59 protein-coding genes and 1 pseudogene (2 of these 60 only partly in view) are annotated in these 53,915 nt (G+C 67.5%); 24 read left to right on the top strand and 36 right to left on the bottom strand.

All coding sequences use genetic code 11. From position 1 onward, the window contains the following. Positions 1–961 carry the 5' portion of a glutamine-hydrolyzing carbamoyl-phosphate synthase small subunit gene (gene carA / locus N6C22_RS16880; protein WP_261652296.1) on the bottom strand. The gene continues 119 nt to the left of window position 1, outside the view, so the window shows 961 of its 1,080 coding nt (coding positions 1–961); the start codon lies at positions 959–961; its stop codon lies off the left edge, out of view. 101 nt (positions 962–1,062) lie between these two features. On the opposite strand from carA, the gene N6C22_RS16885 reads away from it, so the two are divergent. Both N6C22_RS16885 and N6C22_RS16890 read left to right on the top strand, forming a co-directional pair. Beyond that, positions 1,063–1,476 carry an Lrp/AsnC family transcriptional regulator gene (locus N6C22_RS16885; protein ID WP_261652297.1) on the top strand — a complete coding sequence of 138 codons (414 nt, stop codon included), beginning with the start codon at positions 1,063–1,065 and terminating at the stop codon, positions 1,474–1,476. 178 nt (positions 1,477–1,654) lie between these two features. Beyond that, positions 1,655–1,921 carry a hypothetical protein gene (locus N6C22_RS16890; protein ID WP_261652298.1) on the top strand — a complete coding sequence of 89 codons (267 nt, stop codon included), beginning with the start codon at positions 1,655–1,657 and terminating at the stop codon, positions 1,919–1,921. A 254-nt stretch (positions 1,922–2,175) separates the two neighbouring features. Here the strand turns inward: N6C22_RS16890 and N6C22_RS16895 are convergent, their stop codons facing one another. After that, the gene (locus N6C22_RS16895; protein ID WP_261652299.1) at positions 2,176–2,850 is read right to left on the bottom strand and encodes a CehA/McbA family metallohydrolase; all 675 of its coding nucleotides are present in this window, start codon (positions 2,848–2,850) and stop codon (positions 2,176–2,178) included. Between the two features lie 53 nt (positions 2,851–2,903). Between N6C22_RS16895 and N6C22_RS16900 the strand changes: the two genes are divergently transcribed. From N6C22_RS16900 to N6C22_RS16910, 3 genes are all read left to right on the top strand, one after another. Beyond that, a complete protein-coding gene (locus N6C22_RS16900) occupies positions 2,904–3,797 on the top strand; it encodes a diacylglycerol kinase family protein (RefSeq protein ID WP_261652300.1) in 894 nt (297 codons plus the stop codon). Between the two features lie 43 nt (positions 3,798–3,840). Beyond that, complete coding sequence (locus N6C22_RS16905) at positions 3,841–4,419, top strand: NUDIX domain-containing protein (RefSeq protein ID WP_261652301.1); 579 nt, start codon at positions 3,841–3,843, stop codon at positions 4,417–4,419. A 94-nt stretch (positions 4,420–4,513) separates the two neighbouring features. Then, positions 4,514–4,831: a hypothetical protein gene (locus N6C22_RS16910; protein ID WP_261652302.1), complete on the top strand. Its 318-nt coding sequence runs from the start codon at positions 4,514–4,516 to the stop codon at positions 4,829–4,831. Positions 4,832–4,845: 14 nt separating this feature from the next. Here N6C22_RS16910 and N6C22_RS16915 read toward each other — a convergent pair whose 3' ends face one another. Then, complete coding sequence (locus tag N6C22_RS16915) at positions 4,846–5,133, bottom strand: hypothetical protein (RefSeq protein WP_261652303.1); 288 nt, start codon at positions 5,131–5,133, stop codon at positions 4,846–4,848. Further along, positions 5,123–6,163 (bottom strand): zinc-binding dehydrogenase, encoded by a 1,041-nt coding sequence (locus tag N6C22_RS16920; RefSeq protein WP_261652304.1) that lies wholly within the window; start codon positions 6,161–6,163, stop codon positions 5,123–5,125. The genes N6C22_RS16915 and N6C22_RS16920 overlap by 11 nt, the downstream gene beginning before the upstream one ends. Before the next feature lie 115 nt (positions 6,164–6,278). Between N6C22_RS16920 and N6C22_RS16925 the strand changes: the two genes are divergently transcribed. Then, entirely contained in the window at positions 6,279–6,929 is a 651-nt protein-coding gene (locus N6C22_RS16925; RefSeq protein WP_261652305.1) for a molybdenum cofactor biosynthesis protein B, read from the top strand. Positions 6,930–6,951: 22 nt separating this feature from the next. Here N6C22_RS16925 and N6C22_RS16930 read toward each other — a convergent pair whose 3' ends face one another. The 7 genes from N6C22_RS16930 to N6C22_RS16960 all read right to left on the bottom strand — a co-directional run bounded on the left by N6C22_RS16930 (position 6,952) and on the right by N6C22_RS16960 (position 13,559). Next, positions 6,952–7,269 carry a cupin domain-containing protein gene (locus N6C22_RS16930; protein ID WP_261652306.1) on the bottom strand — a complete coding sequence of 106 codons (318 nt, stop codon included), beginning with the start codon at positions 7,267–7,269 and terminating at the stop codon, positions 6,952–6,954. A 165-nt stretch (positions 7,270–7,434) separates the two neighbouring features. After that, positions 7,435–8,541 carry a DUF4397 domain-containing protein gene (locus N6C22_RS16935; RefSeq protein ID WP_261652307.1) on the bottom strand — a complete coding sequence of 369 codons (1,107 nt, stop codon included), beginning with the start codon at positions 8,539–8,541 and terminating at the stop codon, positions 7,435–7,437. 173 nt (positions 8,542–8,714) lie between these two features. Then, positions 8,715–9,323, bottom strand: a complete 609-nt coding sequence (locus tag N6C22_RS16940; protein ID WP_261652308.1) for a hypothetical protein — start codon at positions 9,321–9,323, stop codon at positions 8,715–8,717. Between the two features lie 104 nt (positions 9,324–9,427). After that, complete coding sequence (locus tag N6C22_RS16945) at positions 9,428–10,498, bottom strand: DUF4397 domain-containing protein (protein WP_261652309.1); 1,071 nt, start codon at positions 10,496–10,498, stop codon at positions 9,428–9,430. 133 nt (positions 10,499–10,631) lie between these two features. Further along, positions 10,632–10,958 carry an NAD-binding protein gene (locus N6C22_RS16950; protein WP_261652310.1) on the bottom strand — a complete coding sequence of 109 codons (327 nt, stop codon included), beginning with the start codon at positions 10,956–10,958 and terminating at the stop codon, positions 10,632–10,634. Positions 10,959–10,962: 4 nt separating this feature from the next. Beyond that, positions 10,963–11,880, bottom strand: coding sequence for a glutamine-hydrolyzing GMP synthase (gene guaA, locus N6C22_RS16955; protein ID WP_261652311.1), 918 nt, complete (start codon positions 11,878–11,880; stop codon positions 10,963–10,965). Beyond that, the gene (locus N6C22_RS16960; RefSeq protein WP_261652312.1) at positions 11,880–13,559 is read right to left on the bottom strand and encodes a CTP synthase; all 1,680 of its coding nucleotides are present in this window, start codon (positions 13,557–13,559) and stop codon (positions 11,880–11,882) included. Before N6C22_RS16960 ends, guaA begins: the two co-directional genes overlap by 1 nt. A 437-nt stretch (positions 13,560–13,996) precedes the next feature. Here N6C22_RS16960 and N6C22_RS16965 point away from each other — a divergent pair, with 437 nt between their 5' ends. Further along, positions 13,997–14,227 (top strand): hypothetical protein, encoded by a 231-nt coding sequence (locus N6C22_RS16965; protein WP_261652313.1) that lies wholly within the window; start codon positions 13,997–13,999, stop codon positions 14,225–14,227. Positions 14,228–14,239: 12 nt separating this feature from the next. Here N6C22_RS16965 and N6C22_RS16970 read toward each other — a convergent pair whose 3' ends face one another. Genes N6C22_RS16970 through N6C22_RS16990 form a run of 5 tightly spaced genes read right to left on the bottom strand, consistent with a single transcriptional unit; the run spans position 14,240 to position 20,176 of the window. Beyond that, complete coding sequence (locus N6C22_RS16970; RefSeq protein ID WP_261652314.1) at positions 14,240–15,313, bottom strand: ABC transporter ATP-binding protein; 1,074 nt, start codon at positions 15,311–15,313, stop codon at positions 14,240–14,242. Beyond that, on the bottom strand, positions 15,306–16,499 hold the full coding sequence (locus N6C22_RS16975) for an ABC transporter ATP-binding protein (protein WP_261652315.1): 1,194 nt from the start codon (positions 16,497–16,499) through the stop codon (positions 15,306–15,308). The genes N6C22_RS16970 and N6C22_RS16975 overlap by 8 nt, the downstream gene beginning before the upstream one ends. Then, a complete protein-coding gene (locus tag N6C22_RS16980; RefSeq protein WP_261652316.1) occupies positions 16,499–17,605 on the bottom strand; it encodes an ABC transporter permease in 1,107 nt (368 codons plus the stop codon). Before N6C22_RS16980 ends, N6C22_RS16975 begins: the two co-directional genes overlap by 1 nt. Next, a complete protein-coding gene (locus N6C22_RS16985; RefSeq protein WP_261652317.1) occupies positions 17,605–18,603 on the bottom strand; it encodes an ABC transporter permease in 999 nt (332 codons plus the stop codon). Before N6C22_RS16985 ends, N6C22_RS16980 begins: the two co-directional genes overlap by 1 nt. Before the next feature lie 10 nt (positions 18,604–18,613). Beyond that, complete coding sequence (locus N6C22_RS16990) at positions 18,614–20,176, bottom strand: ABC transporter substrate-binding protein (protein WP_261652318.1); 1,563 nt, start codon at positions 20,174–20,176, stop codon at positions 18,614–18,616. A 176-nt stretch (positions 20,177–20,352) separates the two neighbouring features. Between N6C22_RS16990 and N6C22_RS16995 the strand changes: the two genes are divergently transcribed. Beyond that, on the top strand, positions 20,353–21,132 hold the full coding sequence (locus N6C22_RS16995; protein ID WP_261652319.1) for a succinylglutamate desuccinylase/aspartoacylase family protein: 780 nt from the start codon (positions 20,353–20,355) through the stop codon (positions 21,130–21,132). Between the two features lie 94 nt (positions 21,133–21,226). Then, positions 21,227–22,015 (top strand): succinylglutamate desuccinylase/aspartoacylase family protein, encoded by a 789-nt coding sequence (locus N6C22_RS17000; protein WP_261652320.1) that lies wholly within the window; start codon positions 21,227–21,229, stop codon positions 22,013–22,015. Positions 22,016–22,035: 20 nt separating this feature from the next. Here the strand turns inward: N6C22_RS17000 and N6C22_RS17005 are convergent, their stop codons facing one another. The 3 genes from N6C22_RS17005 to N6C22_RS17015 are packed head-to-tail and all read right to left on the bottom strand — an operon-like array spanning position 22,036 to position 23,353. Then, on the bottom strand, positions 22,036–22,368 hold the full coding sequence (locus N6C22_RS17005) for a hypothetical protein (protein WP_261652321.1): 333 nt from the start codon (positions 22,366–22,368) through the stop codon (positions 22,036–22,038). A 46-nt stretch (positions 22,369–22,414) separates the two neighbouring features. After that, the gene (locus tag N6C22_RS17010) at positions 22,415–22,690 is read right to left on the bottom strand and encodes a hypothetical protein (protein WP_261652322.1); all 276 of its coding nucleotides are present in this window, start codon (positions 22,688–22,690) and stop codon (positions 22,415–22,417) included. 57 nt (positions 22,691–22,747) lie between these two features. Then, a complete protein-coding gene (locus N6C22_RS17015) occupies positions 22,748–23,353 on the bottom strand; it encodes a dienelactone hydrolase family protein (RefSeq protein WP_261652323.1) in 606 nt (201 codons plus the stop codon). 54 nt (positions 23,354–23,407) lie between these two features. Between N6C22_RS17015 and N6C22_RS17020 the strand changes: the two genes are divergently transcribed. From N6C22_RS17020 to N6C22_RS17035, 4 genes are all read left to right on the top strand, one after another. Then, positions 23,408–24,295, top strand: coding sequence for a PspA/IM30 family protein (locus N6C22_RS17020; RefSeq protein WP_261652324.1), 888 nt, complete (start codon positions 23,408–23,410; stop codon positions 24,293–24,295). Positions 24,296–24,420: 125 nt separating this feature from the next. Continuing rightward, positions 24,421–25,890, top strand: coding sequence for an ATPase domain-containing protein (locus tag N6C22_RS17025; protein ID WP_261652325.1), 1,470 nt, complete (start codon positions 24,421–24,423; stop codon positions 25,888–25,890). Continuing rightward, on the top strand, positions 25,890–27,371 hold the full coding sequence (locus N6C22_RS17030; protein ID WP_261652326.1) for a HAMP domain-containing sensor histidine kinase: 1,482 nt from the start codon (positions 25,890–25,892) through the stop codon (positions 27,369–27,371). The genes N6C22_RS17025 and N6C22_RS17030 overlap by 1 nt, the downstream gene beginning before the upstream one ends. Positions 27,372–27,523: 152 nt before the next feature. Beyond that, positions 27,524–28,492, top strand: a complete 969-nt coding sequence (locus tag N6C22_RS17035; RefSeq protein ID WP_303647773.1) for a hypothetical protein — start codon at positions 27,524–27,526, stop codon at positions 28,490–28,492. 13 nt (positions 28,493–28,505) lie between these two features. Here the strand turns inward: N6C22_RS17035 and N6C22_RS17040 are convergent, their stop codons facing one another. Further along, positions 28,506–28,964, bottom strand: a complete 459-nt coding sequence (locus tag N6C22_RS17040; protein ID WP_261652328.1) for a hypothetical protein — start codon at positions 28,962–28,964, stop codon at positions 28,506–28,508. A 74-nt stretch (positions 28,965–29,038) separates the two neighbouring features. Between N6C22_RS17040 and N6C22_RS17045 the strand changes: the two genes are divergently transcribed. Further along, entirely contained in the window at positions 29,039–30,745 is a 1,707-nt protein-coding gene (locus N6C22_RS17045) for a threonyl-tRNA synthetase editing domain-containing protein (RefSeq protein ID WP_261652330.1), read from the top strand. On the opposite strand, the gene N6C22_RS17050 is transcribed toward N6C22_RS17045, so the two are convergent. From N6C22_RS17050 to N6C22_RS17060, 3 genes are read right to left on the bottom strand one after another with little or no spacing between them, the layout of a single operon-like run. Beyond that, positions 30,738–31,763 carry a dipeptide epimerase gene (locus tag N6C22_RS17050; RefSeq protein ID WP_261652331.1) on the bottom strand — a complete coding sequence of 342 codons (1,026 nt, stop codon included), beginning with the start codon at positions 31,761–31,763 and terminating at the stop codon, positions 30,738–30,740. The genes N6C22_RS17045 and N6C22_RS17050 overlap by 8 nt on opposite strands. Continuing rightward, positions 31,760–32,773, bottom strand: a complete 1,014-nt coding sequence (locus tag N6C22_RS17055) for a DUF1611 domain-containing protein (protein WP_261652332.1) — start codon at positions 32,771–32,773, stop codon at positions 31,760–31,762. Before N6C22_RS17055 ends, N6C22_RS17050 begins: the two co-directional genes overlap by 4 nt. Before the next feature lie 31 nt (positions 32,774–32,804). Continuing rightward, a complete protein-coding gene (locus N6C22_RS17060) occupies positions 32,805–33,104 on the bottom strand; it encodes a TfoX/Sxy family protein (RefSeq protein ID WP_261652333.1) in 300 nt (99 codons plus the stop codon). Between the two features lie 177 nt (positions 33,105–33,281). On the opposite strand from N6C22_RS17060, the pseudogene N6C22_RS21225 reads away from it, so the two are divergent. Together N6C22_RS21225 and N6C22_RS21230 are read left to right on the top strand one after the other, a co-directional pair. Then, positions 33,282–33,874 (top strand): annotated as a pseudogene (locus tag N6C22_RS21225) (histidine kinase N-terminal 7TM domain-containing protein); the annotation flags it as partial. Between the two features lie 99 nt (positions 33,875–33,973). Continuing rightward, complete coding sequence (locus N6C22_RS21230; RefSeq protein ID WP_369684451.1) at positions 33,974–34,942, top strand: sensor histidine kinase; 969 nt, start codon at positions 33,974–33,976, stop codon at positions 34,940–34,942. Here the strand turns inward: N6C22_RS21230 and N6C22_RS17075 are convergent. Together N6C22_RS17075 and N6C22_RS17080 are read right to left on the bottom strand one after the other, a co-directional pair. Further along, entirely contained in the window at positions 34,928–35,815 is an 888-nt protein-coding gene (locus tag N6C22_RS17075) for a Vms1/Ankzf1 family peptidyl-tRNA hydrolase (RefSeq protein WP_261652334.1), read from the bottom strand. The two genes, N6C22_RS21230 and N6C22_RS17075, sit on opposite strands and share 15 nt — an antisense overlap. A gap of 28 nt (positions 35,816–35,843) precedes the next feature. Beyond that, a complete protein-coding gene (locus tag N6C22_RS17080; RefSeq protein ID WP_369684423.1) occupies positions 35,844–36,257 on the bottom strand; it encodes a DUF5802 family protein in 414 nt (137 codons plus the stop codon). Between the two features lie 189 nt (positions 36,258–36,446). Here N6C22_RS17080 and N6C22_RS17085 point away from each other — a divergent pair, with 189 nt between their 5' ends. Beyond that, on the top strand, positions 36,447–37,247 hold the full coding sequence (locus tag N6C22_RS17085) for a hypothetical protein (protein WP_261652335.1): 801 nt from the start codon (positions 36,447–36,449) through the stop codon (positions 37,245–37,247). Positions 37,248–37,290: 43 nt separating this feature from the next. Then, positions 37,291–37,947 carry a metalloregulator ArsR/SmtB family transcription factor gene (locus N6C22_RS17090; protein WP_261652336.1) on the top strand — a complete coding sequence of 219 codons (657 nt, stop codon included), beginning with the start codon at positions 37,291–37,293 and terminating at the stop codon, positions 37,945–37,947. A 19-nt stretch (positions 37,948–37,966) separates the two neighbouring features. On the opposite strand, the gene N6C22_RS17095 is transcribed toward N6C22_RS17090, so the two are convergent. Beyond that, entirely contained in the window at positions 37,967–38,605 is a 639-nt protein-coding gene (locus N6C22_RS17095; RefSeq protein WP_261652337.1) for a hypothetical protein, read from the bottom strand. A 129-nt stretch (positions 38,606–38,734) separates the two neighbouring features. Between N6C22_RS17095 and gatD the strand changes: the two genes are divergently transcribed. Beyond that, entirely contained in the window at positions 38,735–39,991 is a 1,257-nt protein-coding gene (gene gatD / locus N6C22_RS17100) for a Glu-tRNA(Gln) amidotransferase subunit GatD (protein WP_261652338.1), read from the top strand. Between the two features lie 12 nt (positions 39,992–40,003). Next, positions 40,004–40,948 (top strand): GNAT family N-acetyltransferase, encoded by a 945-nt coding sequence (locus N6C22_RS17105; protein WP_261652339.1) that lies wholly within the window; start codon positions 40,004–40,006, stop codon positions 40,946–40,948. Between the two features lie 588 nt (positions 40,949–41,536). Here N6C22_RS17105 and N6C22_RS17110 read toward each other — a convergent pair. Genes N6C22_RS17110 through N6C22_RS17120 form a run of 3 tightly spaced genes read right to left on the bottom strand, consistent with a single transcriptional unit; the run spans position 41,537 to position 44,303 of the window. Continuing rightward, positions 41,537–41,824, bottom strand: coding sequence for a ubiquitin-like small modifier protein 1 (locus tag N6C22_RS17110; RefSeq protein WP_261652340.1), 288 nt, complete (start codon positions 41,822–41,824; stop codon positions 41,537–41,539). A gap of 20 nt (positions 41,825–41,844) precedes the next feature. Next, positions 41,845–43,050 carry a potassium transporter TrkA gene (locus tag N6C22_RS17115; RefSeq protein WP_261652341.1) on the bottom strand — a complete coding sequence of 402 codons (1,206 nt, stop codon included), beginning with the start codon at positions 43,048–43,050 and terminating at the stop codon, positions 41,845–41,847. Continuing rightward, on the bottom strand, positions 43,047–44,303 hold the full coding sequence (locus tag N6C22_RS17120; protein WP_261652342.1) for a potassium channel family protein: 1,257 nt from the start codon (positions 44,301–44,303) through the stop codon (positions 43,047–43,049). Before N6C22_RS17120 ends, N6C22_RS17115 begins: the two co-directional genes overlap by 4 nt. A 101-nt stretch (positions 44,304–44,404) precedes the next feature. On the opposite strand from N6C22_RS17120, the gene N6C22_RS17125 reads away from it, so the two are divergent. Next, positions 44,405–45,589 carry an NAD-binding protein gene (locus tag N6C22_RS17125; RefSeq protein ID WP_261652343.1) on the top strand — a complete coding sequence of 395 codons (1,185 nt, stop codon included), beginning with the start codon at positions 44,405–44,407 and terminating at the stop codon, positions 45,587–45,589. Here N6C22_RS17125 and N6C22_RS17130 read toward each other — a convergent pair. Then, a complete protein-coding gene (locus tag N6C22_RS17130; RefSeq protein ID WP_261652344.1) occupies positions 45,586–45,990 on the bottom strand; it encodes a hypothetical protein in 405 nt (134 codons plus the stop codon). The two genes, N6C22_RS17125 and N6C22_RS17130, sit on opposite strands and share 4 nt — an antisense overlap. A gap of 62 nt (positions 45,991–46,052) precedes the next feature. Then, positions 46,053–47,564, bottom strand: a complete 1,512-nt coding sequence (locus N6C22_RS17135) for an HPP family protein (RefSeq protein ID WP_261652345.1) — start codon at positions 47,562–47,564, stop codon at positions 46,053–46,055. A gap of 140 nt (positions 47,565–47,704) precedes the next feature. On the opposite strand from N6C22_RS17135, the gene N6C22_RS17140 reads away from it, so the two are divergent. Then, positions 47,705–48,439: a DUF547 domain-containing protein gene (locus N6C22_RS17140; RefSeq protein ID WP_261652346.1), complete on the top strand. Its 735-nt coding sequence runs from the start codon at positions 47,705–47,707 to the stop codon at positions 48,437–48,439. Positions 48,440–48,942: 503 nt separating this feature from the next. On the opposite strand, the gene N6C22_RS17145 is transcribed toward N6C22_RS17140, so the two are convergent. Then, positions 48,943–49,674 carry a nucleoside phosphorylase gene (locus N6C22_RS17145; RefSeq protein ID WP_261652347.1) on the bottom strand — a complete coding sequence of 244 codons (732 nt, stop codon included), beginning with the start codon at positions 49,672–49,674 and terminating at the stop codon, positions 48,943–48,945. Between the two features lie 61 nt (positions 49,675–49,735). Then, the gene (locus N6C22_RS17150) at positions 49,736–50,173 is read right to left on the bottom strand and encodes a hypothetical protein (RefSeq protein ID WP_261652348.1); all 438 of its coding nucleotides are present in this window, start codon (positions 50,171–50,173) and stop codon (positions 49,736–49,738) included. A 37-nt stretch (positions 50,174–50,210) separates the two neighbouring features. On the opposite strand from N6C22_RS17150, the gene N6C22_RS17155 reads away from it, so the two are divergent. After that, on the top strand, positions 50,211–50,369 hold the full coding sequence (locus N6C22_RS17155) for a hypothetical protein (RefSeq protein ID WP_261652349.1): 159 nt from the start codon (positions 50,211–50,213) through the stop codon (positions 50,367–50,369). 17 nt (positions 50,370–50,386) lie between these two features. Here the strand turns inward: N6C22_RS17155 and N6C22_RS17160 are convergent, their stop codons facing one another. Genes N6C22_RS17160 through N6C22_RS17170 form a run of 3 tightly spaced genes read right to left on the bottom strand, consistent with a single transcriptional unit; the run spans position 50,387 to position 53,157 of the window. Next, positions 50,387–51,268, bottom strand: a complete 882-nt coding sequence (locus tag N6C22_RS17160) for a carbohydrate kinase family protein (protein WP_261652350.1) — start codon at positions 51,266–51,268, stop codon at positions 50,387–50,389. 1 nt (position 51,269) lies between these two features. After that, positions 51,270–52,142 carry a DUF63 family protein gene (locus N6C22_RS17165; protein ID WP_261652351.1) on the bottom strand — a complete coding sequence of 291 codons (873 nt, stop codon included), beginning with the start codon at positions 52,140–52,142 and terminating at the stop codon, positions 51,270–51,272. Between the two features lie 49 nt (positions 52,143–52,191). Then, positions 52,192–53,157: a ribose 1,5-bisphosphate isomerase gene (locus N6C22_RS17170; protein ID WP_261652352.1), complete on the bottom strand. Its 966-nt coding sequence runs from the start codon at positions 53,155–53,157 to the stop codon at positions 52,192–52,194. A gap of 117 nt (positions 53,158–53,274) precedes the next feature. Here N6C22_RS17170 and deoC point away from each other — a divergent pair, with 117 nt between their 5' ends. Then, positions 53,275–53,915, top strand: partial view of a deoxyribose-phosphate aldolase gene (gene deoC / locus N6C22_RS17175; RefSeq protein ID WP_261652353.1) — the 5' portion only. 4 nt of this gene lie beyond the right edge of the window; only the first 641 of its 645 coding nucleotides appear in the window; the start codon lies at positions 53,275–53,277; its stop codon lies beyond the right edge, outside the window.

A 53,915-nucleotide genomic window follows, 5' to 3' on the forward strand; every position in this document is an offset into this window, starting at 1 on the left:
TGATGATGTTCAGCTCCTCGCTGTCGAGGCCCTCGGGCGTGTCGTCGTTGACGTTGCGCTGGGTGACGGTGAGCTTCTCGCCGGGGTCGGCGACGGTGTAGCCGTGGTTCTGGGTGGTCATGACGACGCGACCGGATTCCTCGTCGATGACGGGCTGGTTGACGCCGCGGTGGCCGAAGTCCATCTTCTCGGTGGTGCCACCGAGCGCGCGAGCGACGATCTGCTGACCGAGGCAGATGCCGGCGATGGGGAGTTCGCCGGTGAACTCCTCGACGAGCGAGACGGCGGCTTCGAAATTCGCAGGGTCGCCGGGACCGTTCGAGATGAACAGGATGTCCGGGTCGAGCGCGGTGACCTCCTCGGCCGTCGTGTCGTAGGGCAGGACGTGGACGGTCGCGCCGCGCTCCGTGAGCGAGTCGATGATGGACTTCTTGGCACCGCAGTCGACGAGTGCGACGGTCGCGCCGTCGCCGGTCTGGTTGTAGACCTCGGGTTCCGAGACCGAGACCTGCGCGCCGATGTCGGTGTGCTCGCTCATCGTCTTGCACTGTTCGAGCTCGGCGAGCGCGTCCTCGGGGGTCACGTCGTCGCCCACCGCGATACCGCACTTCATCGCGCCGCTCTCGCGGATGTCGGTGACGAGGTCGCGGGTGTCGAGGTGGTCGACGGCCGGCACGCCCTCGGCGGTCAGCCAGTCGGCCACGTCGTCGGTGAGTTCACGAGCGACGACCGCGCGCGGGTGGACGCGGTCGGACTCGAAGCGTTCGGGTCGGACGCCGTAGTTTCCAATCAGGGGATACGCGAAGGTGAGGATCTGCTCCTCGTAGGATGGGTCGGTGAGACTCTCTTCGTATCCTGTGTATGCTGTTGTGAAAACCAGTTCGCCACGGGCTGTCCCCGGAGCACGACCACGCGCCTCGACGACGTGGCCACCCTCCAGCGCTACGTAGGCGTCCGTCATTACGAGATACGTATTGTCCAACCCAAATAAGTCTTGCTTTCGAAATCTCGTTACGAATTTCGTAACAGCCAAGTCTCGCGGTCCAGTACTATTCGACCTCCATGGACGAACTCGACCGCCAGATACTGAACATCCTCCGACGGGACGCCCGGACACCCTACACGGAAATCGCCGACCGCGTCGGGACGAGCGAGGGCACCGTCCGCAACCGCGTCGAACGGATGACCGAACAGAACGTCATCGAGCGCTTCACCGTCGCGACGCGCACCGGGAACGTCAAGGCGATGATTGAGGTAGGTGTTGCGGTGGACGTCGACACGACCGACATCTCCGACCGGATGGCCGAGTGGGAGGAGGTCGACTTCGTCTGGCAGGTCTCCGGCGAGGAGGACGTGGTCCTGGTCGTGGACTGCGCCGACACCCAGGGCGTGAACAAACTCATCACGCAGGCGCGCGAGCTGGAGGAGGTCGTCTCCACGAAGACCCGGCTCATCCTCGATGAGCGTCTGGGTTGAGCCCGAAACGACAGTGTTAGTGCGAGACTACTCTCCGGTAATGGGCGATTAGAACCCGGTGCAGTCGTGCGGTTTCGTCTGCATACCAGGGCCACAAAAGCTTTGTACCACTGCCGAACTGGTTAGAAACCAATAAATAACTATATCTGATAACCAAAAGAAGCATCAGTCGGTTCACATGGCCACCCCGAGCAAGCGATTCGGCGACGACGAAGTCACGCTAGAGGCCAGCGTCGATACCGGCGCGGCCTTCGTGATGCTGATGCTGGCGCAGATGGTGCTGTTGTTCACGTTCTGGATCACGCTCTGGCCCGCAGCCTTCGGGATTCCACAGGACGTACGGCTGATGTCCGCCATCGGTGGGTTCTTCACCGGTGCCGCGGTGCTCGGCCTCTACGGGGGCATCAAGACCCTCATGCGGCAGACCGTCGAAACCGGCGCGTAAGCGAGCAGTACTGGCACACGAACGAAACGGGGTTGGGTGGCCACACAGGGGAAGAGACGCGTTCGCAGTTGGATTGACGGCACACGCCGTCGACGGGGCGGACTGAACCCGCCGACCGGCCTGTCCGGGACGACACACACGACTGGCAATCGACTGGCAGCCGACCAGACTACGACTGGCAACTCGACTGGTACACGGCACATCGCGTCGTCCCCCGGTCGGCGTCTCTCATAGATTCGCGAGTGACGACGCCGTCACGCCTGCTCGTTCTTCGGCGGTTCGAGGTGGCCTTTTCGTCGGTGAACCGTCGTGTAGAGTCGGTTCAGCACGCGGTCGACCGGTCCCGTACTGGTTCGGACCTCGACCCGTCCCTCGCGAATCGCCGAGACGACCGCCTCCGCCGTCGGCTCCGGGGCGTCGACGACCGTGTACGCCCGCCCGACCTCGATCGGAAAGTGGGCGTCGCTTCCCCCGACGACGGGCAGGTCGCGCTCGGCGGCGAGTCGTTCCGCCCGCCGCCGGTTCTCCGGGTGTTTTCCGTTCACCTCGACGGCGTCGAACTCCGCCGTGGAATGGCGGATGTCCCCGTTCCGGAACGGGTGCGCCATGATGGCCACGCAGTCGTGGTCGTGGGCGAGGTCGACCGCTTCGGTGGGCCGGAGTTCGCCCTTCGTCGTCTCCCTGGGCGGGTCCGGGCCGACGACGAGGACGTGGCCTCGCGTCGTCGATATCTCGATGCCGGGCAGCAACACCGGGTCCTCCGCACGGAACGGCGTGTAGTAGTCGTGGTTCGTGAGTGCGAGGGCGTCGAGGCCGCGGTACCGGGCGACCGCGGCGAGGAGGCGGACCCCGTACGGGTCGAATCGGTCGCCGAGTGCCCGACGCCCGTGGAAGAACCGCGTGTGCGTGTGGAGGTCGATGGTGAACACGTCTCGGATAGACTGTGGCCAAGGTCTTTGTCGTTCCCCCGCGCAGTCTGCCTATGTCCGATTGCATCCTCGTCCTGAATCCCAAGAGCGGCGGCGGGAAACGGGCCGACCAGACACGACGGCTCGCCGACGAACACGGCTACCGAGTCTGGGAGTCCACGGGGCGCGGGGAGACGTACGAACTCGCCCGGGATGCGGTGTCGGAAGACGCCTCGCTGGTGGTCGCAGCCGGTGGCGACGGGACCCTCAACGAGGTCGTCCGGGGCGTCGACGACGCGGGCGGCCTCGACAGCACCACCCTCGGGGTCGTCCCGGCCGGGACGGGGAACAACTTCGCCGACCGACTCGGCATCCAAGGCATCGAGCACTCCTTCCAGCTCCTGGAGTCCGGTCGTCGCCGTCGAATCGACCTCGGGGTGGCGAACGGTCGCCTGTTCGTCAACTCCTGCGTCGGCGGCCTGACCGCGGATTCGAGCGTCGCCACGACGCCCGAGTTCAAGAAGCGCTGGGGGGTGCTGGCCTACGTCATCAACACGATGCGGGAGTACCGGGACTTCGAAGGGCTGGACATCGACGTGCACGACGAGAACGGCGCGGAGCTGTACGCCGGGGAAGCCATCGGCGTCCTCGTGGGCAACGGCCGGCGGTTCGTCGGCGAACCCGGCGTGCAAGCCAACATGGAGGACGGGATGCTGAACATCGTCGTCATCGAGGACCGCCCCGCACGGTCGCTCGCCAGTGACGAGGCTATCCGCCGGTTCCTCCGGCGCGACCGGGACCACCTGACCCGCCTGCTCGCCCCGGAGATGCACCTCACCGTCCACGGCGACGAGCCTCGGCACTTCAGCCTCGACGGCGAGGGGCTGTCGACGACCGAGTTGAAGGCGCGGTCGCGGCCGCAGTGTCTGCGGTTCTGCGTGAGCAAGACGTACCAGCCACGCCCCTGACGAAAGCGAAGTTCCTTTTTACGGGGTCGTCGATTGTTGATGCATGAGTACCCCAAACGAAGCAGACGAGGTGGCCGAGGAACTCCCGCACAAGAACGCGGGACAGGAGGTCATCGCCGTCGACGCCGACGACAACGAACAGGGCCTCGTCAACCGCCTCGACGCCCACACCGGTGAGGGTATCCGCCACCGCGCGTTCACCTCGCTCGTGTTCGACGGGGACGGGAACATCCTGCTCGCCCAGCGCGCCGCCGACAAGCGCCTGTGGGGCACCTGGTGGGACGGCACCGTCGCCTCGCACCCGGTCGAGGGACAGTCCCAGGAGGCCGCCACCCGCGAGCGCCTCGAAGAGGAACTCGGTATCACGCCCGACCAGTACGAGAACCTCCAGCTCACCGACCGCTTCGAGTACAAGCGCTACTTCGAGAACGCGGGCGTCGAGCACGAGGTCTGTGCCGTCCTCAAGCTCACCCTCACCGACACCAGCCTCGACCCCGACCCGGAGGAGGTCGAGGGCCTGATGTGGGTCCCCTACGAGCGACTCCACGACAATCCCGAGTTCTACCGGCAGCTCCGCCTGTGCCCCTGGTTCGAGATCGCGATGCGCCGCGACTTCGACTGAACCGGAGAAGAAAAAGGCGTGTGCTAACACGCCACAAAGTACTATATCGTCTACCCACGTAGTCAGCGGCGGGAACGGCTCCCGTGACGAGACAATGGTAGCAACGCACCACCCGGAACCCGAAGTCGCATTCGGCCTCGGCAGAGCAGAAGCGTGGGTCGTCCATCACGTGATGGTCGAACAGTTGACGCGCGAGGACCACGAGGGCCCCGAGCCGTGGTGGGCGCTCGATATCGCGCGAAAACTCGAAGACGGCTCGACCACACTTACACCGTTCGAGGCGTGGCGGCTCCGGGAAGACCTGCTGACCTACGCGGAGCGCGAGGATACCCCGGAGAGTGACGTCGCACTGGCGATGGCTATCGTCTCACGTATCGAGGCGACGTTCGGAGAGCCACCACTCGCACAGTAATCGATTTTTCCGGTTCAGGGGCGGGTCGTCGCCCAGACCGCCATCACACCAAGGAAGAGCGCCGGCAGCATCGGGAACGCGAGCAGCGCGACCCAGTACGGGAGTGCGGGCGGACGGAGGTAGACGACGATGGGCGCGACGAGGAACGCGAACACGATGACGCCGACGAGCGTCCAGCCCCGGTAGTCGAACTCGCGCTCGACCGAGTCCGGGTGGACGACGCCGTCACTGGTCTCTCCATCCGACCCGACAGCGCCGGGGCGGTGCACGTACCCACCGTCGTCGTCGTCCTCAGAGCTCACTATCTGGGATTACGACCACCTTGCCAAAGCCCTCACGGTTTTCCAGCATCTCGTGTGCTCGCTTGGTCTCGCTCATCGGCAGGGTGTCGCGAATCTTCGGCTCGAACGTCCCGTCCCAGACCAGCGAGAGCGCCTTCTCGGCCTCGCCGTGGGTCGCCATCGTCGACCCGATGACCTTCAGCTGGTTCCAGAAGATGCGGTTGATGTTGGTCTTCGGCCGCGGACCCGTCGTCGCCCCGCAGGTGACGATTCGGCCGTTCTTCGCGAGGGACTTCAACGACTTGTCCCACGTGGCCTCGCCGACGTGGTCGACGACCATGTCGACCCCGCGCTTGCCCGTCATCTCGCGGATCTCGGCCGCGAAGTCCTCGGCCTCGTAGTCGATGACGTGGTCGGCACCGCACTCTTTCGCGTGTTGGAGTTTCTCCTCGCTGGAGGCAGTGGCGTACACCTCGGCTCCGGCGTGGGCGGCTATCTGGACCGCCGCGTGGCCGACGCCACCGGAGGCACCCAGCACGAGGACGGATTCTCCCTGTGTCAGGTCGCCGCGCTCGATCATCATGCGCCAGGCGGTCTGGAACACGAGCGGGGCGGCCGCGGCCGTCTCCCAGTCGACGTGGTCGGGCACCGGCGTCAGGTTCTCCGCGGGGATGGCCGCGTACTCGGCGTGCACACCGCGGACGTGCTCGCCGATGACGTGGTAGTTCACACACAGCGCCGTGTCACCGGTTCGGCAGAACTCACACTTCCCGCAGTGGACGCCCGCGAGGAGCGCGACCCGGTCGCCCGGCTCGAAGCGCGTGACCGCCTCGCCAACCTCCTCGACGACGCCCGCTCCGTCGCTCCCGGGGATGTGTGGCATCTCCAGGTCGACGCCGGGGAGGCCCCGGCGGGTCCAGACGTCGAGGTGGTTGAGTGCGCCGGCCTTGATGTCGACCAGCACCTCGTCTCGGCCCGGCTCCGGGTCCGGGAAGTCGCCGTACTCGATGACGTCCGCGTCGCCGTGCTCGCTGAACTGAACGGCTTGCATGGTTCGAGGGTCCAGTGGCTGGGTAAAAGCACTGTGCGTTCGTCCATTGTCTACCGGTTCTTCGACTATCGTCGAACACCGGCCGGTTTTGTGCCCCCCAGCCCAAGCGGGGGGCATGAGCGAACACGACGGCGACGACCACGGGCACGAGCACGACCACGGCGACGACCAGGCGAGCGAAGACGAGGACCACGACCACCACGAACACGCAGACGAACAGGACCACCACGGTCACGAGGACCACGACCACCACCATCACCACGACATCACCTCGCTCGGGGTCGGCGTCGTCACCGTCTCCTCGTCCCGGTCACTGGACGACGACCCGGCCGGCGACACCATCGAGGCCACATTCGAGGACGAAGGGCACGAGGTCGTCGTCCGCGAGCTGGTGCCTGACGAGTTCGACAGCGTCCAAGGGACCGTCTCCCGGCTGACGGAGCGGCGCGACGTGGATGCGGTCGTCACGACCGGTGGGACCGGCGTGACACCCGACGACGTGACGGTCGAAGCCGCCCGCCAGCTCTTCGAGAAGGAACTCCCCGGTTTCGGCGAACTGTTCCGCCGATTCTCCTACGACGACATCGGGACGACCGTCATCGCGACGCGGGCCACCGCGGGCATCTCCAACGGCTGTCCGGTGTTCTGTCTGCCGGGGAGTCGCCCGGCGGTCGAACTCGGCGTCGAGGACATCATCCTCCCGGAGGTTCCCCACCTCGCCGGGCTGGCCCAGCGCGAGGAGCCCGAGGAGGACGACGAAGAGTAACGAACCCGAACAGAACGACCGATTAGCCGGGGAACGGTGCGAGCGTCGCGGTCAGAACCGCGGGTTCGTCCCCGTCGTTTCGCGCGCCGTGGGCGACCCCGCGGTCGTGGAACACCACACCGGGTGCGGTGACGGTCTCCTCGGTCTCGTCCTGTATCACCGTCACAGTCCCCTCGACGACGTGGAACACGTTCGCCGACGTGGGATGGTCGTGCGGGTCGAGCGTCGCCCCTGGCCCGAGTGCGAAGGCTTTCACGAGCACGTCGTCCGCGACGACGACCTCGGCGTCGAGCACCTCGCCAGCGTCGGGGTCGAGGTCGGGATACCGGTCGAGTGTCATACCCGACCTTGCGGGTGGACGGTCCTTATCGATGGTGGTCCCAGCACTGGACGGCTGGAACGGGAACACGCGGCAAAAACGGGCGAGAACGTCGCAAAACGCGCGACGGGATAATGAGCAACGGACGACGGCGGGGGTCGTCCGAGAGTGAAGTGGTTCAGCTACTCAGTAGTAGCGGCGGCGACCGATTCCCCAGGTGGGCCGAAGGGTGTACGGGCGACGGCGCATCCGGAACGGCTGGCGCGTCCGGATGACGCCGCGGGCCCGCGGCGTGAAGCAGCTGGTACACTGGTCGTACTCACCCTCGGTCTTGAGCCAGTTGACCTGGATGGGCGGCGACGGTTCGTCGGTCGGGCAGAGGATCTCCTCCTCCTCCTCGACCGGGAACTCTTCCTCCTCCTCGACCGGGAACTCTTCCTCCTCCTCGACCGGGTACTCTTCTTCCTCTTCGCCGATGGGCAGGTCCTCTTCCTCCTCGTCGATGGGCAGGTCTTCGTCGAGCATCGTGTCGATGGCGACCTTGAGTTCGAGGGCGGGCTTGTCCTCCTCGGCGTCGAGATAGCCGAGCGCGATGCCACTGTACGCGTGGCCGCCCTGCAGGTCGACCTCCATGGTGGCGACGGGGTCCGGAAGGTCCTCCGGTGGGTTCTCGGGGTCGATGGCCGGGAACACCTCGACGATGTGTGGCCCGGCGTCCGTGGTGAGGTACTCACTGGCCGACCCGAACGAGAGCTTCTCGACGACCTGGACGTCCTCTTCGGTTATCTCCTCCTTCAGCGAGACGAGTACCACGTCGACCTCCGGCGCGTCGGGCGAGGCGTGGATGAACCGGATGGCGGACTCCTCCTCCATCGGCGGCGTCGTCATGTCCTCGAACGCCTGCGGCTCGAACGTCGCGGCGGTGATCTCACCGAGAGCCATGATGGTGAACTTGCCCTCGTCGAGTTCGGTAGTCTGCGAGAAGACCACGTCGTCCGGGCTGCCGGCCTTCGTGATGGTGATGTCGTGCTCACCGGAGTCGAGCACGAGATACTCGCTTACGGTCCCGAATGGCACGTTCGACAGGACGACCTCGTCGTCGACGACGACGTCGACGTTCGGGGCGTCCGGCGACGCGTGGATGACCCGGAGCTCGGTGAGCCCTTCGGCCGCCTCGTCGTCAGCCGACTCGTGATAGTCCGCACGGACCGCGACGGCACCGAACCCCCCGAGTGCCGCTGTCCCCCCGACGATACCGATTGACTGTAGAACAGTGCGTCTGGTTGCTACCATAGCACCCGTACTGAGGTGTGGGACCCGGTTAGGTAAGCGCCCGTTCGCTCACGAGCGAGAACAACTCAGAACCAGACATATTGTTCCGCAGCGAGTAATCGAGATACAGGAACCCATTTCACAGATGCTTCTCTCACGAACAAACTGAATTCTGATACATCTGAAAATCGGGGTCAGGTCCGGGTCTCGGCCCCGTCGAACCCGCCCCCGTCGTAGCCCGGAATCGCCGTCGCCGGCAGCACGTACGTCTCGTCCGGAAGCCCAGCCGGGTCGACGCCGACACGGGCGAGCGCCTCGGTGTCTCGTCCCTCGCGGGCCGTCCGGATTCGCTCGTCCAGCATCGCGGCGAGCCGGTCGGCGTCACGGACGAACCACAGCCGCAGGTCGCCCTCGGCCGGCCGGAAACAGACCAGCGTCGCGGTACCGAACCGGTCGCCAGCCCGGGAGCGCTCGACCGCGACCAGCTCGATGGAGTCGTACGGCACGACGTCGCTGGCACCGTCGACGCCGCCACGGTCGCGCTCCAGCCGGTCGGCGTACAGCCGAATCTCGGTCGAGCGCGCCTCCTGCACCCCCGGCAACACGAAGTATCCCCAGACGACCGCGAACACGGTCACCCCGATGACGACCGGCGCGGCCGCACCGAGGACCGGGGTGAGGTAATCGTCGCCGACGACGGCGAACGCGACGGCCAGGAAGCCGCCGAGCAGGTACACGCCCGGGGTCACGAGCAGTGGGCGGGCGTCCGCCTCGAACGTCTCGATGGGACCACTAGTCACCACGCTCCAGTGATGGACTGGGCGTGCGAAAGGCGTTGTGGGCGGGCGACCATCGGACCGGGACGTGGTCGGCAGGGACGTGGTCGGCACTCACGGGGACGGTGTACTCACTCGTCGTCGGTCTGGAACGGCGAGTCGAACTCGATGCGTCCGTCGTCGAACCGGCCGCCGAACCCGCCACGACCGGGACCGGGCCCGTCACCCTGCGGGCTGTGGACGCCACGCCGCCAGCGGCGACGCCAGCCGCCCCGACCGCGACCCCAGCCACCGCGGCCCCAGTCGTCGCGGTCCCAGCCGCCTCTACCCCAGCCGCCACGTCCCCAGCCACCGCGGCCCCAGCCGCCACGACCGCGCCCGCGCCCGCCCCGTCCCCGGAGCGGCGGGATACTGCTCAGCGAGAGCCGGGGGCTGGCCGAGAGGTTGTCTACGACCGGGAGGAGCGTGAAGCCGCGCTCGCCGCCGATGGAGAGCGCGCCCGAGTCGTCGTACAGGAACCCGTGGGCGAAGACAGTGTAGGTCGCCCCGCCCGCCAGCGCGAGCAACACGTCGAGGCTTCGCTGCCGGCCGGGCTTGCGGAGGGTAAGTTCGAGCGTCCCCGCGGGGACCGTCTCGTAGTCGGTCGCTTCACCGAACTCCAGGCGGCGGGCCAGCCGGCCGACGCCCTTCGCCCGCACGTTCACCTCGCCCGCATCGGGCGAGACGTGGATGAATCGCACCTTCGCCTCGGTCCGTGAGACCGGCGTGTTGTCGTCCTCGAAGACGAGCAGTTCGGAGTCACTGCTCGGGAGACTCGGTCCGGCGACGACGATGGTGTGGTCGCCCTCGCGGAGCTCCACCAGCTTGTCCGGCCCGTCGCGCCCCCCCGGAGCGAACGTCTGGATGTCTAGGATGGTTCGAAAGTCGAAGAGGCCGCGTCGCATCTCCGCGTACGGCGTTATCTGCCCGTACTCGAACTGCTCGAGCACCTCGAAGTCGTTGACGAGCAGGTCCAGCGCCGGGCCGTCCGGCACCGCGTGGAGTACACGGATCGCCGCCGGGTCGGCCTCCCGGTATCCGAGTTCGTCGTCCTCGAACGGGAACTGGTCGTCGTCGGCCTGCGCCGCGACGTTCCACCCCCCGAGCGCCGCTGTCCCCCCAACGATACCGAGCGTCTTGACGACGGTTCGCCGTGTAGTCATTGCGAGTCACTCTAGGGGTTGGTGACAAGATAGCGATTACTTACAGTAACTGGGGGATGGGGTGGTTATTTCTCTCAGGATACTGGGTGGTGCACCCGTTACTTCTCCCAGCGAGGCGAGGAGAATCGGGGAACTACGACGCCGCGAGTTCCTCTGCCACCGCCTCGGCGTCCAGCAGTGCCGGGTCGATGGCCAGCACCTCCTGTCCGCTGACGAACTCCGGGAGGGAGTCGTCGGTGAACGCCACGATTCGCACGTCGGGGTTCATCGTCTTCGCGATGGGGATCGAGGTCGCCTGTCCCACGTCCGTGAGGACGAACAGGTCGGCCTCGAGGATACCCGCCTCTTCGAGTGCGGGGCGGTTCGCCACGTCGGGAATCACCGTCACCTCGATGCCTTCGGCTTCGAGGGCGGCGACGAGTGCGTGTTCGTCTACACCGGCGAAGATGGCCTTCGTCATCGTCTCACTCGTACTCGATGGTCGCCGGCGGTTTGTGCGTTACGTCGTACACCACGCGGGCGACGTTGTCGTTCGTACCGGTGATGCGCGACTGGATGCGCTGGAGGGTGTCCCAGTCGATGTTCTGGGCGCGGGCGGTCATGCCGTCACGCGATTCGACGGAGCGGACCGAGACGACCCAGCCGTGGACGCGGTTGTCGCCCTTGACGCCGGTCGCCTTGCCGATGACGGCCGCGAGGGCCTGCCACGGGTCGTACTCCTCCAGTTCCTCCTCGATGATGTGGTTCGACTCGCGGGCCACCTCGAGTTTCTCCTCCGTTATCTCGCCGATGACGCGCACGGCGAGGCCGGGACCGGGGAACGGCATGCGCTCGGAGACGACCTCTTCGAGGTCCATCGCGCGAGCGACCTCGCGGACCTCGTCCTTGTAGAGGTCACGGACCGGCTCGACGATGCCCTCGAAGTCCATGACGTCGGGAAGACCGCCAACGTTGTGGTGGGACTTGATGCCACCTTCGGACTCGATACGGTCGGGGTAGATCGTTCCCTGCACGAGGTACTCCGCGTCGACTGCCTTCGCCTCGCGCTCGAACTCGCGGATGAACTGCTCACCGATTATCTCGCGCTTCTCCTCGGGGTCCGTAACCCCTTCGAGGGCGTCGAGGAAGCGGTCCTGTGCCTCGACGATGTCGAGCGAGTGCATGTAGTCGAACGTCTCGCGAATCTGCTCGGTCTCGCCCTTGCGCATCAGCCCCGTGTCCACGTAGATGGGCACGAGGTTGTCGCCGATGGCCTCGTAGGCCAGCGCGGCCGCGACCGAGGAGTCGACACCGCCCGAGAGGGCGATGATGGCCTTCGAATCGCCGATTGCTTCCTGAATCTCTGCGACTGCTTCCGGGATGAACTCGTCTGTGTCTACCATTATGCTTCGACCTCTTCGGTCTCCGTTTCGGAGTCGACGTCACGCTGTTGCTCGACGACGGCCTCGACGAGGCCGACGAACGGGGGCGATGCACGGCCGGGGCGGCTACGGAACTCGGGGTGGAACTGCGTCCCGAAGAAGTACGGGTGGCCGTCGAGTTCCAGTATCTCCATCCGGTTGCCCGCGGTGCCCGAGAACACCATGTCGGAGTCCTCGAAGTCCTCGAAGTACTCGGGGTTCACCTCGTAGCGGTGACGGTGGCGCTCAGTGCAGGAGTCGCCGCCGTAGAGTCGGGCCGCGACCGTCCCGGACTCGATGTCGGTCTCGTGTGCGCCCAGACGCATCGTCCCGCCCATGTCCGTGACCTCGTACTGCTCGGGCAGGATGTCGATGACCGGGTGCGGGGTGTCCGCGTCCATCTCGGCGGAGTGTGCGCCCTCGAAGCCCAGCACGTTCCGGGCGTACTCGACGACCGCCATCTGGAAGCCCAGACAGAGGCCGAGGAACGGCACGTCGTTCTCGCGGGCGTACTTGACTGCCGCAATCTTGCCTTCGGTCCCGCGCGAGCCGAACCCACCGGGAACGACCACGCCGTCGCACTGGGCGAGGCGCTGGAAGTGCTCGCTGTCCTCGCCATCGGCGGCGAGTTCGTCGGCGTCGACCCACACCACGTTCACGTCGACGCGCTGGTCCAGTCCGGCGTGCTTCAGCGACTCGTGGACCGACATGTACGCGTCCTCGAGGTCGTACTTCCCGACCAGCGCGATGTCGACCTCGCCCTCGCGGTCGCGGGTGACGATGTTGCGCCAGGAGTTGTCGCGCTCGCGCTTCGGGAGCGCCCGGGAGAACAGCCCGAGCTGGTCCATCACGTACTCGTCGAGGCCCTCCTCCTCGACCATCAGCGGGACGTGGTAGATGTCCTCGACGTCGGGGTTCGAGAAGACCGCCTTCGTCGGCACGTCACAGAACAGCGCGATCTTCTCCTTCGTCTCGGGGTCGAGCTTGTCGTCGGCGCGCCCGACGAGCACGTCGGGCTGGAGGCCGATGCTGCGCAGCTCCTTCACGGAGTGCTGGGTCGGCTTCGTCTTCTGCTCGCCGTTCTTCGAGTAGGGAACCAGGGTGACGTGGACGAACAGCAGGTCGTCCTCGCTCTCTTCGTGGGCGAACTGGCGAAGGGCCTCGAGGTAGGGCATCCCCTCGATGTCCCCGACGGTGCCGCCGATCTCGACGATACACACGTCGGTACCCTTGGCCGCCTCGCGGATGCGACGCTTGATGTCGTCGGTGACGTGCGGGATGACCTGCACCGTCTTCCCGAGGTAGTCGCCAGCACGCTCCTTCTCGATGACGTGCTTGTACGCCTTCCCCGTGGTGACGTTGTGGTCCGAGGTCATGTCGATGTCGAGGAAGCGCTCGTAGTTCCCCAGGTCGAGGTCGACCTCGCCACCGTCCTTGAGAACGTACACCTCGCCGTGCTGGAACGGGTTCATCGTCCCGGCGTCGACGTTCAGGTACGGGTCGACCTTGACCGCGGTCACGTCGAACCCGGCGTTCTTGAGAAGCCTGCCTGTACTCGCGGCCGTGATACCCTTCCCCAGCCCGGACATCACGCCGCCTGTCACGAAGATGAATTTGTTCCCGAGTGTGGGGTCGTACCCCGTTTCGGAATCGGTCGACATACTGACTGTGCGCGAGAGTCACTCAAAACGATTTCGGAGACGTTCGGACGTGTGAATGGCTGTCTTTCAGCCGGGCGAAAGGAAGGGCGGGTTCGGGGGCGAAACACGACGACGAAACCGGTGTGGCGCGCGCGGTGTCGTGTGCCGAACACCAGTGAGGCCACGACTCGGAAGCGCGCGAGGGAGGACCGGAGTGAAGCGTAGCGAAACGGAGGGAGTCGGCTGGGGAGGGTGTGGTGCGGTTGCGGGGCGGTGGCGGGGCGGTGGGGGGCGGTGGCGGTCGTCGCCACCAGCGCGAGGAACTGAGTTCACGGCTACACGACCGACGATGCCAGCTGGACCGACCCCCGACGAGCCGTGATTCCGCCGGTATCCTTCCCGTGGACCCTGAACAATTAGGACCGAAACTTATGCTCCTTGCTACCGAACCACGTAGCATGCCGACCGTCCGTGCGGACTCACACAGGGGGAGAGTATGCGGCGCGCTCACGACAGACGACTGGAAGGACTGCCACGACGTGGCGAGAGAGACCGAGTACTCGGCCGAGAGCGCCTCCAGCATGCTCGCCGACGTGAACCGGGCGGGGTACGTCGAGCGAAAGCGGGTTGGGGAGAACTACGGCGTCGAGTTCGAGTATCGTCTGAAAGAGACCGTCCGGGTGCAGTAAGCACCGGTATCGTCAGTCGTCGGAGTGCACAGCCGACTCTTCTGCGACCGAATCCTCCGCGTGCGAGAGCGGTTCGCTCTCCCAGTAGTCGTGGTCACCGTCGAGCCGGAAGCACGTCGCCTGATGCTGCGGGCCGTGCTCGTAGGCCGGCGGTTTCTCCGTCTTGCACGCCTCGGTGGCGTACGGGCACCGGGTGTGGAACCGACAGCCCGAGGGCGGGTTCCGCGGCGAGGGAACGTCGCCCTCCAGCACGTCGCCCCGGCGACCGTACTCCTCGACCGAGGGTCGCGGCACGCTCTCGAGCAGCGCCTGCGTGTACGGGTGCTGCGGGTTCTCGAATATCTCGTCGACCGGGCCGGTCTCGACGATCTCGCCGAGATACATCACGGCCACGCGGTCGGAGATGTGCCGGACCACGGAGAGGTCGTGGGCGACGAACAGGTACGTCAGCCCGAACTCCTCCTGCAGGTCGCCGAGCAGGTTGAGCACCTGCGCCTGCACGGAGACGTCCAGCGCGGACACCGGCTCGTCGAGCACGATGAACTCGGGGTCGAGCGCGATGGCGCGGGCGATGCCGATGCGCTGGCGCTGGCCCCCGGAGAACTCGTGGGGGTACCGGTCGACCTGACTCGCCGAGAGCCCGACGCGCTCGAGCAGTTCCGCGGCGCGTTCCTGGCGCTCCTCGCGGTCCGCGATACCGTGGATGCGCAGGCTCTCGGTGACGATCTCGCCGATGGTCATCCGCGGGTCGAGGCTGGAGAACGGGTCCTGGAAGACGATCTGGGCGTTCCGGCGGAACGCCTTCAGTTCCGCCTTGTCCATCTCGAAGACGTTCTCGCCGTCGAACTCCACGGTGCCGCCGGTGGCCTCGCGGAGCCGGAGGACGGTCTCGCTGGTGGTGGACTTCCCACAGCCGGACTCGCCGACGAGCCCGAGCGTCTCGCCCTCCTGGACCTCGAAGGAGACCCCGTCGACGGCCTTGACGCTCTGTGTCTCGTTGCCGAGCAGGCTGTCGAGGAACGTGTCGTTCTCGTAGTAGTACTTCTCCAGGTCGGTCACGCGCAGCAGTGGCTCGCTCTCACTCATCGGAATCACCTCGCTCGAAGTAGTCGTCGGGAAGCGCCTGTCCAGGGTCGTACTCGCCGTCGGCGAGCACGCACCGGGCGACGTGGTCCGGGTCGTCCCCGACCTGTCGATGCTCGGGCCGGGAGAGACAGGACTCCATCGCCTTCGGACAGCGGTCGGCGAAGTAACACCGGTCACCCATCTCGCTGTCGAGCAGGCTTGGGACGTTCCCTTCGATGGGGTCGAGGCGCGGTTCGGGGTCGTCGAGGTCCGGCAACGAACCGAGCAGCCCCTGCGTGTAGGGGTGGGTCGGGCTGTCGAAGACGGCCTCGAGCGACCCGCGTTCGACGACCTCGCCCGCGTACATGACCGCGACCCGCTCGCACATCCGGGCGACGACGCCGAGGTCGTGTGTGATGAGCACGATGCTCATCCCGCGCTCCTCCTGGATGTCGCGCAGGAGGTCCAGAATCTGGGCCTGGATGGTCACGTCGAGCGCGGTCGTCGGCTCGTCCGCGATGAGCACGTCCGGCTCGCCGGCGAGTGCCTGTGCGACCATCGCGCGCTGGAGCATCCCGCCGGAGAACTCGTGGGGGTGCTGGTCGGCGCGCTCGGCCGCGTCGGGGATGCCGACCTGGTCGAGCAGTTCGATTGCCCGCGCGTGGCTCTCCTCGCTGGTGTAGGAGCGGTCCGGCAGGAAGCTGTCGACGATGAGGTTCCCGAGACCGTAGCCCTGGGTCCGCGACCGCGTCTTCCGGGGGTTGGCGGTGGTCCGGCGCTGGACCTCGACCGCCTCGGCGATCTGCTCGCCGACCGTGAGCGACGGGTTGAAACTCGACATCGGGTCCTGGAAGATGGTGCTGAACGTCGGCCCTCGCAGGGAGCGACGCACACCCTTCGGGAGTTTGCGGAGGTCGACGAAGTCACCGTCGACCGCCGTGGGCTCTTTCGACTCGAACTCCTCGGCGAGGTCGGCGTCGCGCAGCCACACCCGGCCGTCGGTCACCCGACCCGGCGACTCCACCAGGTCGATGACCGACAGCGCGGTGACCGATTTGCCAGAGCCGGACTCGCCGACGATGCCCAGAATCTCGTTCTCGCGCACGTCGAACGACACCGACTCGCAGGCGTTGACCTGCCCCTCCTCCGTGAAGAAGCGCGTCGAGAGGTCCTCGACGCGGAGCAGGTCCTCGTGTGCTCGGCTCATCAGACACCACCCTCCCCTTCGATACCGGGGTCGAGGGCGTCCCTGAGCCAGTCACCGACGAGGTTCAGCCCGACGACGGTGATGACGATGGCCAGCCCGGGCATGGCGGCGATCCACCACGCCGTGGTCTGGTACTCGCGCCCCAGGGCGATGTCGAAGCCCCAGGAGACGTTCGCGGCCGAGAAGCCGAGGAACGACAGTGCGCTCTCCAGCAGGATGATGGCCGCGACCTGGATGGTCGCCAGCACGAGGATGGGCGTCACGGCGTTGGGCAGGATGTGCCGGAGCAGGATGGTCGCGTCGCTCGCGCCCATCGAGCGGGCCGCCTTGACGTAGGACTCCTCGCGCAGGCTGAGTGCCTCCCCGCGGGCGACGCGGGCGAACCACACCCAGTTGACGAGCGCAACGACCACGATGACCGTCCCCGGCAGTATCGTCTGCGTCGGCATCGGCCCGGGGAGCCCGATGGCGTCACGGAAGACGCTGACGAGCCCGAGCTGGACGAACGGGTCCGGGATGGCGAGTTTCGCCTGTCCCCAGACCCCGACCAGCGCGATGGCCAGCACGAGCGACGGGAACGCGAGCATGACGTCGGCCGCCCGCATCAGGGCGTCGTCGACCTTGCCGCGGTAGTAGCCCGCGGAGAGGCCGACCGTGACGCCGATGAGCGTGGCGAGTGACGTCCCGAGGACGCCGACGAGCAGCGACACCCGCGCCCCGTATATCAGCCGGGAGAGGATGTCACGACCGTTCCCGTCGGTCCCCAGTGGGTGGTCCCACGACGCGTTGTTGTAGACGGTCCTCGTCTCGGTCACGATCTCGCCGTCCTCGAAGACGACGCTCCCGTTCTCCTTGACCTGGACCTCCTGGACCGACTTCTCGGAGAAGCCGACGGGCGGCAAGCGCGACTCCTCCAAGTTCTGCTTGGTCGGCCGGTCGGGCGCGACGAACGGTGCGAACACCGCGACGCAGACGACCAGCACGACGATGGCGATACCGATCTTCGCCAGCCCGTTCCGGGCGAGTTCCTTCTTCAGGTTCCTGACGGTCCGTGGAGAGAGCGTCAGGCCACGCAACAGTTTCAGTAGTGAATCGAGAGATGCCATCAGTCGAATCCCACCCGGGGGTTGATGTACGCGTACAGCGTGTCGACCGCGATGTTCACGACGACGAAGCCGACGGCGATGACGATGAGCGAGCCCTGCACCATCGGCCAGTCACGGGCCCGGATGCTACCGATGAGCAGCTGGCCGAGCCCCGGCCAGTCGAACACCGACTCCGTGATGACCGCGCCACCGATGAGCGAGCCGAGCTGGAGCCCGACCACGGTGACGATGGGGATGAGCGTGTTCCGCAGGACGTGCCGGTAGCGCACCAGCACCTCCGGGAGTCCCTTCGCCCGCGAGGCACGGACGTACGACTTCCCGAGCTCGTCGAGCATACCGCTTCGGGTGAGCCGTGTGATGAGCGCCGTGAAGTACGTCCCCAGCGTGATGGCGGGGAGCGTGATGTAGCTCAGCCACGTGACGAACCCGTTGATCGCCGCCCCGGGCTGGCCGCTGAGCAGGAGCCCGACGACCGCCGGGAAGCCGATTCCCCGCTGGCTCGTCGGGAACACGTCCAGCTGGACGGCGAAGATGATGACGAGCATCACGCCGAGCCAGAAGTTCGGCGTCGAGATGCCACCCAGCGAGAACAGCGTCGCGAGGTAGTCCGGTGGCTCGTGCCGTCGAGTCGCACTGACGACGCCGAGCGGAATCGCGAGCACGACCGCGACGATGGTCGCCGCGATGGCGAGTTCGAGCGTCGCCGGCAGCGTCCGCATCACACGCGACGTGACCGCGGTGTTGTTCGTCAGGGACGTGCCGAGGTCGCCGAACGGGATGCCTGCGAGGAACTCCAGGTACTGGATGTGGATGGGCTTGTCCAGCCCGAGCTCGCGGATGACCTGCTGGCGGACCTCGGGCGCGACGTCGGGCGGGAGCAGGACGTTCGCCGGGTTCCCGGGAGCGATGACCCGGAGCCCGAAGACGACCGTCACGACACCCCAGACGACGAGGAGCCCTTGCAGTGTTCGTTTTGTCAGAAAACGGACGAGGGACATGGTGGTTCTACTATTCGCTCTTGCTCATCGCGTAGGCGTCGATGCGCTCGTCGGAGCGGGGCTCCCAGTCGATGCGGTCCGCGACACCGTAGACGCTGAACTGACGGTTCAGGAAGATCCACGGGGCCTCGTCGTGTGCGAGGGCGTTCGCCTCCTGCAGCGTGCTCGTCCGGGCGTCGCCGGTCTGGTTGGCCGCCTTCTCGAGCAGCGAGTCGAACTCGTCGTTGCTCCAGGTCGTGAGCGCGCCGTCGCTGGCGAGCAGCGCCTTCATGACGAGGGCACCCTCGAACGTCGCCTCACCCCAGCCGATGAGGTACCACTTCGGCTTGTCCTCGATGTTCCCGGTGAGGAGCTCGTCGACGAGCGACCCGAAGTCGCGCTGTTTGACCGTCGCGGAGACGTTCGACAGTTCGTCGATGTAGCCCGCGACCGCCTGGGCGATCTCGAGGTCCTTGAGGTAGCGCCCCGAGGGCGTGTGGAGTTCGATCTCCGCGCCCGCGTGGCCGCTGGACTCGACGAGCGCCTCGGCCTCTTCGGGGTCGTACGGGTACGGCTCGACGTCGGGGTTGTGCCCGACGAAGTTCTCCAGGGTCGGCTGTCCGGTCTGGGCACCGAAGCCGCCGAGGACGTTCGAGACGATGCTCTCGAGGTCGATGGCGTAGTTCAGCGCCTGGCGGAACTCCGTGGAGGAGAACGGCTCGACGTCGTAGCGCAGCGCGTTGTAGATGATACGCGTACTCGGGGAGGCCTTGACGGACGTGCCGTCGTTGTTCTCGACCTCCGAGACCTGCTGGGGCGGGACGTTGACGATGACGTCGGTCTCGCCAGCGACGAGCTGGTTGACACGCGTACTGGACTCGGTGGCCGCCTTGAACGTCAGCTGGGAGACCTCGGCGGGGTCGTTCCAGTACTCCTCGTTCCGGACGAGGACGACCTCCTGGTCCTCGGTGTAGGTGTCGAGCTTGAACGGGCCCGTTCCGTTCATGTCCTGTGCGATCTCCTGCTTCGAGCGCTCCTCGATCCAGGACTTCTGGACGATGTCGCAGTAGGTCGCGAACTCGGAGAAGACGATGGGGTTGACGCCGTCCGTGTTGACGGTGATCTTTCCATCGCCGGCTTCGGCACCGGTGACACCCGCCAGCTGGTCGCTCTGCGGGCTGGCGAAGCCGACGTCCTCCTTGACGATACGGTTGATGCTGTAGGCGGCGTCCTCGGCGGTGAACTCGTCGCCGTTGTGGAACGTCGCGTCCGTCCGGAGTTCGAACTCGACGGCGGGCTCGCCGTCGACGCGGGAGAAGCCGGTCGCGAGTGCGTTGACCATCTTCCCGTCGGCGTCGCGGGTGAGCAGGCCCTCGTAGGCGTGCAGCATCACGACGTCTGTCGGGGTCTCACGGTGGTCGTGTGGGTCGAGCCCCGAGGGCATGTTGCCCTGGGTGACGGTTACTTCGAAGTCACCCAGGGACTCCTCGCCCCCGCCTCCGAGACCGCCGATACACCCTGCTGCAGAAGCGGCGACCGCGGTCGCGCCCGCATATTTCAAGAATCCACGCCGGTCGGTGGTGCGTTCTGGCATAGGCCGGTACTACCCAACACGGCCATATAAATCCCACTACCCATGCGCACGAATCACAAAGGAACCAATCGTAAATTAAAGATATCAGGCCGTGTATCCCGGAATCTACCGACCGGAATCTCCGGAGCGGGAATCGAAGGACACAGTATAAGTCAGGCGCGTCCCAGCCTCGTTCCATGCGCGTCATCTCGCTCGGGGAGGGTGAGCCGGAGCTCGCGGTCGTCGCCTGTATCCACGGCGACGAACTGTGTGGCAAGCACGCCGTCGAGCGGTTCCTGGCGGACGACCCCACGATACACGAACCGGTGAAGTTCGTCGTCGCCAACGAGGCGGCAGTCGACGCGGGTCGTCGGTACGTCGACGAGGACCTCAACCGGACGTTCCCGGGCGACCCCGACGCCGACACCCACGAGGGCCGACTCGCTGCCGAGCTTCTCGACGAACTCGCCGGCCTGCGCGTCCTCGACCTGCACTCGACGCTCTCGATGGCCGAGCCCTTCGCGCTCTACCAGCGCGCGACGCCGGAGACGTTCCACGTCCTCCAGCGAGCCGGCATCGACCGTGCCGTCGACATCAGCCACGTCCCGGGTGGGCTGGTGGGGTACCTCGACGGGGTCGCCGTCGAGTGCGGCATCAAGGGGAGCGACGCGGCCACCGAGAACGGCGAACGCATCCTCCGGGGCTTCCTCGCGGGGAACGGCGTCATCGACACCGAGTTCTCGCTGGCCGACCCGGAGGTGTTCTCGGTCACCGAGCGCGTCGAGGGCACCGGGTACGAGTTCATCGCCGAGAACTTCGTGCGCGTGCCCGCTGGCGAGGCGTTCGCCCGCCGTCACGACGAGGAGCTCACGGCTCCCGAGGCGTTCTATCCCGTCCTCATGTCGACCGACGGGTACGACGATATCGTCGGGTTCGGCGCACGGCGGCTCGGCCGCCTCTCCGAGCTGGACCACTGATTCAGTCCGAGAATCGACAGCAAACGCGGGGGAAACCGTGCCCTGACGGGGCGAATCGTATCGTTTTTGCACTCTGCCCCGCTGGTCTCATCTGATGTTGGTCGAACAGTTGGGCGAGGGCGAGCCGGAGCTCGCCGTCGTCGCGGGCATCCACGGTGACGAACCGTGTGGCGTGCGGGCCGTCGAGCGTCTCATCGACGAGCAGCCGCCGGTCCGTCGCCCCGTCAAGCTGGTCGTTGCGAACGAGGAGGCGCTGGAAGCGGGCGTCCGCTACCTCGAAGAGGACATGAACCGGACGTTCCCGGGCGACCCCGACGCCGACACCCACGAGGGGCGACTCGCCGCCGCGGTGTACGCCGAGGTCGAGGACTGCCTCACCTTCTCCATCCACTCCACGCGCTCGCACGCCGACCCCTTCGCCGTCTACGACAGGATGACCGAGCACGTCCGGAACGTGGTTCCGCGGCTCCCGGTCGCCGCCGTGGTCGAGACCGGCGACTCCGTCGATGGCCGGCTGACGACCGCGGTCGACGTCATCGAGGTCGAAGCCGGCCTGCAGGGGACCGACGCGGCCGCCGAGAACGCCGACCGGCTGACCCGTGCGTTCCTCACCGCGACCGGCGCGCTCCCCGGCGACGCCCCCGCCAAGCCGATACCACACTTCCGACTCCACGAGCGCATCCCGAAGGTGCCCGCCGAGCGCTACGAGGTGTTCGTCGAGAACTTCCAGCGGGTCGCCCCCGGGACGACGTTCGCGGCCGCCGACGGCGACGAACAGGTCGCCGACGCCGAGTTCTACCCCGTGCTTCTCTCGACCGATGGCTACGAGGACGTGTTCGGCTACGCTGCGACACGACTCGGCCACCTCACGGCCGAGGCCTGAGTCAGTTGCTCGCGGGAGAATCAGTCGCTCTCGAACACGCGGTCGCGGTCGATACTGAACTCTAACCCTGCCTTACCGACCCGGCGAGACGCGGGTACCTCGCGCCCGACGAGGTCGTCGAGGTCGTCCGGGCCGACGCCCATCGCGTCCAGGAACCGCTTCAGGTCACAGTTCGCCCCCCACACCGGCGGTCTGTCGAAGGTGTCGGTGAACTCATTCCCGGAGGGAAGCCCGAGGGTCACCTCGACCGTCGTCGGCGTCTCCGTGACGGAAACGATGGGAATCGAGTCCAGGTCGCGGCCGGCCGTGACGTCGGCGAGTTCGTTCACCGCGTCATCGATGTCCTTGCTCATTCGGTGGAGGTTCGGTCCCGGACCGCCTAACCGTTGTGCTGGCCGACTACAGCCGCCGGCCGAGGAGCACGAGCAGCGTGCCAATGGCGAGCAGGCCGAGGCCCGCCCCGACGAGGCGCAGGTCGAGCGTCCACGGGTGTGCGCCACAGCCGAGGAAGAACAGGTCGGTTCCCTCGATGGCGAAGCGACCCTGCCAGGTGTCGAGGGCGTTGGCCCGACAGCCGACGCCGGGAGCGAACACCGCCCAGAGCGAGACGACGACGCCGACGAGGAGCGCCGACCAGCCGAGTTCGGGCGTCCATCGGCGAACGAAACCGGTCATGGGCGGCGCTTCTCGGGGACCGGGCAAAGGCGTTGCTACTGGCGACCAGCTGGGCCGCTACCGGGCCAGGGGCGGGACCAGGAACGAGCCGACCGTCTTCGCGATCTTCTCGTGCTGGCCGACGAAGTGGTGGTCCGCTCCGTAGGCGACCGTCTCGTGACCGAGTTCGTCGGCCCGGTCGACGACCTGCTGCCAGTCCACGAGGTCGTCGCGCTCGCCGTAACACACCTGGACCGGACAGTCGATGTCGTCGAGGGCGGCGACGGCGTCGAGGTCGGCCGCGAGCCGCGGCGCTGGTGCCAGCACCGACACCGCCGCGACAGGCACGTCGACGGTGGACGCCGCAAGCAGCGCCTGACAGCCACCGAAGCTGTAGCCGAACAGACCGACCGTCTCGTACCGGTCGGCGGCCCACCGGAGGGCGTTCCGCACGTCCTCGCGCTCGCCGTAGCCCTCGTCCCAGTCACCGTAGTCGATGCGCAAGCAGTCGATGCCGTGGTGGGTCAGCACCTCGCCGACCGCCACGAGCCGGCGGTCGCTCCGGTTCCCGCCGTGCTGTGGATGCGGTGGGCAGGCCACCACGCAGGCCGTCGCGTCGTCACCGGCCGAATCGAGTGTCGCTCGGACGTCACGTGCGCCCGGTACCAGCAGTTCGTCGGACATGTAGACACATTCGCACAGTGACGTTTTTAAGTTCGTGGGATGAAATAAACGGGTATGGGAATACTCTCGCGCGCCTCGTACGTCATCAAGTCCAAGATCAACTCGATACTGAACCGGGCCGAAGACCCGACAGAGACCCTGGACTACTCCTACGAGCAGATGCGAGACCAGCTCCAGCAGGTCAAACGCGGCATCGCGGACCTCACCACCCAGAAGAAGCGCCTGGAGATGCAGAAGCGACGCCTCGAGGAGGACGTCGAGAAGCACAACCGCCAGGCCCGTGAGGCCGTCCGCCAGGACCGCGAGGATCTCGCCCGCCGCGCCCTCGAGAAGAAGAAGACGAAGATGACCCAGATGGAGCAACTCGAAGGCCAGATCGAGCAGCTCCAGAACACGCAGGATCAGCTGCTGGAGAAGAAAGAGACCCTCCAGAGCCGCATCGAGGAGTTCCGCACGAAGAAGGAGACGATGAAGGCCCGCTACGAGGCGGCGGAGGCCAGCAACCGCGTTTCGGAGGCCATGACGGGCGTGGGCGACGAGATGGACGATGTCGGCCTCGCCATCGAGCGCGCAGAGGAACGCACCGAGGACATGGAGGCACGCGCCGCCGCCATGGACGAACTGTACGACGAGGGCGCGTTCGACGACGCGCTGTCGGACAAGGACTCCATCGACCGCGAACTCGAACAGCTCGGCTCCTCCAGCGAGGTCGACGCCGAACTCGACACGCTCAAGGCCGAGATGGGCAAGGGCGGCTCCGGTGGTGGCAGCAGTGACACCGAGGTCGACGCCGACGTGAGCGACGAGGACGTCACGGCTGACCTCGAGGAACTCGAACAGGAGATGGAGGCCGCCGAGGCGGCCAAGGCCGGTGGCGAGGGCAGCAGCGCGGACGTCGAGGCGGAACTGGAAGACGTCGAAGAAGAGCAGTCCGAGACGTAACCGGCCAGTCGGTGTGTTGCGAACGGGGCGGGGCGTACTTCCTCTCAGGCGGCGATTTCATCAATCTCACCTGATTTCTCTGTGCTAGAAACAATCATCTCCCCTCCGCACGTAGGTGGTGTATTATGGCCGAACGGGTACCGACGGGGATTCAGGGATTGGACGAGGTCCTCCATGGGGGGTACATCGAGAACCGGAGCTACCTTGTCAGGGGGGAGCCCGGCGTCGGGAAAACACTGCTCGGTCTGCACTTTCTGATAGAGGGCGTCGAACAGGGGGAGCGCTCGCTGTTCATCAACCTCGGGGCACCCGAGGCCGACATCCGGGAGGATGCCAGGGGGCTGGGGATGGACCTCGACGGGGTCGATATCCTCGACCTGAGTCCCGCCTCTGACTTCTTCGTCGAGAACAAGATGTACGATATATTCACCAGTCCAGAGGTCGAACGTGGCGAGTTCACGGCCGTCATCTCCGAAGCCGTCTCCGAGTTCAAGCCGGACCGGGTGTTCGTCGACCCGTTGACGCAGTTCCGCTATCTCTCCCCCGACGAGTTCCAGTTCCGCGAGGAGGTCCTTTCGTTCCTGCAGTACCTCAAGGAGAACGACTGTACGACCCTGTTCACCTCCCAGTCCACCCACAACTTCCCCGACGACGACCTGCAGTTCATCAGCGACGGGAACATCCTGCTCTACTACGGTGAAGTGTTGCACCACGTCGAGGTGACGAAGATGCGCGGGAGCGAGTTCGAGAAGGGCCCCCAGACCGTCGAGATCGGTGACGGCGGGATGCACATCTACCCGCTGCTCAGACCCGGCCGGTTCAAACTCGACTACGAACCCGTTCCCATCCCGTCCGGCAACGAGAAACTCGACACGATGCTGCGGGGTGGGGTCGAACGCGGGACGACGACGCTCATCAGTGGCCCCACCGGGGTCGGCAAGACGACCGTCGCGATGCAGTTCCTGCTCTCCGCCGCCGAGGAACGGGGTGAGCGCGGCATCATCTACCTCTTCGAGGAGTCCGAGAACACGTTCGTGCTACGTGCGGAGTCGCTCGGCCTGCCGATCAGACGGCTCGCGGAGGAGGGACTCATCTCGGTCATGCAGGTCGACGCGCACGAACACTCCGCCGAGCAGTTCTCCCGGCAGGTCCGGCGCGAGGTCGAAGAGAAAGACACCAGGCACGTCCTCATCGACGGTATCGACGGGTACGTCGCCTCCATCAGCGGCGACGAGCGCGACCTCATCTCGCGCCTGCACGCGGTGGTCGGCTACCTGCGCAACGTCGGGGTGACGACCTTCCTGACCAGCGAGATGGAGACCATCACCGGGCAGTTCCGGCCGAGTTCGCGGCGGGCGAGCTATCTCGCGGACAACATCATCTTCCTCGGCTACTTCGAGCTGGGGTCACAGATACACCGGTCCATCGGGGTGTTGAAGAAACGCGCCAGCGCCTTCGACCAGAGCATCCACGCGTTCACCATCGACGAGAACGGCATCCAGGTCGGTGAGGAGCTGGACAACCTGCACGGCATCCTCAGCGGGACCCCGATGTGGTACGAGGAGGATATCCCGGAACTGGGTGAGCTCGACTGATGAGCCCCGTCCTCTCAGAGAGCGACCAGAAGGAGGAGACGGTCGTCCTGTTGCTGGTCCATCGACGCAACCGGGAACTGCTCTCCGAGTGGCTCTCCCGTCACTTCCACGTGACGGTCCCACAGGAAGGGGACCTCCCCGGTTCGTTCGACCTCTGCCTGTTCGACCTGGTCACCCTGCACGAGCACAAGGCGGAGCTCGAGCGGAAGAAGAAGGAGGCCGCACCCGTGTTCGTCCCGTACCTGCTGGTGATGCGTGAGCGAGAGCGCTCACGGCTCGGCGACGACATCTGGGACCTCATCGACGACCGGGTCATCATCCCGACGAGCCAGGCCGAACTCGGGGCGCGGGTGAGTACCCTGTTGACCGCCCGCTGGCAGTCCCTCGAACTGCAAGAACTCAAGGAGCACGAGGTCGGCAAGGAGCAGGCGTTCACGGAGAGCGCCCTCCGGTCCCTGCCGGACATCTTCTACGTGCTCGACACCGACCTGAAACTCGACCGCTGGAACGACAGGCTCGCCGCCGTGACCGGTGCGAAACAGGCCGACCTGGAAGCGACAGAACTGGCCGAACTGGTCCGGGAGGACCATCGGGAGGCGGTGACGGACGCGTTCGAGACCGTCCTCGTCGGCGGCGGGACGGCCAGGGTCGAGGCGGTCCTGGTGACCGAGAACGGTGACGAGGTCCCCTACGAGTTCACCGCGGCACGCCTCACCGACCCCGACGACGAATGCCTCGGTATCGTGGGTGTCGGCCGTGACGTGACCGACCGGGCCGTCCGTCGTGAACTGGCGCGCCAGAACGAGCGCCTCGAACGGTTCGCCAGCATCGTGAGCCACGACCTCCGGAACCCGCTGACGGTCGCGAACCTCAACCTCGACCTGGGCCGGGACACCGGTGACGACGAGTACTTCGAGAAGGTCGAACGGGCGCTCGACCGGATGAACACCCTCATCGAGGACGTGCTCGCGCTCGCCCGGAAGGGACAGGTCGTCGGCGAGTTCGAGCCGGTCTCGCTCCGGACCGCCGCCGAGACGGCCTGGTCGAACGTCGGGACGAACGATGCGACCCTCGACATCGCCGACCAGACGATGATACTCATGGCCGACGACTCGCGGCTCCACGACCTGCTGATGAACCTGTTCCGGAACTCCATCGAGCACGGGGGCGAGGACGTGACGGTGACCATCGGCCCGATCGACGGGACCGGCTTCTACGTCGAGGACGACGGGGATGGTATCTCCGACAAGGAGAAAGAGAAGGTGTTCGAGTACGGCTACACCACCTCCGAGGAAGGCACCGGGTTCGGGCTGGCCATCGTCCGGTCCATCGCGGAGGCCCACGGCTGGACCGTCGAACTCGTCGACAGCGCCGACGCTGGCGTCCGGTTCGAGGTGACCAACGTTGAGTTCGCGGAGCCAGCGGACCTCGGGGCGACCGAGGACGACGACGCGGCCGATTCCGACGACAGCGAGGAGTAAGGCCGGGCGAGTTAGCCCCTCGATTTTTCCCGTCGCCGCCGCGACACCCGGACGTGTCACAGAGCGACGGGAGTGAGGCGCGCGAGGACGACCAGCCCAGCGACAAGCTTCGCCGTCGGGCCGACGAGAGCAGCCTGAAACTCCGGCTATTGATGGACGCCGACCGGCTGGTCGTCACGGCCGGGCTCGTCGGCTTCGTCTTCCTCGCCATCCTGCTCGTCGGCATCGTCCATCCGACCGACGCTGCCACGCTCCTGGCCGACGGCGACCCCGTCGAGACGCTGTTCCAGGCGTTCGTCACCGCCATCATCACCGGCGTGACGCTCGTGCTGACGCTCAACCAGCTCGTGCTCTCGCAGGAGCTCGGGGCCGTCGGGGACCAGCGCGACCGGATGGAGGGCGCGATGACGTTCCGCGAGGACGTGCGCGAGGTGGTCGAGACCGCGGTCACCCCCGCCGAGCCGTCGGCGCTCCTCCGGGCACTGGTCCTGACCTCGCGCGACCGCGCCGAGTCGCTCCGGGAGGCCACCGCCGACACCGACGACGAGACGCTCCGCGAGCAGGTCGACGAGCTCACCGACAGTCTCGTCGAGAACGCCGAATCGGTCGCGTCCGACCTCGACGGGGCGACCTTCGGGGAGTTCGACGTGGTGTTCGCGGCGCTGGACTACAACTACTCCTGGAAGATACACGCCGTCCGGCGGGTCCGGACCGAGCACCGGGATGTGCTCTCCGACGACGCCGTCGCCGCCCTCGACGACCTCGAAGACGTGCTGTCGCTGTTCGGCCCCGCCCGCGAGCACGTGAAGACGCTCTACTTCCAGTGGGAACTCGTCGACCTCTCGCGGGCCATCGCCTACGCCGCGGTGCCGGCGCTGGTCAGCACCACCGCGATGCTCGTCTTCTTCGACGCCGACGCGCCCCTGTTCGCGGGGCAGACCCTCGGTGTGAGCCACACGCTGGTCGTGCTGGCGGCGGCGGTCGCCATCGCGGTCGTCCCGTTCGCGCTCTTGCTCTCGTACGTGGCCCGCATCGCCACGGTGACGAAGCGGACGCTCTCCATCGGGCCGTTCATCCTGCGCGAGACCGACCGCGGGACCGACGACGGTGGGAACCGCTGACGCCGGGGCGTGGCTAGGCGGTAGCCCGGCGTATCGCTCGGCGTAACTCGTTCGCCCGTTCGGGGGTGCAGGGGCCGCGCGAGCGCCAGCGAACCGTCCCGTCGGCATCGAGAAGCAGGGCGTGAGCGCTGTCGACGCTCCGGATGCCCAGTGCGCGCTGGAACCGGGCGACGTCAACGTACAGCCGGATGGTCCGGGCCCGGCGCTCCGCGTCGGGCACCTCCTCGGACAGCCCGCCCGTGAGCCGCGACTTCGACACCCTGTGTCGGCGCGAGAGCGTGGGCAGTTCGTAGTACTCGAAGTCAGGGTAGCGGGCGGCGAGTGGGGCCGCCGCCGCCAGCCACGACTCGACGGCCGGCTGTTGCCATCGCTGGAACGAGACCACGACGAGCGTCGGGTCGCCCGCGAAGTCCGTCGGGAGGTCGAAGCGGACGCCTTCGAGGTTCTCGCCCGAGACCGACGGGAAGCGCATGCGTACCGATACGCGCCCGAGGGGGAGAAACCCGTCGTCGGCACCCTTTTCTCTCACCCCGGCAAGGTGTCGGCATGCGCCTGCTGTGTATCCATTCGGCCCGACTGGCCGTCGAGGCGGCAACCGCGGCCAGCGACGCGGCCGCGGTCCGCGGGCCACCCGACCCGGTGGAACTGTCGGACTGCCTCACCGTCGCCGTCACCGTCGAACCCGGTGACCTGACCGACGGGGTGGCCGCCCAGGCCGCCGCCGAGGTCCGGGAGACGGCCGACAAGCTCGCCGTCGACGCCCTCGCGCTCGTCCCCACGGAGCACCTGAGCGACCGCCCTGCCGACGACGAGGCCACGGACCGTGTGCTGGACGCGGTCGAGGCCGCCCTCACCGACGATTTCACCGTCGTTCGGGCCCCTCGCGACTGGTTCCTCGCGCTCGACCTCGAGACGAAGGGACACCCCTACGCGGCACAGTCGGTTCGCGTCACCGCGGCGGACGTCCCCGCGGAGGCACCCCCCGAGCATCGCGACTGGCTCCTCCTGACGCCCGATGGCGAACAGCACGAACCGCTGGCCGAGTCGGCGTCCCTCTCAGGGGCGCAGAAGGCCGTGATGAACGCCGGAGGCGAAGGTGCTCCCGGCAGCACCGGGTCGGAGCCGTCTGTCGACTCGCTCCTGTCCGACCATGGATTCGCGAGCGTCGACAGGGACACCCCTGACGGAATCCGGTATCTGCCACGGGGGGCACTGCTCCGGCGGTCGCTCCGCGACGTGGTCGAGGACCGCGCGGCTGCCGCCGGTGCGACACCGGTCGAGTCGGAAGCGGCAGCCGGACAGGCTCCCGGGACGGCGGGTGGCACGGGACGGGAACTCATCGAAGCCATGGACCGGTCGACCGTGGACGCCCCGGTGCGACTGTTCGAAGTGCAGACGAAGCCGACTGGCCGGGCATCGGGCTCCAACAGGCACCCCTTCCGACACCAGCGAACCGCGACGGTCCCGACACTCACCTCGCTGACACCAGGCGGTGACAGCGCCAGGGCGGAGTTCGAGACGCTGGCAAGGCTCACGGTCGACGTTCACGACGCCATCGGGCTCGACCCGGTCCTCACGGTCCGAACCTCGTCCGCGTTCTGGGAGCGGTCCCGGGACTGGCTGGTCGACCTCGTCCGCTCGCTCGACCGGCCAGCGCTGGTCGACCGCCGGCCCGAGACCCCCGACTGGACGGTCAGACTCGACCTCGCGGTCGCACCCGACGGGCGGGCACCGGTCGAGACCGGGACGGTCGCGCTCGAACCCGCGCCGGGCACAGGTGAGAACCGGGCACGCCTCCACTGCGAACCGGTCGGGAGCATCGAAGCGGTGACGGCAGCACTGCTGTCGCGGGCCGCCGCCATGGACCGGCCACGGCTCCCGACGTGGCTCGCGCCGACACAGGTCCGGTTCGTCCCCGTGGAGTCCGAGCATCTCGCGCACTGCGAGTCGCTGGCCGAGACGGTGGCGGCGGCCGGTATCCGGGTCGACGTGGACGACCGGACCGACGACACCGTCGGACGCCGCCTCTCGGCTGCGACCACCGACTGGGTTCCCTACCTCGCAGTCGTCGGTGACCAGGAGGCCGACGGGGACCAGCTGAAGGTACAGGTACGAGCGAACGGGACCGAGGTGGCCCTCACGGTCACGGAACTCGTCGAAGCCGTACAGGCGGCTGTGAGCGACACCCCCCGGAGCCGCTGGTCGCTCCCTCGCCGGTGCAGCCAGCAGCCGCGGTTCGCCGAGACTACCTGAGGCCGATACCGGGCACGTCGTCGAGGTCGATGGCCCCGCCAGGGCGGACCGGCCCGTCGTAGGGGTCCGCATCCGCTGCCAACAGGAGGGAACCGTCGAGGTCGACGTAGTCACACAGCGGCGCGAGCTGCCCGCCCGCGGAGATGGCCGCGTCGGACTCGATCATGCAGCCGAGCATGACCTCGAGCCCGTGAGCACGGGCGGTGTGAATCATCCGCCTGGCCTCGACCAGCCCACCGCACTTCATGAGCTTGAGGACGACCACGTCGGCCCGGTCGGCGACCCGGGGTACGTCGTCGAGTTCGACGCAGGATTCGTCGACGGCAACGGGCAGTGGGGAGTGTTCGTACACGTAGCGGAGCCCCTCGGGGTCCTCGGCGGACACCGGTTGCTCGACGAACTCCACGTCGTACTCGGCGAGCCACTCGGCGTTCCCGACCGCCTCCTTCGGCGTCCACGCCTCGTTGGCGTCGACCCGGATGGTCGCGTCGGGGGCGGCGTCGGCCACCGCGGCGATGCGGGCCCGGTCGTCGTCGGTGCCGACCTTCACCTTCAGGATGTCGTAGCCGTCGTCGGCCGCGCGGGCCGCCTTCTCACCCATCGTCTCCGGGTCGGCGATACCGACCGTGTAGGAGGTCTCGGGTGCCTCGTCCGGGTCGAGCCCCCAGTACTGCCACAGCGGGAGTCCGGTTCGTTTGCCCACGAGATCGTGGAGCGCGATGGAGACGGCGGTTCGGGCGGCCGGGTTGCCGCGAATCGACTCCCGGAGGTCGGCCTCGATGGCCGCGACCTGGAACGGGTCGTCGATGGCTTCGAGGTCGGGCCGCAGGCCTTCGAGGACGGCCTCGACCGTGTCTGCAGTCTCGCCGTAGTGGACCGAGGGAGCGGCCGCACCGATACCCTCGTGCTCCCCGTCGGAGAGCCTGACGAGGACGTTCTCGGCCACGTCCTGCGAGCCCCGCGAGATGGTGAACGTCTCCGCGAGTTCCAGCGAGACGCGCTCGACGTCGACGTTCATAGAATCGCCTCCAGCAGGTCGTCGGCGTCGAAGCGGACCAGGTCGGCCGCGGGTGCGTCGATGGCGTCGGCGAACTCCTCGAGGGCCTCACGGGCCGCCTCGTCCGACTCGATTCCCGACGTGTTGAGCGACCCGCCGACCACCTCGGTCTCGTGGACCGGCGCAGCCAGGGACTCGTACAGGTCGACGTACGTGTCGAGGTCCTGGAGCGGGTAGTCCTCGTACCCGTGGACGCGCTCCTGGCCCGCCCGATGGCAGAGGACGAGTTTGTCCGGCTGGGCACCGTGGAGGATGCCACAGGTGACGGCGGAGTACGCCGGGTGCGTGATGGCGCCCTGCCCCTCGACGAACAGGTAGTCGTGGTCGTCGCCCTTCTCCAGTATCATCTCCTCGACCGCGCCGGCGGTGAAGTCGCTCACGACCCGGTCGATGGGGTTGCCCCACCCCTCTATCATGATGCCAGTCTGTCCGGTCGGGATGACGGCCGCGTCGTGGCCGGCCTCGCGGGCGGCCTCGCACAGCTCCATCGTCGCCGTCATCTTCCCGACCGAGCAGTCCGACCCGACCGTGAGGACGACCTCGGCGTCGACCTGCCCGGCGACGCCCTGGGCCACCGTCAGGTCGGCGTCGGGCTTGCGGACGTCCCAGATGTCGCAGTCGTGTTCGGCCGCGAGGCTCGCGAACTCCTCGTCGTCTTCGAGGAAGTAGTGGAGGCCGGCGACGAGGTCGCAGCCCCGTTCGAGCGCGGTCCGGACGTCGTCGCGCCAGGACTCGTCGAAGCCGCCGCCGATGGGGGCGATGCCGATGACGAGCGCGTCACACTCGGGCGCGTCGGCCATCGAGTCCACCACGGGGGCGTCCTGCACGTCGCCGACGAAGTCGTTGACGCGAGCGCCGGCTTCGTCGCGGTCCAGGACGGCGACGACCTCGTCGTCCGAGTAGCGCAACAGGCCGAGTGCGGTCTTCGCGCGGTCCGGGAACTTCTCGTGGGCGAGGATGGCGATTCGCATGCCCGCTGGTTTCCATCGCGAGCAAAAAAGCCTACTTTCTCCGGGCGTTCTCGTAGCTGGCCCGAAGGTACGGTTCGGCCGCGTCGAGGTCGGTCAGCGAGACGACCGCCCACGCCGCCGCGGTCAGCCCCTCGGTGATGAACGGTTCGACCGGAACGAGCGAGGCGAGTTCCTCGCGCTCGGGCGGCGTGAGCGTCGTGAGTGCGAGTCTGTCCTCGTCCACCAGGGCGAACAGTCGCTCGTCGACGGTGAACGACGGGTGGCCGAACAGCCGTCGTTGCTCGACCCCGTCCCATGCACCGACGACCGATTCGACGACCGTGACGGTCACGGAGTCCCCCCGGCTCTGCTGACACCCATACCGAACCTATGTCACCATCGCTCTTGGCTGTTTCAGGGCCGCTGACTGGCCAAAAGAGATTAAACGAGTTGGGCGGGAGGTAGTAACATGGTTCCTGGTGTCATACTCGCCGCGCCAGTGACGGTTCTCGGTGGCTGTGCCGCGGTGATGGTGGCACTCGGTGTGCTCGCCTTCCGCCGTCACGACGTGCCCGGAACCGGGGCGTTCGGCGTCCTGACACTCGGTATCGCCTTCTACGCGTCGGCCTACGCCGTCGCGCTGTCGACACCCGTCACGGCGGAGACGGCTCGACTGTTCTGGGAGCGGGTGATGTGGTTCGGCATCACCGCCATCCCCATCGCCTGGTTCGTCTTCGCGGTGGAGTACACCGGCCACGAGGGGTGGTTGGACCGACGTATCCTCGCCGCGCTCTGTGTCCCCCGATGGTGGGCATCGTGCTCCTCTGGGTCGCCCCCGAGACGTACCTCTGGCCCGCCTACGACCTCCGGACGTGGAACGGGCTCACACTCATCGACCAGCAGTACACACCCCTGTTCTGGGTGCTGTACGGCTACGAACTGCTTCTCATGCTCATCGGGACCGCCATGCTGTTCCGCCACGGCGTGGTCACCGACGGGGTCTACCGCGGCCAGACCGCAGCCTTCGTCGTCGGCGCGTGCGTCCCCGGCATCGCGAACCTCGCCTCCATCTTCGGCTACGCTGCCTCCCCCGGGCTCGACCTGACTCCCTACGCCTTCGCCATCACGGGGCTGGCGTTCGGCGTCGCCATCTTCCGTCACGAGGGGTTCGACTGGGTGCCGGCGTCGCGCCGCCTCGGCCAGCAGGTGATGGTCGAGAACATGACCGAAGCCGTCGTCCTCGTCGACCACGACGACCGCATCGTCGACGCCAACCCCGCCGCCACCGAGGCGCTCTTCGGGGGCAGAGGGACCCCGACCGGTGCGTCACTGAACGAGGTCCTCCCCGCCGTCTCCGCCCGCCGGGACGGGGGCAGTGCCCAGACCAGGACGGTGGTCGACGACCAGGTGTACGAGGTGAGCGGGTCGACTGTCACCGACCACCGCGACCGGGAACTCGGCCGCGTCCTCGTGTTCACCGACGTGACCGAGCGCCACCGCCGCGACAAGCGCCTGTCGGTCCTCAACCGGGTGCTCCGACACAACGTCCGCAACGACGTGACCATCGTCGACGGCTACGCACAACTGCTCGAAGAACAGACCGAGGACGACGACCTCGCGACCGCTGCGGCCGACATCCGCGAGGTCGCTGGCGACATCGTGGCCATCTCGAAACGTGCCCGGGAGCTCCAGCTCGTGCTCGACTCGGATGGCGAGACGGTCGGCAACCTCACGGACCGGCTGACGGCGGTCGTCTCGGCGGTGCGGTCCAGGTACCCCGACGTTCGGGTCGATGCCGACATCCCGCCCGGGGCGATGGTGCCCAGCCCCGACGTGTGCGAGACGGTCGTCGAGAACCTGCTGGTCAACGCGGCCGCACACAACACCGGCGAACGACAGCACGTCTGGCTGACCGCCGAGCGCGACGGCGACGACCTGCTCGTCGTCGTCGCGGACGACGGCCCAGGCATCCCGAGTTCCGAGCGCGCGCCGCTCTCGAACGAGGCGGAGACGCCGCTCGACCACGGGAGTGGGCTCGGGCTCTGGGTCGTCAACTGGGGCGTCCACGCCGTCGGTGGCGACGTGACCTTCGACACCGGCGACGACGGCACCGTCGTCACCGTCACCCTGCCCTTGGCCACGGTCGACGAGGGCGAATCCAACGTCGCAGACGCCTTAGAGCAGGCGTAACCGGGTCGAGAAGAACTCGTGGAACGCGTCGTCGAGCGCGGCTCTCGGGTCGCCGGTGGCGTCGACGGCCGCGGTCGCGACCGCCTCGTCCGCGAACTCCCGGACGAGCCGGCGGTCGCCGACGACCACGAGCCGGTCGGCGTCGCGGTCGGCGATGGCCTCCCGACAGTCGTCGAGGTGGGAGTCGATCTGTTCGTCGCGGATGCGCTCGAAGCGTGCCTGTGAGAAGCCGCCCTTCGAGTGCTTGCCCTTCACGTCGCTCTCGAACCCGGAGACTGCGACTCGCTCGGTGCCCTCGTAGGTCCCGAGCGCGAACAGGTCCGCGCGGACGAGCGCCAGCGAGAAGCGCCCCACGGGCTCGACCCAGGCGCGGTCGAGACGGAACGACTCACCCCACTCGCAGAACTCCTCGGGCGCGAGCGGCGCGTCGAGGGCCACCTGGACCAGTCCGGCGTCGTCGGTGTAGTACAGACACGGCGCGGCCCGGTCGAGCAGCGTGGCGCGCTGGCCGAGCGTCTCGGCGGCCGCCTCGGGGACCTCGTCGGTCACCATCGCGGAGAGGGCACCCTCGGGGCCGGTCTCGACGCTCGCCAGTCGGTCGAGCACCTCGGACAGTCGCTCCCCGTGGAGGTCCTCCTGTCCCCGGAACGCGAGGTCGGTCTCGTCGGTGTCGACCCGGTCGAGTTCGCCCTCGAGCTGGGCGATGCGGTCTTCGAGCCGGTTCACCCGCTCCTCGGCGTCCTGTCTCGCGGTCGCGGCGTCGGCGCGACGCTCCTGTTCGGCCTCCAGCTGGTTCTGGAGGCGCTGCTTGTCGGCCTCCAGCTCCTCGATGCGCGTCTTCAGTTCGGCGCGGCCGAGCAACTCGTCGAGCATCGAGTAGAACCGTGCGAGCCGGACACTTCTACGTTCCGGCGTCGGGACCGCCACCGACCGACCAGCCGTCGCGTGAACTGCCGCCAGCACCGGGTTCTCCGGCTCCGTCGGACAGCCGCGTCTCGCCGTAGCCGGTGAACTGGAGCAACTGGCTGGCCCGGTCCGCCTTGGCGAGGAAGACCTCCGTGAGTGCGGGCGGGGTGTCGATGTCGAGTCGGTCGAACAGCCGGTCCGGGACGGCCTCGTCCCCGTGGACCGCGAGGTGGGCCGTGTCGAGTTTCATCACGAGGGGGCTGTCGAGTCGCGTGATGCCCGACCCGTCGTGGTAGAGTTGTTCGGTGACGCGTTCGTGCTGGGTGCGTGCCATGACGGCACCGTCCTGCTCGGAGGGCGTGACGTAGAGCCGCCCGAGATAGTAGCTGCGAGAGAATTCCTCGAACATCGCTGTGCGGTTGTGTGCAAGTCAGTGTCACACAAAAGCGTTCTGGGGAGTACTTATATCGGACCGCAATTCGACCGTGAAACGCCCAGAGAAACGGTTCTGAACGAATCGAAAACCGTCTGGAGAGCGCGCGTGAACGGTCCGAACGGTGTCCCGACTTTTTAGTAGTCGGTGATGTAGGAATATGTGATGCGGAGCATACTCGCCGTGGTGCTCAGTCTCTCGCTCATCACAGGGGCGGTTTCCGTCGCAGCGACGGGGTCCCAGCCAGGGCTCTCTCTGGCAGCGGGTGAAGAGCATGGGGACGTGCAGCTACCCGACAACAACACGACGGACGGTAACTCGTCCATGGGGGCACAGGTCTCCACGTTCATGCAGTCGAGCGCGACCGACGCGAACGCCTCGGTCGACTCTGGCATGTGGAGCGCCGCCTACAACGGCTCGAAATCGAACGAGTCGAAGGCAGCGCTCGTCACCCAACGTGTGAACGATATCGACGCGCGACTGGCGGCACTCGAGAAGAAGAAGCAACGACTGCAGGACCGGAAGGACGAGATGAACCCGGTCGCCTACAAGGCCCAGCTCGCGGCCATCACGAGCCAGCTGGCCGCCATCTCCGAGGACATCAACCAGACGGAGACGAGGGCGGAGGAGGTCGGCGTGAACACGACGAAGCTCGAGGAGCTTCGGACGAACGCCAGTGACATGGCCGGGCCCGAGGTCGCCGCGATGGCGCGCGAACTCGCCGGCAATGGCCCACCAGAGGACATCCCCGGGCTCGGCCCCGACAAGGGTGAGAACCAGGGAGCCGACAACGAGACGGACGGCAACAGTGGTCCCCCGGACAACACGGGAAATGACAACGTGACCGGGAACGGGACCGACGGTCAGGGCCCGCCGGACGACCCGGGCAGTGGTGGCGGTGGCGGTGGTAACGACGGCGGCAACGCCCCTAGCGTCATCGCAGACCGTATCGCGGCACGGCGATAAGCACAGACATTCTTTTACGCGCCCCTCGCCAAGGTTGGCATAGATGGATTCAGCGGCGCTGCTCGACCTGCTCGGGAACGAAAATCGCAGACGGATACTCCGTCTGCTGGCGCGCAAGCCCTGCTACGTGACCGAGATCAGCGAGTACCTCGGTGTCAGCCCGAAGGCCGTCATCGAACACCTCCGGAAACTGGAGGACGCGGGGCTCATCGAGAGCCACACCGACGACCAGCGACGCAAGTACTTCCACATCGCGCGGAACCTCCGGCTGGAGGTGAACGTCTCGCCCTACGGCTTCGCGACCAAGAGCGCCTACCCGGCCTCGAAGAGCCTGGACATGACGACGTGTCGCCACCTCAAGCTCGACGTGCAGTACTCCGAGGACGAGCACGAGCCGAAGGACCTCATCGCGGACCTCTCTCGCCTGGAGGAGCTGGAGAACGAGCTCTCGATGGCCCAGCGATGGGTCCAGGGTCGCATGACGGACGTGCTCGACCGCATCACGGAGACGGTCGGCGCGGGCTCGGACTCGCGGCTCTACGCGGACACCTTGCTCGCGGTGCGGTCGGAGCCGAAGTCGGTCATCGAGATCGCCAACTCGGTGGACGCCCCACCCGCGATGGTCGAGGAGGTACTCGCGGACCTACAGGAGAACGGACTGGTTCGATATACGGGCGAGGGCTGGTCGCTGGGCGACTGAGCATTGTTCTCGAGACAGCCTACCAGGAGAGGTCGTCCTCGAAATCGTCCGGGTCCGAGGTGAGGCCGTTCCGGAGGTCACTGCCGAAGTAGTAGCCGACGAGCGCACCGACCAGCCCCAGGCCCGCGCCGAAGGCGAGGAGGTACTCACCGCCTGGGAGGAACGCGAACCGGAAGTTGCTGAGCAGCGCGGTCCCGAGGCCGACACCGAGGCCGCCCAGTGCGGTCTCGGCGTATCGTTTCCGGGAGGTGGCGAGGCCGTAGACGAACGCGGCCGCGACCATCCCGACGAAGCTGGCGACACCCCCGAGGAGCGGCGTGAAGCCGGCGGCGATGAAGCCCACGGTCATGAGGACGCTGACGAGCAGGAACGACTTCGGGTTGAAGTACCGCGTCAGGCCCTCGTCGCTGGTCGAGCCTGCCTGCTGTTTCGGCGCGGGCTCGTCGTCGAGTCCGAGGTCGAGGTCCATGTTGGCCTCCTCCGAACTGGCGCGACGGTCGCGCTTCTGGCGCTTGCGGCCACCGCCGTCCCCGTCGCCACCCCCGCCCGATTCGCCGCCCTCGAGGTCGGAGAGCAGCTTGTCGGTCTCCGCGAGGAGGTCCTCGGTGGACTTCTCCGGGGGTTTCTCGACCGTCTTCTCGTCGCCGCGGTCGGACATGCCCGAGAGTAGTGCTGGAACTGACAAGAGCCTTTTCGTGGGCCGGATGACGGCTTTCCCGACCGACGACGCACCCCGCGTGTCGCCCAGAAGGATGCCTTTAGGTGCAGGCGTAGCGAAGCGCCTCGCATGAACCCAGGCGACCGCGTCCGCGTCACGCGGGCCGATAGCGAGTACGAGGGCGTCTTGCTCCCGTCGTCGACAGCCGAGCAGCTCGTGGTCAAGCTCGACGGTGGCTACAACGTCGGCATCGACCGCGCCGAGAGCGACGTCGAGGTACTGGAGTCCGACGTCTACCAGATCGAGGCCGCACAGAAAGACAGCGAGGCGGCGAGCGAGGTGGAGTTCGACGAGGACCTCCCGACCATCGCACTCATCTCGACCGGTGGCACCATCGCCTCGACCGTCGACTACCGCACCGGCGCGGTGACGGCCCAGTTCGACGCCGAGGACGTGCTCCGGGCGGTCCCGGACCTCGCGGGCCGGGCGAACTACCGCGGCCGCGTCGTCGCGAACATCCTCTCCGAGAACATGGAGGTCCCCATCTGGCAGGACCTCGCCGAGGCCATCCACGAAGAGGTCGAGAACGGGGCCGACGGCGTCGTCGTCATGCACGGCACCGACACGATGCAGTACTCCGCCTCCGCGATGTCGTTCATGCTCGACTCGCCGGTCCCCATCGTCTTCACCGGCAGCCAGCGCTCCGCGGACCGCCCCTCCTCGGACAACGTGATGAACGCGGTCTGCGCCGTGGAGGCCGCGAAGGCCGACGCCGCCGAGGTCATGGTCTGCATGCACGGCTCCGAGAGCGACGACATCTGCGCGCTCCACCGCGGCACCCGCGTCCGCAAGAACCACACCTCCCGGCGTGACGCCTTCGAGACCATCGGCGCAGAGCCGCTCGGTATCGTCGACTACGACTCCGAGACCGTGGAGTTCCACGGCGAGTACGAGGCGCGCGGCGAGGCCGACCTCGCCATCTACCCGGATCTCGAATCCGAGGTCGAACTCGTGAAGTTCACGCCCGGTATGGACCCCGCGTTCTTCGACGCGTGCGAGGGCAAAGCCGGCGTCATCATCGAGGGGACCGGCCTCGGCCACGTCCACACCGATTTCATCCCGACCATCGAGGAACTGGTCGAAGACGGCACCCACGTCGTCATGACCAGCCAGTGTCTCGAAGGCCGCGTCTGTGACCGCGTGTACGACACCGGCCGCGACCTGCTCGACGCCGGCGTCGTCGAGGGCGAGGACATGCTCCCCGCCGTCGCGAAGGTCAAGCTCATGTGGGCGCTCGCGAACCGCGACGACGCGGAGATCGCGCGGACCATGCGGGAACCGCTCGCCGGCGAGATAACCGAGCAGTCCCGTCCCTGGAACGCGTAGATGGCCGGCGAGATGACGACCGAAGTCACCTACCGGCGCGCGACCCACGACGACTACGACGACGTGGTCGCGTTCACGAAGGACACCTGGGCCGACCGCGACGGGAGCGACTACATCCCGCGCATCTACCACGACTGGCTGGAAGAGGAGGACGAGTACGACCAGCAGTACACCTGCGTCGCCGAGGTCGACGGCCAGGTCGTCTCCATCGCCCAGACCGTCCTGCTCTCCACCCGCGAAGCCTGGTGCCAGGGCATGCGCACCGACCCCGACTACCGCGGACAGGCCATCGGGCGCGAACTCACCCACGAGATGTGGGACTGGGCCCGCGAGCAGGGTGCCACCGTCGCCCGCAACATGGTGTTCTCGTGGAACATGATGGGCCTGGGCCACTCCCGCGGCGTCGGGTTCGGCCCCGCGACCGAGTTCCGCTGGATGCACCCCGAGCCCGATTCGGCGGCGGAAGGTCCCCTCGACACCACCGACGACCCGAACGTCGCCTGGAACTACTGGACCGACTGCGACGCCCGCGACCACCTCGCCGGACTCGGCCTCGCGATGGACGAATCCTGGGCCGTCGTCGAGTTGCGCCCCGAACTGTTCGAACGCGCCGCCGAGAACCAGATGCTCGCCGCCGTAACGAGTGATTCCGGTGTCCGCGGTGTCACGTACCGTGTCCGTGACTACGAGCGCGAGAACGAGGAGGGCGAGCCGAAGACCTGGGCCGAGTACGGCGTCGCCGGCTGGGACGACCTCGACGCGGCCCGGGAGCTGGTCGCTGCAGTGAAGCGCGACGCCGCATCACTGGACGCCGACCACGTCCGCGTCCTCATCCCCGAAACGGTGGAGTACGTGTCGGACGCGTCGTTGCTTCGTGCGGGGATATCGGATGAGCCTGACTTCGTGATGGCCGCCGACTTGACGGCCGACTATCGCGGCCAGTTCGGCTCGAGGTAACGGGTCGTTCGTTCTCGGATGTTGGAGTGTTCTTGGTCGCTGTTTTCTGTGGCGATGATACCCGCTTCGAGAGCGACGGAAGTGGTGACGAGCAGCTAGCTCGCGCGATGGCAGTGGAGACCGCCACCGCACAGCACCGCAGCCACGCCCTCCCCAGCCGACTCCCTCGGTTTCGCTTCACTACGTTTCGCTCCACTCGGTCGTCCACCGTGAGAGCAAGCTCTCACGAGCCCGCACTCGCTACCACTCGTCCGGACCTCGCGCCTGCAACTCGCGGCGTTGCTGGCGCAACGCACGCGATCCGGCGCGCGCCAGACAGGAATTCGGACGCAGTCGCAAGGAACAAGCTGTCGTTGGCGCGCGCCAGCCGACCGCCGAGCGCCAGTGAGGGTGGCCGGCGGAGCCGTGCGAGGGATGAGCACTGGACTGGAGCGGAGCAATGCGGAGCGGAAGGAAGCGCACAATCGGCTGGGGAGGCTGTGGTGCGGTTCCACTGCCATCGCGCGAGTCACCGAAGCGGTATCGAGCAGACTGCCGATGACGGGAACGCCCGAACACACGGCACAAAAGAACCTCCTGGAATCGTGCTTACGCAGAACCACCACTCACGGGCGGGAACAGCGCCAGCTCGTCGTCTTCTGTCACGGGCTCGTCCATGCCCTCGCCCTCCATCTGGACGTTCGAGCCGTTCTTGAGGATGTTTATCTGCGGGGCCACGTCGCCCTCGTCGTCGAGGACCCGGTCGCGAAGGCCGGGGTGGGCGTCGAACAGGGCGTCGAGGGCGTCGCCGACGGTCGGGTCGGCGGCCGCCACGTCCACGTCGACCTCCTTCGCGCCGGCGACTTCGGCGAGGTCGGCGAACAGCTTCCAGTGCATACGGGAACTCAGCCGCGGAGTCAGGAAAGGGTTTCTGCCTGCGCTTCGGCTGCCGGTTCCTCGGCGGCCGCGGTCGCCGCCGCCTCGAACGTCCGGAGCGCGTCGGGGCGGGCGATGACGTAGACGGTGGTCCCGGCCGGGAGTTCGGTGTGCCGCGCGGGCGTCGCCGTCACGGCCCCGTCGGGGGCGCGGACGGCGGCGACGGTCACGTCGAGCGCGCCGACGGTCAGGCCGGCGAGCGCGGAGCCCTCGTCGATGGCGACCGCGCCCATGGTCTCGTCGGCGACCCGCAGCAGGGAGGCGAACTCCCGGTCGGCGCTTGGTTCGGCCGGGAGCGTGACGAGGCGGTACTCGGTCGTATCTGACAGGGATTCGGCGTCGGTCTCGTCGACGGCGAGCGTGACCACGTCGCCGCTGGTCGCCCGGAGTTCGCCGGTGGCGCGGCGCTGCAGCCCGTCTTCGGTTCGCTCCCACACCTGCACCACGTCGCCGGGGCTGGCGGCGTGGGCGGGGTCGGCCGTGATGGCGATGGCGACGGTCCCCGGGGCGAGCGTCGGCCCGATTCCGGCGGCGCGCGAGCCGACCGCGAGGTAGGAGACGGTCCCGTCCTCGGCGATGTCGAGGTCGACGTGGCCGACGCCGTAGTCGTCCTTGAGCCGCGCGACGACCCGGTCGCGCAACTCGACGACGGTGATTCGCCGCGGGAAGACGAAGGTGGTCTCGGCGAGTGCTTCCTTCGTTTCGGGGTCGACCGGGTCGTAGCCGTCGATGTCGTCGACCTCCTCGGGGAGGGTGACGGTGACTGCCCGGCCGACCGCCCGGACGAGCTGGGAGACCTCGCGGTCGAGTTTGGCCGTCCCGGTGACGGCGAAGGCGTTGGCCGCGAAGGTGTCGCCGCCCCGGCGGCCGAGGTCCGCCCCGATGCCGGCGGCGACGATGCTGCTGATGGTCGTCGCCGCGGCGGCCGTGTCCACCGCGGTCGTACTCGCCAGCGTCTCCTCGGTGTTGAGGACGAGCGCGACCGCCCCGATACCGATGAGGATGGCGACCCCGTCCGGGACGCCCTCGCGGGTGTACCACCGGTAGAGGACGGCGACGAGGCCGGCGACGACGGCCGCGAGCGCCCCGAGGCTGAGAATCCGGATGATGGCGACGAACAGCTGGTTCATCGTGATGCCGGGGACGACGACCTGTGCGGCCGTGGCCGGGATGCCGGCAGTCGTCATGCGACCACCTCCGCGAACGAGTCGAGCGCCTGGCGACGCCCGACCACGAACAGTTCGTCGCCGGCCGCGAGTTCGGTGGAGCCGCGGGGCGCGAACACCCACCGCCGCTCCTGCTCGGTCGCGCCCTCGACGGGCGCTTTCCGGACCGACATGACCGCCACGTCGTAACTATCCCGGATGCTCGCCTCACCGATGGTCGTGCCCGCGAGGGGGCCGTCGGCCGCGACGGTCAGTTTCCGGAACCGCTTCCCGGAACGCCGAAGCAGCGAGACCAGTTCGAACTCCCGGCGGGTCCCCCGGGACTGGATCATCACGCGGGCCCAGTCGACGCCGAGGAGGTCGGACGCTGCTGGCCGCGGGACCGCGACGGTGATGCGTCCCTCCCCGCCGGTGGTCGTCGGCGCGGTCGTCGGGGCGGGAACGCTCTCGTCGTCGGTGCCGCCGTCGGTCGCGGTCGGCTTGTCCGACCCCGAGTCCGCCTTCGACCCTTTCCCGCCGCCCGAGTCCGCACTGAGGAGCGTGCCGGCGGTCCGGCCCGCCTCGGTAAGCAGCGTCAGGTCGTCACCGCGGGCACAGCCCGTCGGAACCAGCGTCTGCACGGACACCGCACGCTTGCCCGTCGGGACGCGCCGGGAGAGCCCACTCGTGGGTGGGGCAGCCGTGATCTGTGCCCGTGCCCGCGAGTCGAGCGAGACCGCCACGTCGGCGAGGTCGTACTCGGTCTTCAGGCGCTCGGTGAGCCGCGTCTCCAGTTCAGACAGCGGGAGGTCGGCCGGGAGCGCCCACGAGCCCTCGGAGAGCGTCTCGCGGAGGTCGGCGGGCAGCGGCGGGTAGCCCTCCATGTCGCGGACGGGCCCCGTCGGCGTGATGGTCACCTTGCCGACCCCGCCGACGAAGTCGACCACCTCCGCGGACAGGGTCCGCTTTCGCAGGCCGGACAGCGAGAACCGCCGGGGCATGTTCGCCCCGAGTTTGTCGCCCTGGCTGTGTGCCCACAGCGAGAGCATCATCACGACGACCGCGGCGGTCAGAATCCGCGGCGAACTCTTCACGCTCTCCTCCAGGAGTCCCATCAGCCCCCCGTTGATGCCGGCGATGGCTGTCGCCAGAACGACCACACCGAGCCCGGGGACCGTCACCCCGGTGAAGTACTTGAAGATGAAGCCGAGACTGCCGGAGACGAGCGCGGGGATGATGCCCGCGAGCAGGCCGAGGTAGAGACCGTAGAGGATTTCGACCGGAAGCGTAGCCATGGCCAACGCATCGGTTTCCTGGCGTAAACCAGTATCGCCAAACGGAGCGCCGACAGGGATAGCGTTCTTTATCCGGCCGGACGAACGAAACACGACAGAGCATGGGGTTGCGAAGTCGACTGTTCGGTGCGCGCGCGCCAGTCGCGTTGACGACAGCGGTCGCGCTGCTCTCGATCGTCACCGGCATCACCAACATGGCCGTCGAGACGACGCCCATCTTCCTCGGGAGCTGGTTCCCCGAGTCGGTCCAGCAGACCGCCGGCTTCACCGGCACGCTCACCGGTTTCGTCATGCTGGTGGCCGCCTACGGGCTCAGGCGCGGCCTCCGGTCCGCCTGGTACGTCGCGCTGGTGTTGCTCCCGGTGACGGGCATCCAGGGCGTGGTCCAGGCGAGTCAGTTCTCGCTCCCCCTCATCGCCCTGTCGCTGGTGAGCATCCCCTTCCTGCTGCTCAACCGCAAGCGATTCGACCGCGAGGTCGAACTCAGCGCCACCCAGAAGGCCGCGGGCATCGCACTCGTCGGGGTCCAGTTCTACGGGACCATCGGTGCCTACGCCCTGCGCGACGAGTTCCCGCGCATCGGTGAGGGCTCGCTCGGCCTCCTCGACGCCTTCTACTTCACCATCGTCACCGCGAGTACCGTCGGGTACGGTGACGTGACACCCGACAGTTTCCGTGGCGAACTGTTCGCCATCTCCGTCGTCGTCCTCGGGACGGCGAGTTTCGCGGTCGCACTCGGTGCACTGTTCTCGCCGATCATCGAAGCCAGATTCGCACGCGCACTCGGTAGAATGACTGATACACAGCTCGAACTCCTCGAAAACCACGTCATCGTCCTCGGCTACGGTGACCTGACGGAACCGATTCTCGAAGAACTCACGGCCGGCGACGTCCCGTTCGTCGTCATCACGCCCGACCAGACGCGGGCGGCCGAACTCTCGGACCGGGGCATGAACGTCCTCACGGCGGACCCGAGCGACGAGGAACCGCTCCAGCGCGCCCAGTTGCAGGACGCGACGGCCGTGGTGGCCGCCACGAACAACGACGCCGAGGACGCGTTGGCCGTCCTGACGGCCCGCCAGCTCCGCCCCGACGTGCGAATCGTCGCGGCCGCGACGGACACCGAGAACGCCGGCAAGCTCCGGCGCGCCGGCGCGGACACCGTCATCAGCCCGGCGAGCATCGGTGGCCACCTGCTCGTCGAGTCCGCGCTCAGCGGGAAAGACACCGAGCGCATCGCCGACGAGATACTGGAGACGAAAGAGAACGAGCGAGCGGACGACTAGGCCGCGAGCAGTTTGCCGACGGTCCGCTCGATGTCTTCGAACGCGTCGATGTTCATCTCGTCCGTCGTGGCGATGACGCCATGGTCGCCGACGATGACACGGCCGAGGTAGCCGTGGTCGAACACCCGGATGGTGAGCCGGTACTCACCGAGTGAGCCGCCGATGTCGTCACGAGCCGCCAGCGTCCCGTACGTCTCCTGTGAGGTGAACCCCATGCGCTCGTTCTCGACGATCTCGGCCTTGACCTCGCGGAGTTCGCTCTCGGCGGCTTCGAGGTCCTTGCGGATGTAGACGACCTCCCAGTCGTCGGGCGTGAACACGATGACCGAGCGGAGGCTGTCGCCGAGACCCGTTCGGCAGGTCGAGACGAGCTCCTCTTCGAGTGTGGTGGGTGTTTCCATGGCAATACTACGCACCGAGGAGATATGAGCACGTCCCTGTCAGGTCCAGCCACCGACCGGGGTCACGCGCCCCGGTGGACGATGGCCACGTCGCAGTCGATGTCGCGTATCTTCTCGAACGTCGGCGGCGCGATGAACCGCGAGGCGGCGGTCCGGTCGGTGCTCGCGCCGACCACGACGAGGTCGTACTGGGGCGCGTTCGCCGTGAGGAACCGCCGGATGGAGGAGTTCGAGACGCGGGTCTCGAACGTCGCGTCGAAGGGGTCGACGAGGTCGAGCAGCATGGACTCGGTGGGGCGGCGCTGGCTCTCGTGGTCGATGCACGAGCAGACGCTCAACTCACCAGCCCGGCCGGTGACGCGCTGGGCGAAATCGAGCATCGCGTGGGCGTTCTGTCCCGCGCGGGCCACCGCGACCAGCGCTCGTCGCCAGCGGGTCCGTCCAGAGCACGACCGGAACGCGATGACGTCCAGTGGGTCGTCGAACAGCTGCTTGACGAACGGGGAGAGGCTGCCGTGTTCCTCCTCGTAGGCCGTGACGACGAGGTCGCAGTTCACCTCGCGGGCGGTCCGGAGCGTGACGTTCGCGGGGCTGGCAACCTCGGACGCGACGACGACCTCGCAGGGAACCCCCAGCTTCGTCCGGATGCGCCCGGCGAGCCGTTCGAGTCGCATCGCGGCCTGTCCGGCGACCTGTTCCTCGGCTTCGTTTTCGACCACCGCGGCCTCACCGTCGGCCTTCTGACCGGCGTCAACTTCCGGCGTGGTCGCCTCGTTCTCCAGGATGGCGTCGGCGGCCGAGGCGATCTCCTCGTCGCTGACGATGTCGAGCAGGACGACCTTGCCGGCGTCGTGCGCCCCGGCGATGCGGCCGGCGAACATCGCCGTCTCCTCGGCCGTCTCACCGCGGACCGGCACCAGCACGTGGTCGTCCCCCTTCGTGGTCTGGTAGAGGTACCGGGCACGCTGCTGGTAGAAGTTGCGCTTCCACAGGTAGAACGCGCTGGCGACGATACCCGACGCCACGAACACCGACCCCGCGTACTGGAGCAGGAACGTGCCGACGCTGGTCGTCTCGGTGAACACCGGCGCGATGAGCGCGAGCAGGGCGGTCGAGAACGCAGAAGGCTGCTCGACCGTGAGCCCCCACGTGACCGCACCGGTCAGGAACACCGCGATGGCGGCCGTCACGGGCGAGACGACGAGTTCCGTGGTCGAGAGTGGATTCCGCAGGCTGGTGTGGACGGCGACGAAGATGGCCGCGGTGCCACAGAGCGCACCCGTCGTGAGGCCGCCGACGAACGACAGCGGCGAGGCGTACTTCCCCTCCGGGTCGGCAAAGAGCGAATACGTCCCGGACGCGAGCGGCGGGAACAGCACGAAGGGGAGGAGGTCCTCGGCGTTCGCGATGGCGGTCACACCCGCGATGAGCAACGGGACGATGACGAGTACCGACAGGTGGACGAGGTTCTTCGTGTCCTCGACCCACCGGCGGAACTCCCGCCACTCCCGCCGCTCGGCCCGGCGGAGCCGGTTGACGATGGCGTGATACCGCGCCCGGAGGTCCTCCAACACGTCCAGCGGTACCCCCGCCACCCAGTAAAGCGGTTCGTTCGGACTGGCGTGTCTCGCGGGTTCCCCCGACGAAACCGCGTTTCGTCCGGTTACCCCGGGGTTGCCTGCGGTTTATGCGGGTCCGGTCGCTAGGGTGGTGCATGAGTACCCGAGAGGTTCCGGACCCCGTCGAGCTCGCGGGGCGGTTCGTGCGGGCCGGCAAGACGAGCGGGGACGCCGAGGCGTACCGCCAAGCGCTGGCGACGCTGGACCGGCGGGTCCTCCGCCAGCGCGTGACCGACGACGACGCGAAGCGCGCGTTCTGGCTGAACGTGTACAACGGCTTCGCGCAGGCCCTGCTCCGGGAGGACCCCTCGCTGTGGGAGAAAGCGGGTCTCCTCCCGACCCGCCCCATCTTCACGGACGCCCTCGTCACCGTCGCCGGCCACGAGTTGAGCCTCGACGACATCGAACACGGCTTCCTCCGGCGCTCGAAGACGACCTGGGGGTTCGGCTACGTCCCCCGGTTGCGCACCGACTCGTTCGAGAAGATGCACCGGGTCGAGGAGCCGGACCCACGCATCCACTTCGCGCTGAACTGCGGGGCCGCGTCGTGCCCGCCAGTGGCCGAATACACGACGTCGGGCATCGACGAGGAACTCGACCGGGTGACCGCGTCGTATCTGCACAGTGAGTGTGACTACGACGAGGCGAGTGACGTGGTCCGGGTGCCCAAACTGTTCTCGTGGTACCGCGGCGACTTCGGCGGGAAAACGGGAATCGTGCGGTTCCTGCAGGAGTACGACGTGGTGCCGGCCGATGCCAGCCCGAAACTGGCGTATTCAGAGTACGATTGGTCGCTGAAGCTCGGGGCGTACACCGACCTGGAGGCGTGAGTCGGGTCGGTAGCTGGTTTTACTCCGTGTTCGTGACGGCGAGCAGGTGACTCACGCTGGCGTCCATGACCGCACCACAGCCTCCCCAGCCGACTCCGGTGCTCGGCTTCGCCTGCGCTCCTCGTCCCTCGCGCGGCTCCGCCGACCAGCCTCACTGGCGTTCGGCGGCCGGCTACCGCGCGCCACATTCCTGATTCCCCACCGTGGCGCGCGCGGTCGGCAGTCCGAGCACGAGGCGACCGTGTCGCCTCGCAGAGCGAGGCTACCGACGAAAGCGCGCGAGGGACGACTGGAACGGAGCGAAGCGAAGTGGAGGGAGTCGGCTGGGGAGGGTGTGGCTGCGGTGCTGTGCGGTGGCGGCCTCCACTGCCATCGGCGCGAGTCACATGCTCGTCGCCGCCAGCAGCAGAGACAGAGAAACGACCAGAAGCACCGAACTCAGCACTCAGGACGGGACCCGACGGTCACGAAACCGAGAACAGTCGAAACGACCGAAACCCGGTCTATTCGGCCAGGTCGCGAACCGCTTCCAGCGAGATGTCGATGGCGCGCCCGACGTTGTTCTTCGCCTTCTCCGGCAGTTCGTCGTCCTCGGTGTCGGTGCCCTTCTGCGTGCCCAGCACGAGGTTCCCGTCGACGGTGCAGATGGCCCCGGCAGCCAGACCCTTGCGGCGGGCGAGCGTGAACACGGTCGCGGCCTCCATCTCGACGCTGAGGATGCCGGCGTCGTTCCAGTCTTTCACGTACTCGTCGGTCTCTGCGTAGTAGGCGTCGTCGGAGGCGATGGGGCCGACGTGGATGTCCTCGTCGTTGGCCTCGGCACCGGCGACGAGCGCGTTCATCACGTCGAAGTCCGGGACGGCGGGGTACTCGACGGCCTCGTACCGTTTGCTGGTACCCTCGTTCTTGGCCGCGCCGGTCGCGACGATCATGTCGCCGATCTCGACGTCCTCCTGCAGCGCGCCGGTCGTTCCGACGCGGATGAACGTCTCGACGCCGACGTTCGCGAGCTCCTCGACGGCGATAGCGGCGGACGGACAGCCGATACCGGTCGAGCAGATGGTCAGGTCGACACCCTCGTAGGTGGCGTTGACGACCTTGTATTCGCGGTTCTCGGCGACGACCTCGCTCTCGTCACAGTGGCCGGCGATGCGGTCGACGCGACCCGGGTCGCCCGGAATCAGCGCGATATCGTTCACGTCGCCCTCGTCCACGAGGAGATGCGGTTGTGTCATATGGCGGGATTCGCGCAAGCACAGCAAAAAAGGACCGTTCTCCGGCAGGCACGCGACGGACTCACACCGGCAGCAACAACAGCGTCACTGCGGCGACGACCACGCCGTACACCACCGCGGAGAACAGCCACTGCTGGAACACTGCTTCGCGCCGGTCCGCGTCGAATCCGGCGCGGGGGAGCACCAGGAAGCCGAAGAAGTTGATGATGAACACGGTCAGCACCGTGGTGGCGAGGATGACCGTCGACCAGAGGCCGAGCCGGGGTTCGAGGGCGAGGACGCCGACGCCGAGCCCGAAGCCCCCGACGATGCCAGTGCCGTGGTGGACCACCTGCGCAGCCACCTGTGACACCTCGTCGATGGGCTTACGCAGGAGCTTCGAGGCCGCGACGTATGCTGGCGTGAACCCCTCCGGCATGAGGAACATCGGGAGGTCCATCGCGAGTGCGCCGACGAGGCCGGCCAGCGTGCAGACGAGCAGCGTATCGACCGCGGACATGCGAGAGAGGTGGGATGGTGTCTAGAAAAGTCATCGGGTGTCGGCACCGACGGCGAGACCGGCGACCGGGCTGTACCGCGAGACGGAACCAGTGGGGCTGGAGTACACGCTGATCATGGGCGGCGTCGCCACTGTCGTCGTATTCCTCGCGCTGTACCTCAACTGGGCGGGCTGGTGGAACGCGAACACCCGCTGACCTGACTGCAGCAACACTCAGAACTGCTCGTCCAGGAACGCCTCGACTTCCTCGGTCGTCGGGGCAGCCCGCGCCCCCTCTTCTGCTGCCGTGATGGCCCCGCAGGCGTTTCCGCGCTCCAGCGCCCGCTCGTAGTCGTCGGTGGTCAAGAGCGCCGAGAGGAAGCCCGCCGCGAAGGCGTCGCCCGCGCCGGTGGTGTCGACCGGGTCGATGCCGAAGCCGGGGTGCTCGTAACTCGCGTCGGGGGTGTGGACGACCGCGCCCGCCGCTCCGCGCTTGATGACGAGGGTTCGGTCCGCGAACGCGGACTCGGTGTACTCGTTCTCCAGGACGGTCTTCGCCTCCTTGTCGTTGAGGAAGACGATGTCGGAGTCCGCGAGCGCGGCCGAGAAGTCCCGGTCGGCGAGCCGGCGTCCCGGGTCGAAACTGACCGTGACGCCCGCCTCGGCGGCGACCTCGGCGATACGAGCCGCGGTATCGGGGCGCTGGCTGGTGAGGTGGACGTGGTCGGCGGCGCGGACCGCCTCGGGATCCACGTCGTCGGGGGCGACGGCCTCGTTCGCGCCGTCGTTGCCGAGCACCGCGACCTCACCCGCCTCGTCCACGAGCAGGTACTTGACGGTGGTCTCGGCGGCTTCGGCGACGAGCAGGGAATCGAGGTCGACGTCGGCCGCTTCGAGTTCGCGCCGGGCGAGCAGGCCGTGTTCGTCGTCGCCGACGCTGCCCAGCAACTCGGCGTCGACATCCAGATGCGAGAGCGCGACCGCGACGTTGGCGGCGCTGCCGCCGCCGGAGGCCTGCTGGGAGTCGATGCGGGACTCGCCGTCTGGCTCGGGGAGGCGGTCGACCCGCAACGTCACGTCCCAGTTGACGTGCCCCGCGGTGAGGACGCGGACCATCCTACAGCACCACCGGGAGAACCGACAGGAAGGGGAGGCTCGACACGGCTCCCTGGCCGGAGACGGCGAACAACACGAGGTTGTGGATCCCGGGGCCGAAGCCGACGGCGGCCACGAACGTGAGCAACAGCCGGGCCTGGCGCGGCTCCTCGTCGACGAACTCCTTGAACGCGGCGACGATTATCAGCGCGAGGACGATCTTCACCACGACGAACAGCCACCCGCCACCGATGAACTCGGCGGTCGGGAGACGCTCACCGGCTTCGAGGACGTACCGCGAGAGCGCGACGCGTTCGCTGCTCCCGAGGACGTCGTACCCGATGGCCGTCGTGACGCCGTCGAGCGTGTGTGCGAAGACGACGAACGCGCCGGTCTTCCCGACGTGGGCGGCCACCTCGGTGTACTTCAGGCTGAACAGGAGCCAGGCGACCGCCGCCACGATACCGGCGATGACGCCGCCGATGACGGACCAGAACGGCGTGAAGTCGCCCGCGTTGATGGCCAGGAGGACCGCGAACACGAGGAACATGGCGGCGAAACCGGTTCCGGCGGTGCCCACGGCCCGGTCGACGTGGAAGTTCTGCCGGATGGCGGCGAGGAACGTCATCAGTATCCAGACGAGACCCGTGAACGTCGCGACCGTGATATACACCGTGATGGTCCCGAACAGCGGCGCAACGGCCTCGGGATAGGCTTCGAGCTGGTAGAGGACGTGGAGGACCGCCCCGGTCATCATCCACGGGGCGAACGCCACAGGGGTCCAGTCGGTGACCGGCGGATGGACCGCCCAGGTCAGCGCGGCAACCCCCAAGAATGCCAGCACCAGCGGCACAAGATAGACGAGTGGAGGGAGTTCTGCCCCTACAGGTAACATGTCCGATATCGTGGGGGCGAACAGAAAGAAGGTTCCGGTACCGGGACCGTCAGGCTTCCCACGGCCGGTTGGTCTCTGAACCGAACAGGTCACGCATCAGCACCACGACACTCTCGGGCGGGAACTGTCCACGTTCGGTGACGATGGCGTCGACGTACCGGGGCGGCGTCACGTCGAACGCCGGGTTCACCACGTCGAAGCCGTCGGGGTCGCCCTGTATCTCGGCGCGCTCCTCGTCGGAGATGATCTCCGTCTCGTCGCGCATCTCTATCTCGACGGTGTGGCCCGTCAGGGTGTCCGGGTGGAGCTTGAGCGTCTGGGCGGCGACCATCACAGGCGTCCCGCGGTCGCGGGCGTTCACCGCCAGCCCGGAGGTCCCTATCTTGTTGATGACGCTCCCGTCGGCCGCGATTGAGTCCGCCCCCACGAGGACGTGGTCAACGTCGTTGAGGTAGCGCCGGGCCGCGCTGTCGACGACGAGGGTGACCGGAACGTCCCACTCGCGGAGCTGCTGGGCCGTGATGTGGCCCTGCTTCCGGGGACGGGTCTCCTTGACGATGGCCTCGATGTGCTTGCCCTGGTCGAGGGCGGCTTTCACACAGGAGAGCGCGTCGGTCGAGTGACAGTGGGTCATCACCGTATCGCCGTCTCGCAGGCGGTTCGCCCCGATCTCTCCCAGTCGGTCCTGGGCGTCGTCGAGGTCCCGCTGGAACGACGAGGCGCTGTCCAGTACCGACTGTCGGAGTTCCTCGAGCGTGTCGCCCTCGATATCGGCCATCACGAACCGGAGGGCGTTGGGCAGGCTGACCGCGGTCGGTCGGGTCTCGTAGAGGACTCTCGCGGCCGCTCGCAGTTCCGCCCTGAGGGCGTCCGGCGTGTCCGCGTCGCTCTCTCTGGCCTGTGTCGCGAGCGCACCCGCGGCGGCGTCGGCGATGGTCGCCGCCCCACGGATCTCCATGGTCGCGATGTCGTCGGCCGTCTCGGCCACGTCGGAATGGACGGTAGGGGAGCTCATACCTACAACTCTATCCGGAGCGAACAAAAAGTGCCCGACAGCCCCGCCCCGCCACCGGCCGAACGCGCACCGCGGCAGAACACGCCGTATTTCACCCCGGCGCGAGAACACCGGGCCATGAACCGTCAGGAACTCGCCGCCAGCATCGACCACACCGTCCTCGGCCCTGAGACGACCCTCGACGACGTGCGAGGCGTCCTCGACGAGGCCGCCGAGTACGGGATGAACGCCTGTATCCCACCGTGTTACGTCGCCGAGGCCGCCGAGTACGCCCCAGACGTGACGCTGGCGACCGTCGTCGGCTTCCCCCACGGCCAGCACGCCCCCCGGATGAAGCGCGAAGAGGGTGTCCAGGCGTGGGACGACGGCGCAGACGAACTCGACGTCGTCATCAACATCGGCCGGCTGAAGGCGGGCGACACCGAGGCGGTGCGCGAGGAACTCGCGGACCTCGTCGCCGCGGTACCCATCCCCGTGAAGGTCATCATCGAGACCGCACTCCTCACCGACGAGGAGAAACACGCCGCCTGCCAGGCCGCGAAGGACGCGGACGCGGAGATGGTCAAGACCTCGACCGGGTTCGCCGACGGCGGTGCCCTCGTCGAGGACGTCGAACTCATGAGCGAGTACCTGCCCGTGAAGGCCAGTGGGGGCGTCGGCTCGTGGGCTGACGCGGAGGCCATGTTCGACGCCGGCGCGGTCCGCATCGGCGCATCGAGCGGCGTCGCTATCGTCGAGGACTACGTCGAGAACGCGGA

It is taken from the genome of Haloarchaeobius sp. HME9146, assembly GCF_025399835.1.
In the GTDB taxonomy this organism is placed as follows: Archaea; Halobacteriota; Halobacteria; order Halobacteriales; family Natrialbaceae; genus Haloarchaeobius.

Excerpts from the sequence above, each read along its gene's own strand:
- N6C22_RS16995 (WP_261652319.1), top strand. The coding sequence starts at position 20,353 with ATGCGCGTCATCTCGCTCGGGGAGGGTGAGCCGGAGCTCGCGGTCGTC.
- N6C22_RS17080 (WP_369684423.1), bottom strand. The coding sequence starts at position 36,257 with ATGTTCGAGGAATTCTCTCGCAGCTACTATCTCGGGCGGCTCTACGTC.
- N6C22_RS17145 (WP_261652347.1), bottom strand. The coding sequence starts at position 49,674 with ATGACACAACCGCATCTCCTCGTGGACGAGGGCGACGTGAACGATATC.
- N6C22_RS17085 (WP_261652335.1), top strand. The coding sequence starts at position 36,447 with ATGCGGAGCATACTCGCCGTGGTGCTCAGTCTCTCGCTCATCACAGGG.
- N6C22_RS17115 (WP_261652341.1), bottom strand. The coding sequence starts at position 43,050 with ATGACGACTGCCGGCATCCCGGCCACGGCCGCACAGGTCGTCGTCCCC.
- N6C22_RS17140 (WP_261652346.1), top strand. The coding sequence starts at position 47,705 with ATGAGTACCCGAGAGGTTCCGGACCCCGTCGAGCTCGCGGGGCGGTTC.
- N6C22_RS17055 (WP_261652332.1), bottom strand. The coding sequence starts at position 32,773 with ATGCGAATCGCCATCCTCGCCCACGAGAAGTTCCCGGACCGCGCGAAG.
- N6C22_RS16925 (WP_261652305.1), top strand. The coding sequence starts at position 6,279 with ATGAGCGAACACGACGGCGACGACCACGGGCACGAGCACGACCACGGC.
- N6C22_RS16970 (WP_261652314.1), bottom strand. The coding sequence starts at position 15,313 with ATGAGTGAGAGCGAGCCACTGCTGCGCGTGACCGACCTGGAGAAGTAC.
- N6C22_RS16920 (WP_261652304.1), bottom strand. The coding sequence starts at position 6,163 with ATGCAAGCCGTTCAGTTCAGCGAGCACGGCGACGCGGACGTCATCGAG.
- N6C22_RS17010 (WP_261652322.1), bottom strand. The coding sequence starts at position 22,690 with ATGACCGGTTTCGTTCGCCGATGGACGCCCGAACTCGGCTGGTCGGCG.
- N6C22_RS16885 (WP_261652297.1), top strand. The coding sequence starts at position 1,063 with ATGGACGAACTCGACCGCCAGATACTGAACATCCTCCGACGGGACGCC.
- N6C22_RS17020 (WP_261652324.1), top strand. The coding sequence starts at position 23,408 with ATGGGAATACTCTCGCGCGCCTCGTACGTCATCAAGTCCAAGATCAAC.
- N6C22_RS16975 (WP_261652315.1), bottom strand. The coding sequence starts at position 16,499 with ATGAGCCGAGCACACGAGGACCTGCTCCGCGTCGAGGACCTCTCGACG.
- N6C22_RS16990 (WP_261652318.1), bottom strand. The coding sequence starts at position 20,176 with ATGCCAGAACGCACCACCGACCGGCGTGGATTCTTGAAATATGCGGGC.
- N6C22_RS17110 (WP_261652340.1), bottom strand. The coding sequence starts at position 41,824 with ATGCACTGGAAGCTGTTCGCCGACCTCGCCGAAGTCGCCGGCGCGAAG.
- N6C22_RS17015 (WP_261652323.1), bottom strand. The coding sequence starts at position 23,353 with ATGTCCGACGAACTGCTGGTACCGGGCGCACGTGACGTCCGAGCGACA.
- gatD (WP_261652338.1), top strand. The coding sequence starts at position 38,735 with ATGAACCCAGGCGACCGCGTCCGCGTCACGCGGGCCGATAGCGAGTAC.
- N6C22_RS17160 (WP_261652350.1), bottom strand. The coding sequence starts at position 51,268 with ATGGTCCGCGTCCTCACCGCGGGGCACGTCAACTGGGACGTGACGTTG.
- N6C22_RS17090 (WP_261652336.1), top strand. The coding sequence starts at position 37,291 with ATGGATTCAGCGGCGCTGCTCGACCTGCTCGGGAACGAAAATCGCAGA.
- N6C22_RS21230 (WP_369684451.1), top strand. The coding sequence starts at position 33,974 with ATGACCGAAGCCGTCGTCCTCGTCGACCACGACGACCGCATCGTCGAC.
- N6C22_RS17105 (WP_261652339.1), top strand. The coding sequence starts at position 40,004 with ATGACGACCGAAGTCACCTACCGGCGCGCGACCCACGACGACTACGAC.
- N6C22_RS17170 (WP_261652352.1), bottom strand. The coding sequence starts at position 53,157 with ATGAGCTCCCCTACCGTCCATTCCGACGTGGCCGAGACGGCCGACGAC.
- N6C22_RS17150 (WP_261652348.1), bottom strand. The coding sequence starts at position 50,173 with ATGTCCGCGGTCGATACGCTGCTCGTCTGCACGCTGGCCGGCCTCGTC.
- N6C22_RS16945 (WP_261652309.1), bottom strand. The coding sequence starts at position 10,498 with ATGACTACACGGCGAACCGTCGTCAAGACGCTCGGTATCGTTGGGGGG.
- N6C22_RS16985 (WP_261652317.1), bottom strand. The coding sequence starts at position 18,603 with ATGTCCCTCGTCCGTTTTCTGACAAAACGAACACTGCAAGGGCTCCTC.
- N6C22_RS17005 (WP_261652321.1), bottom strand. The coding sequence starts at position 22,368 with ATGAGCAAGGACATCGATGACGCGGTGAACGAACTCGCCGACGTCACG.
- N6C22_RS16960 (WP_261652312.1), bottom strand. The coding sequence starts at position 13,559 with ATGTCGACCGATTCCGAAACGGGGTACGACCCCACACTCGGGAACAAA.
- N6C22_RS17125 (WP_261652343.1), top strand. The coding sequence starts at position 44,405 with ATGGGGTTGCGAAGTCGACTGTTCGGTGCGCGCGCGCCAGTCGCGTTG.
- N6C22_RS16890 (WP_261652298.1), top strand. The coding sequence starts at position 1,655 with ATGGCCACCCCGAGCAAGCGATTCGGCGACGACGAAGTCACGCTAGAG.
- N6C22_RS17030 (WP_261652326.1), top strand. The coding sequence starts at position 25,890 with ATGAGCCCCGTCCTCTCAGAGAGCGACCAGAAGGAGGAGACGGTCGTC.
- N6C22_RS17120 (WP_261652342.1), bottom strand. The coding sequence starts at position 44,303 with ATGGCTACGCTTCCGGTCGAAATCCTCTACGGTCTCTACCTCGGCCTG.
- N6C22_RS17050 (WP_261652331.1), bottom strand. The coding sequence starts at position 31,763 with ATGAACGTCGACGTCGAGCGCGTCTCGCTGGAACTCGCGGAGACGTTC.
- N6C22_RS17130 (WP_261652344.1), bottom strand. The coding sequence starts at position 45,990 with ATGGAAACACCCACCACACTCGAAGAGGAGCTCGTCTCGACCTGCCGA.
- N6C22_RS17045 (WP_261652330.1), top strand. The coding sequence starts at position 29,039 with ATGCGCCTGCTGTGTATCCATTCGGCCCGACTGGCCGTCGAGGCGGCA.
- N6C22_RS16900 (WP_261652300.1), top strand. The coding sequence starts at position 2,904 with ATGTCCGATTGCATCCTCGTCCTGAATCCCAAGAGCGGCGGCGGGAAA.
- N6C22_RS16935 (WP_261652307.1), bottom strand. The coding sequence starts at position 8,541 with ATGGTAGCAACCAGACGCACTGTTCTACAGTCAATCGGTATCGTCGGG.
- N6C22_RS16980 (WP_261652316.1), bottom strand. The coding sequence starts at position 17,605 with ATGGCATCTCTCGATTCACTACTGAAACTGTTGCGTGGCCTGACGCTC.
- N6C22_RS17000 (WP_261652320.1), top strand. The coding sequence starts at position 21,227 with ATGTTGGTCGAACAGTTGGGCGAGGGCGAGCCGGAGCTCGCCGTCGTC.
- N6C22_RS17165 (WP_261652351.1), bottom strand. The coding sequence starts at position 52,142 with ATGTTACCTGTAGGGGCAGAACTCCCTCCACTCGTCTATCTTGTGCCG.
- N6C22_RS17075 (WP_261652334.1), bottom strand. The coding sequence starts at position 35,815 with ATGCTCGACGAGTTGCTCGGCCGCGCCGAACTGAAGACGCGCATCGAG.
- N6C22_RS17095 (WP_261652337.1), bottom strand. The coding sequence starts at position 38,605 with ATGTCCGACCGCGGCGACGAGAAGACGGTCGAGAAACCCCCGGAGAAG.
- N6C22_RS16930 (WP_261652306.1), bottom strand. The coding sequence starts at position 7,269 with ATGACACTCGACCGGTATCCCGACCTCGACCCCGACGCTGGCGAGGTG.
- N6C22_RS16965 (WP_261652313.1), top strand. The coding sequence starts at position 13,997 with ATGCCGACCGTCCGTGCGGACTCACACAGGGGGAGAGTATGCGGCGCG.
- N6C22_RS16905 (WP_261652301.1), top strand. The coding sequence starts at position 3,841 with ATGAGTACCCCAAACGAAGCAGACGAGGTGGCCGAGGAACTCCCGCAC.
- N6C22_RS17035 (WP_303647773.1), top strand. The coding sequence starts at position 27,524 with ATGGACGCCGACCGGCTGGTCGTCACGGCCGGGCTCGTCGGCTTCGTC.
- N6C22_RS16910 (WP_261652302.1), top strand. The coding sequence starts at position 4,514 with ATGGTAGCAACGCACCACCCGGAACCCGAAGTCGCATTCGGCCTCGGC.
- N6C22_RS17025 (WP_261652325.1), top strand. The coding sequence starts at position 24,421 with ATGGCCGAACGGGTACCGACGGGGATTCAGGGATTGGACGAGGTCCTC.
- guaA (WP_261652311.1), bottom strand. The coding sequence starts at position 11,880 with ATGGTAGACACAGACGAGTTCATCCCGGAAGCAGTCGCAGAGATTCAG.
- N6C22_RS16950 (WP_261652310.1), bottom strand. The coding sequence starts at position 10,958 with ATGACGAAGGCCATCTTCGCCGGTGTAGACGAACACGCACTCGTCGCC.
- N6C22_RS17040 (WP_261652328.1), bottom strand. The coding sequence starts at position 28,964 with ATGCGCTTCCCGTCGGTCTCGGGCGAGAACCTCGAAGGCGTCCGCTTC.